The organism is Caballeronia sp. LZ033 (genome assembly GCF_031451265.1).
Lineage (GTDB): Bacteria > Pseudomonadota > Gammaproteobacteria > Burkholderiales > Burkholderiaceae > Caballeronia.
On sequence record NZ_JARUXQ010000001.1, the window covers coordinates 1 to 55,785 of the forward strand.

The following is a 55,785-nucleotide window of genomic DNA, read 5'->3' on the forward strand; positions in this document are numbered from 1 at the left end:
CGCATCAAGCTGAAGCTAAAAGGGCTGAGTCCTGTGATGTACAGAACTCAGCCCTCACGGCCCTAGCCCAAAACTGTCCAACTTTGCGGGGTCAGTTCACAAGCCGGGCGTTCTCACATGCAATCGTGACAGCGCACTTACGCCGCTTTCTTGCGGTTCTTGCCCATCATGCGCGTGATGTAGTACTGCTGGGCGATGGACAACACGTTGTTCACCACGTAGTACAGCACCAGGCCGGCGGGGAAGAAGAAGAACATGACCGAGAAGGCAATCGGCATGAACATCATCATCTTGGCCTGCACGGGATCCGGCGGCGTCGGGTTCAGCTTGGTCTGCACGAACATCGAGACGGCCATCAGCACCGGCAGGATGAAGTACGGGTCCTGCTGCGACAGATCGTGAATCCACAGAATCCACGGCGCGCCGCGCATTTCCACCGACGACAGCAGCACCCAGTACAGCGAGATGAACACCGGAATCTGGATCACGACCGGCAGACAGCCGCCGAACGGATTCACCTTCTCGGTCTTGTACAGCTCCATCAGCTGCGCATTCATCTTCTGCGGATCGCCCTTGAAGCGCTCGCGGATCTGCTGCATGCGCGGCGTGATTTCCTTCATGCGCGCCATCGACTTGTAGCTCGCCGCCGACAGCGGGAAGAACACCGCCTTGATGAGCAGCGTGAGCAGCACGATCGCCCAGCCCCAGTTGCCGACGTAGCTGTGGATCTTCTCCAGCAGCCAGAACAGCGGCTTGGCGATGATCGTCACCATGCCGTAGTCCTTCACCAGCTCGAGACCCGGCGCGATGCCTTCGAGCATGCGCTCTTCTTCCGGACCGGCGAAGAGACGGGCATCGACGTTGACGCTCTGTCCCGGCGCGATCGTCTGCGCGGGCAGCTTGACGCCGACGCGGTACAGATCCGGATCGATCTTCTCGACGTAGATGTCGCGCTTCACGCCCTGTTGCGGAATGAACGCCGACGCGAAGTAATGCTGGACCATCGCAATCCAGCCGTTGTCGGCGGAGTTGACGTAGTCCTGCTTCTTCTTGTCGATGTCGCTGAAGTCGATCTTCTGGAAGTGCTTCTGATCCGTATAGACCGCCGGCCCGATGAACGTGTGCGAGAAGCGCGGCGTTTCCACCGGCGTGTTGTCGCGCACCAGTTCCATGTACACGGCCGGCGAAACCGGCGTCGTGCCGACGTTCTCGATCTTCGTATCGACGTTGATCACATAGCTGCCGCGCGTGAACGTGTAGGTCTTGATGACCTTCACGCCGCCCTTCACCGGCGATTCGAACGCGATCTTCAGCGTCTTCTCGTCACCGGTCAGCGAGGTCTGGCCAGGAATTGGCGTGAAGACGTCGTTGTGGTTCGGGAAGTCGCCGCCGAGCAGGCCGGTGCGCGCCAGATAGGTGTGGTTCGCGGTGTGATCGAACAGGGTGATGTAAAGGTTCGGCTGCTTGCCGTCGCCTTCCTTCATCAGCGCCAGCTTCGAGAGCGTGCCGCCGCGCGTGTCGATTTCACCCGAGTACACGTCCGTCGAGAACTTGACGACCTGCGCCTGGGCCGTGGCGGGCGGCGTCGTCGTGCCGGGCGCGGCGCCGGCCGGTGCGTTCGGCAGTTCGGAGGGCTGTGCGCCCGGCGTCGCCGATCCGGGTGCGGGGTTGGCGGCGGTCTTGGCCGGCTGCGTCGCGCTCGGGAAGAACATCGACGGGCGCCCATGGTCCCGTTGCCAGTTGTCGAACAGCAAGACAACTGACACGAAGAAGATGACCCATAGGACGGTGCGTTTGATATCCATGCGTTGTCTCAGTGTCGATCGGAAAGCGCTTCAGCGCCGTTTAGTGTTGAAAGCTTGTTGCGCGCGGACGGGTCCGACGATGCGGAATCCGGTTGCGAAGCTGGCTTGTCGGGTTCGCCGACGTGCCCCGGAGGAGCCGGCACGAGATCGATGCCGCCGGCCGAGAAAGGATGGCAGCGGCAGAGCCGTTTAACGGCGAGATACGTGCCGTGCGCGGCGCCATGATACTGGATTGCTTCGCGTGCGTAGTCGGAACAGGAAGGATAAAAGCGGCAGCGGTTGCCGAGCAGGGGGCTCACAGCAAGCTTGTAGAAGCGCAACAACGCGAGGAGTGCCGTTTGCATAAGCTTCGCGCTGCGCGCCGGGTTCGTCACGGAGACGAACCCTGGCGCATCTGCGCTTCATGACCCGGGTGAACTGCTCGGGCCGGATGAATCGTCGACGGCGGGCGCCTTGGGCGGCTCCGTCACGGAATCGGCCGAACGGCGCGCTGCTTCGCGTACCGCACGGTCGAACAAGGCTTCCAGTTCCTGACCGATGAGCGCCCGAAGCGGCGGAGAACTCGCGCTCGGCATGGCCTTGCGGTCGATCTTCAAATGCAGCCGCACGAGAATGTCGAAGCCGCTCAGCTGTTCGCGCCGCAACCGGAAGGCATCGCGCGCCAGCCGTTTGACCAGGTTGCGCGTGACGGCGCGCGGCGCCTGCTTCTTGCCGATGACCAGCCCGAGCCGTGCTGCATGACCCGTTGGCTTGCCGTACAGGACGAAGTGCGGCGAGCGTCGCCAAGGGCGCAAACGAAAAACGGATGAGAACTCATCCGTTTTCAGCAGCCTTGCGGCCTTGGGGAACGTGGCCTGCGCCGGCAACTGAACGATGTCCTGATTCAAGACTTCTGTGCGGCGCATGAGCGGCTCGTCGGCAGAAGCGCCGCGAGCGGCCATCTGCGCCAGTGCCAGCAGACTCAGACTGCCAGGCGCTTGCGGCCCTTCGCGCGACGAGCGTTGATGACCTTGCGGCCACCCGCGGTCTTCATGCGGACGCGGAAGCCATGGGTGCGCTTGCGGCGCGTCACGGAAGGTTGGTAAGTACGTTTCATGGTGCTCTCACTTGAGTTGATTGACCGCGCGGGCTTGGCTCCAGTGTGGTCACTGCAAGCGCGATGGCCGGAGGTTCAGGAATTCTGTTTTCGCGGAACCCGCTATTTAAACTGCTTTTCACTTGACCGTCAATAGGTTAGCAGCACGCGAGGCGCGCGCCGGCCGCTTTTTCATGCTTCCGGGACCCTGATGTGTCCCTGTGGATAACTCGCGCGCCAGTCTCTTTTGGCGTTAGAATCTCGCCTTACTCCCAAATATCCGCCTGCTGCTTCGGCTCGCTGTCCGTCCGCAAACCCTTGCGGCGTAAGGCTCCGGAGCACGTCTGCTCGGCTGTGCCGGGACTTGCCGTCAACGGACGAACGTTCGGCAAGCACGGCCGTCAGGTGCGCGGAGCAACCAAAACGACCGCATTCGATGAACGATTTCTGGGAACACTGTTCCGCACTGCTGGCCCGGGAACTGACGCCGCAGCAGTACGTCACGTGGATCAAGCCGCTGACCCCGGTCGAATTCGATGCCGATGCGCACATTTTGCGCATCGCCGCTCCCAATCGTTTCAAGCTCGACTGGGTGAAAAGCCAGTTCGCCGGACGCATCACCGACGTCGCGCGCGATTTCTTCAGCGCGCCCATCGACGTCCAGTTCGTCCTCGACCCGAAGGCCACCGCGCGCAACGCCATTGGCGGCGGTCCGAACGCCGCACCGCGGCCGAGCGCGCCCGCCGCGCCGCGCGCACCGGCGCCGGCCGCGGCCGTGCCGCCCGCGCCGTCGGTCGTCGCGCACGCCAACGCGGCCGCGCACATCAACGCGCTCGCTGCCGAAGCCGCCCAGCACGCCCAGGCAACGCCCGAAGATCCGGCCGACCTCGACCTTCCGAGCCTCGATGCCAACGAAGCCGCCGCGGGCCGTCGCACGTGGCGTCCGGGCGGCGCGCCGCCGGCCGGCGGTGAAAACGATTCCGCCTACGAGCGTTCGAAGCTCAATCCGGTGCTGACCTTCGACAACTTCGTGACCGGCAAGGCGAACCAGCTCGCGCGCGCGGCGGCCATCCAGGTCGCGGACAATCCCGGCATCTCGTACAACCCGCTGTTCCTGTATGGCGGCGTGGGTCTCGGCAAGACGCACTTGATCCACGCGATCGGCAACCAGTTGCTGATGGACAAGGCCGGCGCCCGGATCCGCTACATCCACGCGGAACAGTACGTTTCGGACGTCGTGAAGGCCTATCAGCGCAAGGCGTTCGATGACTTCAAGCGCTATTACCACTCGCTCGACCTGCTGCTGATCGACGATATTCAGTTCTTTTCCGGCAAGTCGCGCACCCAGGAAGAGTTCTTCTACGCGTTCGAGGCGCTGGTCGCCAACAAGGCGCAGGTCATCATCACGAGCGATACGTATCCGAAGGAAATCTCCGGCATCGACGATCGTCTGATCTCGCGCTTCGACTCCGGCCTGACGGTGGCAATCGAGCCGCCCGAGCTGGAAATGCGCGTCGCCATCTTGATGCGCAAGGCGCTGTCGGAAGGCGTGAGTTTGTCGGAGGACGTGGCGTTCTTCGTGGCCAAGCATCTGCGCTCGAACGTGCGCGAACTCGAAGGCGCGTTGCGCAAGATCCTCGCGTATTCGAAGTTCCACGGACGCGACATCACCATCGAACTGACCAAGGAAGCGCTGAAGGACCTGCTGACGGTGCAGAACCGCCAGATCTCGGTGGAGAACATCCAGAAAACGGTGGCCGACTTCTACAACATCAAGGTCGCCGACATGTATTCGAAAAAAAGGCCGGCTAACATTGCCCGCCCGCGCCAGATCGCGATGTATCTCGCGAAGGAACTGACGCAGAAAAGCCTGCCCGAGATCGGCGAATTGTTCGGCGGCCGCGATCACACGACGGTGCTGCACGCTGTGCGCAAGATCGGGTCCGAGCGCAGCACCGACGCGCAGTTGAACCACGAACTGCACGTGCTCGAACAGACCTTGAAGGGCTAGCGGCCGACTGACGGAGCGCTGCGGGCGTACGCGTCAGATATTGCGTGCGCGGGCCTGTTTTTTGACGAAACGGCCCCCATTTTTAGGGAGCGCTGCCGTTTTGAGGCACAATACAGGTTTCGCCGCTCATGGCCTGGGCGGCTTGGCGCAAAGCTGTCGCGAGTGACCGGCGGGGGGCCGGCAACGCGGGTTACGAGGTTGTCCGTCGGTCAGGGTGGCATACCCAGTAGTGGCGAAACCGGCGGACGGGCCGATACATCAACGAAGGAACTCTATGCAACTGGTCAAGACCGAACGAGATAATCTTCTAAGGCCGCTGCAAACCGTGAGCGGAATCGTAGAACGCCGCCACACGTTGCCGATCCTCGCCAATCTGCTGATCACCAAGAACGGCGCCGACGTGTCGTTCCTTTCGACCGACCTCGAACTCCAGATCACGACCCGCGCCGACTTCGGCGTCGGCAGCGACCAGGTCGCCACCACGGTCGCCGCGCGCAAGCTGCTGGACATCCTGCGCGCCATGCCTTCCGGTGAAGTCGTGCTCGACCTTTCGGACAAGCGCCTGACCGTGCGCTCCGGCAAGAGCCGTTTCGCGCTGCAGACCCTCGCCGCCGACGAATTCCCGACCGTCAACCAGGCTACTGACTTCGGCGCGAGCCTTTCGGTTCCGCAGAAGACGTTCCGCCAGCTGCTCGGCATGGTCTATTTCGCGATGGCCCAGCAGGACATCCGCTACTACCTGAACGGCATGTTGCTGGTGGTGGATGGTGACCAGCTGATGGCGGTCGCAACGGACGGTCACCGTCTCGCGTTCTCGTCGATGAAGATCGAAGGTTCGTTCCCGCGCCAGGAAGTCATCATTCCGCGCAAGACCATTCTCGAACTCCAGCGCCTGCTGGAAGACATCGACGACGATCTGAAGATCGACATCGCCGCCACGCAGGTGAAGTTCAGCTTCGGCCAGGTGGAACTGGTGTCGAAGCTGGTCGAGGGCAAGTTCCCGGACTTCCAGCGCGTGATCCCGAAGTCGCACAAGAACACCTTCGAAATCGGCCGTGAAGAACTCCAGCGCTCGCTGCAGCGCGCGGCCATCCTGACCTCCGACAAGTTCAAGGGCGTGCGCTGTCTCGTCGAGCCGGGCCAGCTCAAGATCATGTCCACGAACGCCGACCAGGAAGAGGCGCAGGAAGAACTGGAGATCGCGTATCAGGGCGACACCGTCGACATCGGTTTCAACGTCACGTACCTGCTCGACGTGCTCGCGAACCTGAAGGTCGACACGCTGACGGTCAGCCTCGGCGACGCCAATTCCAGCGCGCTCATCACGATTCCCGAGAACGAGGAATTCAAGTACGTGGTGATGCCGATGCGCATCTGACCCGCGCATTCACGGTGAACACTCCAAGGGGCGGCGCGCCCCTTTGGCGTTTTTAATGGTGTTCAGAAAAGTTCGAGCGGTAACCCAGGCAGTGAAGCAGAACCGGAAAATTCCATGACTGAAAACACAAATTCGCAACCCGACAACACGCCCGACAACAGCTACGGCGCCTCGTCCATTCAGATCCTCGAGGGTCTGGAGGCGGTGCGCAAGCGGCCGGGCATGTATATCGGCGATACGTCGGATGGCACCGGTCTGCATCACCTCGTTTTCGAAGTGCTGGACAACTCCATCGACGAAGCGCTCGCCGGCTATTGCGACGACATTCACGTCGTGATCCATGCGGACAATTCGATTTCCGTGACCGACAACGGCCGCGGCGTGCCGACCGGCCTGAAGCGCGACGACAAGCACGATCCGAAGCGCAGCGCCGCCGAGATCGTCATGACGGAACTGCACGCGGGCGGCAAGTTCGACCAGAACAGCTACAAGGTGTCGGGCGGCCTGCACGGCGTGGGCGTGTCGTGCGTGAACGCGCTGTCCGAATGGCTGCGCCTCACGGTGCGCCGCGACGGCAAGAAGCACTTCATGGAGTTCGCGCGCGGTTTCGTGCAGAACCGCGAGATCGTCGAGGAAAACGGCGTGCAGTATTCGCCGATGCCGGTGGTCGGCGATACCGAGAACCGCGGCACCGAAGTGCATTTTCTCGCGGATGCGACCATCTTCGGCAATGTCGAGTTTCACTACGACATTCTCGCCAAGCGCATGCGCGAGCTTTCGTTCCTGAACAACGGCGTGCGCATCCGCCTGACGGATCAGCGCACGGGCAAGGAAGACGATTTCGCGTTCGGCGGCGGCGTGAAGGGCTTTGTCGAGTACATCAACAAGGCGAAGCAGGTGCTGCATCCGAACGTGTTCCATGCGGTGGGCGAGCGCGAGAACGTGACCGTCGAAGTGGCGATGCAGTGGAACGACAGCTTCAACGAAAGCGTGCTCTGCTTCACCAACAACATTCCGCAGCGCGACGGCGGCACCCACCTGACCGGCCTGCGCGCGGCGATGACGCGGGTCATCAACAAGTACATCGTCGACAACGATATCGCCAAGAAGGCCAAGGTCGAGACGACCGGCGACGACATGCGCGAAGGTTTGTCGTGCGTGCTTTCGGTGAAGGTGCCCGAGCCGAAGTTCAGCTCGCAGACCAAGGACAAGCTGGTGTCGTCCGAAGTGCGCGCGCCGGTGGAGGAAGTCGTCGCGAAGGCGCTCGAGGACTATCTGCAGGAAACGCCGAACGACGCGAAGATCATCACGAGCAAGATCGTCGATGCCGCGCGTGCCCGCGATGCGGCCCGCAAGGCGCGCGAGATGACGCGCCGCAAGGGCGTGCTCGACGGCATCGGGCTGCCGGGCAAGCTGGCCGATTGCCAGGAGAAGGATCCGGCGAAGTCGGAGATTTATATCGTCGAGGGTGACTCGGCGGGCGGCTCGGCGAAGCAGGGACGTGACCGCAAGTTCCAGGCGATCCTGCCGTTGCGCGGCAAGGTGCTGAATGTCGAGAAGGCGCGCTTCGACAAGCTGATCTCTTCGGAGCAGATCGTGACGCTGGTGACGGCGCTTGGGTGCGGTATCGGCAAGGACGATTACAACCTGGACAAGCTGCGCTATCACCGCATCATCATCATGACCGATGCGGACGTGGACGGCGCGCACATCCGCACGCTGCTGCTGACTTTCTTCTACCGGCAGATGCCGGAGATCGTCGAGCGCGGGTTCATCTATATCGCGCAGCCGCCGCTGTACAAGATCAAGGCGGGCAAGGACGAGCGGTACATGAAGGACGCGCACGAGCTGAATCAGCACATGCTGAAGCTTGCCTTGCAGGGTTCGGAACTGATCCCGGCCGAAGGCGCCGATGCCATCGCAGGCGATGCGCTTGGGGAACTGGCGCGAGCTTATCTGCTGGCGCAGGCGGTGGTCGATCGGCTGAGCCGGATCTACGATTCGGCGTCGCTCGAGTCGGTGATGGATGGCGTCGTGATCGATCTGTCGTCGCAAGAGGCGGCGGAGGATTCGGCGAAGCGGCTGGAGGCGCGCTTGCGGGCGGATCCGTTGAAGCCGGAAGTCAGCGTCGAGACGGCCTACGATCAGGTGCGCGAGCTGCGGTCGCTGCATATCAAGCGGCGTCATCATGGGAATGTGAAGGTCTCGGTGATCGATGAAGACCTTCAGTTGACGGCGGACTACAAGCAGCTCGTGTCGACGGCGGATACGTTCAAGGGCTTGATCGGCGAGGGTGCGTTGATCAAGCGCGGTGAGCGGTCGATGGCTGTGACGGACTTCAAGAGCGCGATGAAGTGGTTGATCGCGGATGCTGAAAGGAATGTTTCGAAGCAGCGGTATAAGGGGCTCGGTGAGATGAACCCCGAGCAGCTGTGGGAAACGACGATGGATCCGAATGTGCGGCGGTTGTTGCGCGTGCAGATCGAGGATGCGATCGCCGCGGACGGGATCTTTACCACGCTCATGGGGGATGATGTGGAGCCGCGCCGGGCTTTCATCGAGAGCAATGCGTTGAGGGCGGGGAATATTGATGTTTGAGGGGTAGGTAGGCAGACCCCGTTCCCGGTCCCACAAACCCGTGATCGCACGATGCGTCACGGGTTTTTCTTTGTCGATGAACATTGTCTGAGCCATGACCGCAATCGGCCCATCCGAGATTCTGCAAAGCGTTGAGAACTTGAACATCTGGCGACGCAATGGTGAGCGAGCGCCTCACAAGCCGCTTCTGATACTGATGGCGCTTGCCTTGTTCCAGCAGGGCGTCAGGGACATACCTTTTCGCGAATACGAGAGTCGTCTTTGCGAACTGTTGAGAGAATTCGCGCCCGAGCGCCGCACGCTCTATCCCGAGCTTCCCTTCGTACGCTTGAAGAATGACGCGATCTGGGAGGTCACGCTCGGCGCAAATCGCGAGCACGTCCTGCGCGAAAACGATTTGACCAAAGGGCAACTGCGAAACCTGGACGCAACCGGACATTTCTCACCCGACGTTCAGACATTCCTGCAAAGCGACCCCAAGGCAATCACGACGATTGCCCGCGTACTGCTCACTGCTCATTTCCCGGAGAGCATCCATAGCGACATTCTTGATGCCGTCGGTCTCGTCCTCGATGACCCAACCGCACACACGAATGGAGCCGATATCGCCGAAGCGAAACGCCGCCGCAACCCCGCATTCCGCGAAGCGGTCCTGACCGCCTACCAGTATCGATGCGCCCTATGCGATCTGGACTTGCGCATCGGCAACATCACAATCGGTCTCGAAGCCGCACACATCAAGTGGCACCAGGCGAGCGGCCCGGATGTCGTCGAGAACGGTATCGCGCTGTGCTGCCTGCATCACAAGCTCTTTGATATCGGCGCCTTCACGCTCGGCGATCATCGGCGCGTGCTGGTGTCGGAGAAAGCCCACGGCGGCCGAAGTTTCGAAGAGATTCTCCTCCGACACCACGGCGGCCAACTAAACGCGCCCGTGCGAACCGAACACCACCCCGCGGGAAGCTTCGTCGAGTGGCATCGAGAGCAGGTGTTCAAGGGCAGCGCGCGACCGCTCTGAAGCCCAAGCTCAAACCACCTCCGCCCCTCGCGCCGTCAACAGCTCCCGCAACACCGAGCGATGACACCGCGCCTCATCCTCGCAATAGCATCCCAGCGCCATGTTCGTCTGATGCGACAGTGCGGCCAATAGATCCAGCGTCCTGCTCGCATCCGGCGCGGCCATCTCCGCCTTGAACTTCCTCACGAACGCGTGCCATTCCTTGTCGCTCTCGGCATGAAGCGCTGCGGTCACCAAGTCCTGCGTCGGCGACAGCACCGGATACCACACGTCATAGAAATCGCGCTTCGCGAAGTCCGCCTTGGGCACCCCACGCGGCGGCCTGCGCACCGTGCCAATACGCAAGCCTTCATCCGCTGCGCGCGGCGTTCCCAGTCTCACGATTCGAATCGCCATCTCTCGTTCTCCCTTGGCAGGCGCCATCGCCCGAGCATAACCCCGGAAAGCCATCTGAAAGCCCTCCATCCCTGCCTAAGCGAAAACCGCCGCCATCCCGTATCGTTTCGGATTATTCTTCTTCCGCTTAATCCGGATTCAGCGCCGTGCCCACCGAAGAACGTCCTCAAGACCAAGAGCTGCCCCACGATCCCGACGCCCCGATGACCCCGCTCGAACGGCGCGGCATGGCGGCGATCCTGTTGTCGGTCGCGCTCGCGACGCTCGACACGGCCATTGCCAACACCGCGCTGCCGGCCATCGCCGCTGATCTGCATACGACGCCCGCCGCGTCCGTCTGGATCATCAACGCGTATCAGCTCGCGATGGTCGCGACGCTGCTGCCGTTCGCCGCGCTCGGCGGCATTCTCGGGCATCGTCGTGTGTACCTGGGCGGGCTGGTGCTGTTCCTGTTCTCGTCGGCGCTGTGCGCGTTCTCCTGGTCCCTGCCGACGCTCGTCGCCGCGCGCCTGCTGCAAGGTCTCGGCGCGAGCGCCATCATGAGCGTCAACGCCGCGCTCATCAGCGCCATCTTTCCGCCGCATCGGCTGGGGCGCGGCGTCGGGCTGAACGCGCTGGTCGTCGGCATCGCATTCGCCGTCGGGCCGACGGTCGCGTCCATCGTGCTCTCGCTAGGCACCTGGCCGTGGCTGTTCGCGGTGAATCTGCCGGTCGGCGTGTTCGCGCTGATGATTGCGTGGCCGTCGTTGCCGCAGACCAAACGTGCCGAGCACGGCTTCGATCGCGTGGCGGCCTTGCTCAACGTCATTACGTTCGCGTCGCTGATCTTCGCGCTCGGCGAGGCGTCGCAGCGCGCGCCTACGCAGATCGTGCTCGCATCGTTCGGCGTGACGCTGGTGGCGGGCGTGTTGCTGTTGCGCCGCGAACGCGGTCATCCCGCGCCGATGCTGCCCGTCGATCTCTTCCGCCGCCCCATGTTCGCCCTCTCGACGATGACCGCGATCTGCTCCTTCGCCGCGCAGGGGCTTGCGTTCGTGTCGTTGCCGTTTTTCTTCGAGAGCGTGCTCGGCCGCAGTCAGGTCGAGACCGGATTCCTGATGACACCGTGGTCCGCGCTGGTCGCGCTGATGGCGCCGATTGCCGGCCGTCTGTCCGACCGGCAATCGCCAGGCTTGCTCGGCGGAATCGGACTCGCGCTGCTGTGCGTGGGGATGGTGTCGCTGGCCATGCTGCCCGCGCAGCCGCACGTGCTGGAGATCTGCATCCGCATGGCCATCTGCGGTGCGGGCTTCGGGTTCTTTCAGTCGCCGAACCTGAAGGCGTTCATGTCGAGCGCGCCGCGTGAACGCAGCGGCGGCGCGAGCGGCGTGATTGCGACCTCGCGTCTGATCGGACAGGCGACGGGCGCGGCGCTCGTCGCCTTGTGTTTCAGCATTGCCGGCAAGCATGGACCGACGCTCGCGCTGTCGCTGGGCGCGGCCTTCGCGGGCGCGGGCAGTATCGCGAGCGGCCTGCGGTTGATGACGCGCAATCCCGCGAACCCGACGTCCAAGCCGGACAACATCGCCGGCGGTCCCTCGCAGAAAGTCTGAACCTGCCTACAGGCGGCGCACTTTCACCTTGCGCCCCTTGAGCTTGCCATTGCCGAGCCGGCGCACGGCGTCATCGGCGACGCCGCGTTCGACCGCCACGTAAGTGACCATGTCCATCACGTTGATCTTGCCGATCTGCTTGCCGTCGAAGCCCGCTTCGCCGGTGAGCGCGCCTAGCACGTCGCCGGGACGGATCTTGTCCTTGCGGCCGCCGAGGATCTGAAGCGTCGCCATCGGCGGCTTGAGATGCCCGGGCTCGGCCGACGTCAGTTCGGCCAGCGGATGCCACTCCACCTCGGCGCGCTGCGCCTGTTCGATCGACCCGACGCGCCCCATTTCATCCATGCTCGCCAGCGACAGCGCCCAGCCTTCCTGATCCGCCCGTCCCGTCCGGCCGATGCGATGCACGTGCACTTCCGGATCCGGCGTGACATCGACGTTGATGACTGCTTCGAGCTGAGCGATGTCGAGACCGCGCGCGGCGACATCGGTTGCAACCAGCACCGAGCAACTGCGGTTGGCGAATTGCACGAGCACCTGATCGCGCTCGCGCTGTTCGAGTTCGCCGTGCAGCGTCAGCGCTTCAAAGCCTTGTGCAAGGAGGACATCGAGCAGATCGCGGCATTGCTGCTTGGTGTTGCAGAACGCGAGCGTGCTGACCGGGCGATAGTGATCCAGCAACAGGCCGACGGCATGCAGGCGTTCGTGATCGGCGACCTCGTAGAAGCGCTGCTTGATCTTCGCGTTGCTGTGTTGCTCGACGAGCTTGATCTCGCGCGGATTGCGCAGGAACTGCTGGCTCAGCTTGGCGATGCCTTCCGGATAGGTTGCCGAGAACAGCAAGGTCTGGCGATCCTTCGGACATTGACGCGCGACCGATGCGATGTCGTCGAAGAAGCCCATGTCGAGCATGCGGTCGGCTTCGTCGAGCACGAGGGTGCGCACGGCGTCGAGTGCGAGCGTGCCGCGCCCGAGGTGATCCATGATGCGCCCCGGCGTGCCGACGGCAATATGCGCGCCGTGTTCGAGGCTCGCGATCTGCGGGCGCATCGGCGTGCCGCCGCAGAGCGTCAGCACTTTCACGTTGTCCTCGGCGCGCGCGAGACGGCGGATTTCCTGCGTGACCTGGTCGGCGAGTTCGCGGGTCGGACAGAGCACGAGGGCTTGCACGGCGAATTGCTTCGGATCGAGCTTGGCGAGCAGCGGCAGCGTGAACGCGGCGGTCTTGCCGCTGCCGGTCTTCGCCTGCGCAATGAGGTCGTGGCCCGCGAGTGCCGGCGGCAGACTGGCGGCCTGGATCGGCGTCATCGATTGATAGCCGAGCTGCTGCAGGTTCGCCTGCATCGCGGGCGTGAGCGGCAGGCTGCTGAAAGAGGTGTCGGTGGTCATGTCGATCAGCGCTCGCCGTGGGGCGGGACGTCGCGAAGTTGTTCGTAGGAGACTTGGCCGTCGGCCGCTTCGTGACGGGCGACGTAGTTGCGCGCGCCGCACATCGGGCAGCGGAACAGGAGGCCTTGGCCCTCGTTCTTGATGACGACGTCCGACGGCTCCCACTGTGCTTCGCAGGACTGGTTTCGGCAGGTGAACATGTTCGATGGTTCTCGTTGTTGCATCGCGCGCGGGCGCGGTGTGCGCTCGGCGGCGTGATTGCTTCGTTCAAACACGGAAGTGTACGCGTCTCGCGAGGCGAGGCGGGCGGTCGGCGTGGGCTTTTGGGGCGTCGTGGAAAGTCAGCAAGAAATGCTAAAGCGGGTCGTGCTACTTTTTGAGCATCGAACTGACTTGTTCCCGGAGCACGGCATGAGCGAGAAGCTTTACGGGACGCGGCTCGCGCGCGTGGTGACTTATATCCACGATCATCTCGACGACGAACTCGATCTCAATCGTCTCGCCGAGGTGGCGTGTCTGTCGCCGTATCACTGGCATCGGATCTATCACGGATTCTATGGCGAGACGGCGGCGGCGACCGTGCGGCGCTTGCGTTTGCATCGTGCGGCGAACGAGTTGCTGCATGGTGAGGCGCAGATCGATTCAATCGCCACGCGGGCCGGATACAGCAGCGCGCAAGCGTTCTCGCGGGCGTTTCAGGCGAGTTACCGGATGGCGCCGGGGCAATTCCGGAACGAGGGCGGCGCTTCGATGTTCGGAGCGATCGATGGAATCCGATCGGAGGAGGGAGCGATGCAACAACATCGGGTCGATATTCGTACGCAGGAAGGATTCAGTGTCGCGGCGATCGAGCATCGGGGCGATTACATGGGCATCGGTCGCGCGTTCGAGATGCTGTTTCACTGGCTGGCGACGCGCGGGCTGGTTGATCCGAGGGCGAGGTCGCTCGGCATCTATTTCGACGATCCCTCAGCGGTGCCGGCTGAGGACTTGCGCTCGATGGCATGTTGCGAGTTGTTCGAGCCCGACGCGGTGAAGTTCGAGGCGCCGGTGTCGCGTGTTGAGGTTGCTGGTGGCGAGTTTGCGGTGCTCACGCATGTCGGGCCTTATGCGCAGCTTTGCTTCGCGTATCAGTGGCTGTATGGGGCGTGGCTGCCGAAGTCGGGCAGGGAAACCGGCGATGCGCCGGTGTTCGAGGTGTATCTCAATGATCCGAGAGAGACCGCGCCGGCGGATCTGGTCACGGAGATCTGGGTGGGGGTGAGGTAGGTGATGCGATAGCCGAATCGATGGATCCCGCAAAGCAAAAAGCCCAGTCGCGAGGACTGGGCTTTTGCATGAATCTGGTGGTGGGGCGTGAGTGACTCGAACACTCGACCTACGGATTAAGAGAACGTATGTCGATGTAAGCCACTCGCGCTTCATCCTTGAATTCAAGGGATAAATTCATGTACGCATCAGACAGCGAAACCGCACATCAATCGGATAGCGGGACACAAACCCCCCACATTTCTCCCACAGGAAAGCCCGTGCCTTCGGGGACGCGCGACTACGCGGCGCAGCGCAAGTGGGAACATTATCAGGTCCAGCGCGGGATTGAGCGGTACCGCCGGACGCTGGTTACCCAGAAGCAAGACGGCACGCCCGTAGCCCGCAATCTAGGCGAAGTGACGCACGGGCAGCGGATCGCGTCCGACCTGATCGGCCCGATGGTCGAAGCGGTCAAGGCGCAGAAGGAGGGCTACGTCGGGAAGCTGGCTGACCCGAACTCGAAGCGGATCAATGACGCGGCCGGCATCTGGGGCTGTCTCGATGAGGAGACGATCGCCGCATGCGCCGTCCTGACCGCCCTGGCGAATCCCGTTGAGGCCGGATGGACAGCGGTGCGTCGGACCTGCGCGGCCCGACTGCGTCATGAGATCGAGTACCAGCAGTGGGCGATTCGCGAGCGCGAAGCCGAGAAGGCCCGCAAGGAAACCGGCGAGGACGGCATCAATATGTTCAAGCTGATGCTCAAGAGGAACAAGGGGGATGTCGATAAGCGGGTATTCGACAAGTGGGCGAAAAAGACCACGACCCTGGTCAAGGCCGAGTGGACGCACGAGCAAGCGATCCACATCGGGTCAGCCGTGATGACGCTCTTTGTCGAGACCAATGGATGGTTCGAGGTCAAGGAGATGCGCGAAGAGGGGCAAAAGTTTCCCCGGCTCGTCTTCGGGATGACCGAGACGGCCCTGAATCTGGCCGCGTCCATGCGCGAGCACTGTGAACTCCAGCGCCCGTTCCTTGCGCCGATGATCGCAGAGCCTGTGGATTATGTCGTACCCGTTCAACCTGAAGTAGCGTGAGTCACTGACAACCAACCTGACTAGGATCAGACACCATGAGCAATGAAATGAAGATGGGCAGCAAGGAGATCGCGCAGATCACGGTCAAACTCCACGGCAACGTCAAGCGGGCAATCAAGGCGCTCGCGAGCAAGGGCATCGTGAATTTTTCTCAAATTGATAAAAAATCAGGAGGCCGGGGCCGTACGACGGAGGAGTACTTCGTGGGCGAACGCGACTCCTACGTAATCGTCGCCCAGTTGTCTCCGCAGTTCACCGCCATCCTCGTTGACCGTTGGCGTGCGCTGGAGTCCGGCGAGGCGAAACCCCTCGGCCACATCCCCGGCTTCGACGAACTCCGTGCGCAGTTCGAGGCGCTTCAGGAAGAGAACGATCAACTGAAGCAGGACGTGAAAGACAACGAGTGGCTGACCTGTCGTGAGGCGGACGCCGTGTATGACTGGGGCCTCACCAGCGACCAGAAGGGCGACGTCGCCCGCGCAGCTTCCAAGCTCGCCGCGAAGGATCGCCGCGACGTCATGTGGAAGAAGGTCGGGAAGTACCACAGCCCGATGATGCCCGTCCGGTACTTCCGCCGTGCGGCCGAAGACCTTTCATTTATCTGAAAGTAAAGCGAGTGAATGAGATGAACACCCAAGACACCAAGCGAATCACCCTGCCGTTCTTCGGCGCCACCATGCCGGTCGAAGTGCCGGTCCCGATCCGCCTCGGCGACCCCGCGTGGGAGCGTCAGGTTTCCCCGATGGTCCGCGAGGCCGTCGAAGCGCGTTTTTGCGCCCAGAAGTAAAGCGAGTCACTTACACGGAGAGCCAAGATGAAGATCATCCACCGAGGCGAGCGGCCCGAAGATCAGGTATACCGCGCGGGGTGCTGGAGATGCGCGACCCAAGTCGAGTTCCAGCGGAGCGAGGCCACGTACCACTCAGATCAGCGCGATGGCGACTATCTGGCGGTCACCTGCCCTGTATGCGGTAGCGCCATCACGGCCTCCGTGCGTCGTTGATTCGCCTCGAAGTAAAGCAAGTCACTTACCCACACCTCTCCGTTCACTGGACCTGACACCATGACGAAGCTCAACGGCGGCTACCTGACCCTCAAGACCGACGCGGTCAAGAGCAACGACTTCACCAACGCCCACACGGCGGCGCTCGACGTGCCGCTCAAGGGCGCCCACCTCGCCGCCCTGAACTGGATTCAGAAGACCCGCTGGGCGATCAACGCGGACGTCCTGGCCGTCGCGAACCTGTGCAAGGACCGGGGCCTGAGCGTCCCGGGCTTCCCGGCCGGCGAGGAAATCCCCCTCCCGGAATACCCGGCCCATCTTGAGAAGACCTCCGAGGAGTTCAAGCGTCACATCCGCGAGCGCGAGAAGATTCACAACGAGAACGCGCGGAACGCCGGCATGCGGCTGAAGCTGTTCGCGATGCTGGGCATGGCGGACGAACTGTCCGACTTCCCGGCGCTGTGGTTCCCGCACTACGCGGACTTCCGTGGTCGGTTCTACCCGCGCCCGCAGGACCTGCACACGCAGGGCGACTCGCTGGTCAAGGGGCTGCTCCGGTTCTCCGAGCCGGTCGCCATTACCAATCTGAAGGGCTGGTACTGGATTCGCGTGAACACGGCGAACTACTTCGGCTTCGACAAGGCGACGCTCGAGGAGCGCCAGCAGTGGACCATCGATCACCTCGAGGGCATCCTGGCCGTCGCCAACGACCCGATCGAAGACCACAAGGCGTTCGAGTTCTGGACCCAGGCTGACAGCCCGTGGGAGTTCCTCGCGGCCTGCTTCGAAGTGAAGCGCATCTGCGACTACATGATGGCCAATCGGACGGCTGATGGCTTCCTGTCGACCATGGTGTGTCGCTATGACGCCACGTGCTCCGGCATCCAGCATCTCGCGGCCCTCATGAAGGACCCCCTCGCGGCCGAGCAGGTCAACGTGAAGCCCACGGGCGTCCGCGCCGACATCTACAAGAAGGTGGCGGAACTGGTCAAGCAGGCGATCCAGTTGGACCTCGTGAACTCCACGACCGCCGAGATGGCGGCGCTGTGGGTCGGCAAGGTCGAGCGTGCGACGGTCAAGCGGGCGGTCATGACGACCCCGTACGGCGTCTCGGAGCGCGGCATCCTGACCCAGTTGATCCAGGATGGGTTCGCGGACCACATCGAGAACGGCAAGGAGCGCTATGCCGCCGCCCAATACCTGACGGAGAAGATCGTCGGGGCGCTGGACGACAGCATCGAGGCCCCGCGCACGGCCATGGGTTACTTCCGGCAGGTCGCGGCGCACCTCGAAGAGAAGGGACTGCCGCTGGTCTGGGAGACGCCGTCCGGCTTCACGGCCAAGCAGGCGTACTGGAAGACCGGCGAGAAGCGCATCGACACCCTGCACGGCAAGGTGATGATCCGCTTCGAGGAGCCGCAGGCTGGGTTCAAGCCGGGCAAGCAAATCCTCGGCGCCGCCCCGAACGTCGTCCACAGCTTCGACGCGACCCACCTCGCGATGGTCTGTGTCCGCATGCAGGAGGCCGGAGTGCGCGACCTCGCGTTCGTCCATGACTCGTTCGGATGTCACGCCGAGCACAGCGACCTGCTGCTGACCGAGACGAAGAACGCCTTCGTCGAACTGTATCGCGAGGACACGCTCGAGCAGTGGCGCCAGTCCGTGATCCGGCTGACGGGGGTGGAGGATGTCCCTGTGATCCCGGCGCTCGGCTCCTTGGAGGTCTCCGCAGTATTCGACTCGGAATTCTTTTTCTCCTGAAGTAAAGCGAGTCGCTTACAAGCGACTCATTGATTAAAGCGACACAGGGTGACGACCCTAAACGTCCCAGCGGCTCGCCTCGGCGGGCCGTTTCCATTTCCTCTGGACTTTCAAACCATGACCAAGCTGACATACAAATCCGCCGCTGACCTGATCGCTGACTTCAAGGCTGGCGCGAAGTTCGAAGTTATCGATTACGGCGTGCAGAGGCCCGTGACGTCCATCGAAGCTGATGCTATACCGGGTCGATTCATCGTTTACACGATTCTCGGCGCCGCGTCCGGGACGTACTTCGGGTTTAACCTCGACGGAACGAGCCGGATGGGCAGCATGTTCAAGCTCGTGAAGATCGCGGACGCCCCCGCGACCATCGGGAAGGACGGGGTGTTCCCGCTGCCGTTCAAGACGTCGCAGGAGATCGTCGAGGCGTTCACGCGTGGCGCGAAGTTCGTCGTTGAGCACGACGGTGCCCAGGAAAAGGTCACGTCGCTTTTGAAGCTGGGGGCAGACAACATTCGTGTCTTCGTCCCAAGTCGTGATTTTCTGTCGTTCCGTCCCAACGGTTCGCACCTGCTCGGCTTCAAGCTCATCATGACCGCCGCGCCGTCCCCGAGCCTCGCCGAGCAACTGAAGGCGAAGCTGATGGCCCCGACCGCCCCGGCGACTCCCAAGCCGTTCCTGCAGCGCGTGCTGAACAAGGAATCCTTCCACGTCCCGGCGACGCGTGAGGTCCTCCACTCGGTCGACTTCCTGCCGGGCCGCATCGAGTTGTGGCTGGTCAACGAGAAGGGCGACATGCGCTGCTCGACCAACTACAACCACGAGGGGAAGCACAAGTGGGTCGCGGGCCGCTCCCTGGTTCCCGGCGCACTCCCGCCGAAGCCGGAACCCGAGCGCAAGCAGGTCAGCGTCGACATCTACCGCCACGCATCCAACGGCTCGCTGTTCGTCATCCGCGAGGGCGAAGTGATCCCGAGCATCCGGGGCTACAACAACGCGACCAAGGTCGGCTCGACCGTCATCGCTGAACCCGTCCGCAAGTAAAGCGGGTTCCTCACATCAAACCGCCACAGGGTGACGACCCTAACGCCGATGCGTACCGGACCTGCGACTGCCGGCGGCTAGGCGCGGGTCGTCCACCCACATCTCACATCATCTCAAGGCATTCCCATGGCAGAAGCAGCAAAGAAAGGCAAGTCGAAGATCGTCGGCAAGTTCGTGACCCCGAAGGGTGGCTTCAAGTACGCATGGCTCTCCAAGCCGGACAACAGCGAGTACGGCAAGGGCAAGTACAAGTGCGCGATCCTGCTCGAACAGGGCGTGAAGGAGAACGACGACTTCGCGAAGAAGCTCAACGACCTCCACAAGGCAGCGAAGGGTAAGACCGACGCCCGTCCGGCGAAGGACGGCTCGGCACTGGCCGACGCGGCGATGGAAGAAGGCAACGACAAGAAGGAGTCGCTGCGCGGCTTCTGGGTCATCACGGCCAAGTCGAAGCAGAAGCCGGAGCAGAAGGCGGCGGACGGCAAGACCGACCTCCGCGAGACCGCCAAGTCGGGCGACTACGGCCGCATGTCGATCGCCGCGTCGGAATACGACACCGGCTCGAACAAGGGCGTCACGCTCTACCTGAACGGCATCAAGCTGCTCGAGCGTCGTGCTCAGTCGAACCTCGGCTTCGATGACGAGACCGGCGAGTACGAGAACGATGACGCGGAACCGTCGATGGACGAGGACGAGTCGGAAGGCGCTGGTACGTCGGGTTCGAATGACGACCAAGACTTCTGAGTTCCGTCTCAACGTGGTGCCCCTGCCGGCACCGCGTCCCCGCGTCTCGAAGTTCGGTACTTACATGCCGGCGTCGTACAAGGTGTACCAGAAGGCCATCGCCGCAGCACTCCCCACGAAGCCCCCGACCCCGCTGACCGACGAGTTGATCGTCGCGATCGAGTTCGTCTGTAAGCCGATCGCGAAGTCGAAGTTCTCGACCCCCATGGGCGACCTCGACAACTTCGCGAAGGGCGTCATGGACACCCTCACGGACGAGGGCTGGTGGGAAGACGACCGGCAAATCATGTCTCTCCTGCTGACCAAGCGCTTCCCCGCACCGGGCGAAGACCCACACATCAACGTCGCAATTCAACCGATCGAATAACCATGATCCTCATCCTCATCAAGCTGCTCGACCGTCTCGCCGTCGCCATGGAATCCGCCATCGCCCGAGAGCAGGCCAAGCTCGACGCCAAGCTGAAGTCGGCCGCTGACCTCGTGTCGCAGGCCAACGCCCACCGCCGCGCCATCAACACGGGCCGCAAGGTCTCCGCCGTGATCGGCGCCGTCGTGGCAGATACGCAGCCGAAGGTCGTCGTCGCCGAGACGACAGACACGGAAGCGAAGTAATGGTCAAGGTCCTCGTCCCGATCAGCGGGGGCAAGGACTCGCAGGCGTGTCTCCAGCTTGCGATCCAAGTCCACGGCCCTGATGCGGTACGGGGCCTTTTCTGCGACACCCAGTTCGAGCACCCGCTCACCTACGAACACGTCGAATGGATGCGCCGGCACTACGGCGTTCAGATCGACACCGTCACAGGCGGCTCGGTTATCGACAAAGTCCGCAAGTACCAGCGGTTCCCCAGTGGGACTGCTCGCTTCTGCACCGACGAACTCAAGATGCGCGTGACCCGAGACTACCTCCGGACTCTCGCGCAGGAGCAAGGCGGGGTCGAGGTTTGGTATGGAATGCGGTCCGACGAAAGCACCCAGCGGGCCACTCGGTACGCCACGCGCCTATCGGAGGACCTCTACGAGCCTCACGAAGTCTTCCCGAAGAAGTACCCCAAGCTCCTCGGGAAGCTCGGCGTCCGCTTCCGGCTTCCTATCCTGGACTGGTCGGAGCGAGACGTGTTCGCTCTCCTGGACGGTACCGAGAACCCGCTGTACGCGGCCGGGTTCACCCGTGTTGGCTGCTTCCCGTGCCTAGCAGCCGGTGACGCGCATAAGGAGAAGGCGTTCAACTACGACGCCTTCGGCCAGCGCCAGCACGTGATCGTACAAATCCTCTCCGCCGAGACCGGCAAGAGTGTTTGGACGTCGAAGGGCGGCAAAGCGCGTAACGCATCTCCCGGCTGCGCACTCTGCAGCATGTAACGGCCTCGCCCGCGCCGTAACCAGAAGCGGGCGTCTCTCAAAGTCACCGGCCCTCTAAGCCAGTGCGGTCCGTGCCTCCCGAGGGCGTCGTAAGAAATCGGGGGTTCTCTCAACCACACCCAACTGACATGCAGACCAACATGAAACTCTCCCCGCAAGCCACCCTCGTCCTCCGTCACCTCCAGTCGGTGGGCAGCATCACCAACGTCGAAGCCAATGCCGTGCACAAGGTGCGCAGCGTCAGCCGGCGGATCACCGAGATTCAAGACGCCGGCATCCCGGTGGCGAAGGTGCGTCGCCGCGACCACACCGGGCAGGTCTACGTCCGCTACTCGCTGACGAAGTGATGCCGAAGACACGCGACGCCCGCTACCTTGCGGTGCGGGTCCCGTTCCATCCGGACACAGACTTCGCGTCGTGCCACGGATGTCACTTCTTATCTCTATCCCGGTTCGCATGCGTGGAGCACGCATGCGAACCGCGCGGGTTCCCGCACGGCCACCCGTTCCGTTCCCCCGTCGACGGCAAGCGGATCATCTGGATCGCCCGCAAGTGAACCACCAGCACGTCACGTTCATCCCTGTCGCCAACGAGGCGGCGGGGGGACAGGTCTGTGACGGCTGCGTCTTCTCCGACCGCCGCACGTACATGGTCTCGGACTGCCACGCCCACGCGTGCTTTCCCGAAGACTTCCCCGAAGGCCATCACCTCCGCGAAGCGCGGAACATCATCTGGGTTCGACCGCAATGACTGACCCGTACGAGCAGGGATACGAAGACGCCATCGCGGGCTTCGAACTCTGCGACAACCCCTACGAGTTCGGTACCGACGCCTACGGCATGTACCGGCAGGGAATGCTGGACGCCGACACTGACTACGGAGAGTAGATGAAGAGTCAATACAACAAGCCCAAGGACCGTTACCTCGCCGCTGTGTTCGTTGTGGTCGGGTTCGTGTGCATTCCGTTCTCGATCCTCTGGTTCCTTCTGCTGGCGATCAAGGACGCCGCCCTCGAAGCGAAACGCGACCTGCGCCGTGAATTCGAAGGCGGTCCCCGCGCCACCGCGAAGTACGCGTACGGCGTAGCGATCGAGGGGTTGGCCTACCGCCGCGCTCGTCGCGCACGCCAACGCAATGCGTAGGTACCGCGACGTCCTAGTCCAGCCGGGCTGCGACCTAGACAAAGCACTCGAGGCCGGGGATCAAACCCTGGCCTCTTTCATTTACGAGGCGTGCGAGCAGCAGTACCAGCGCACGCATTACGGAGCAGACAATGAGCCGACACATCTCCGACGCAATCATCCGACCGAACCTGATCGACGCCGCGCACCAGTCGCGTGAAGGTCTGATCGAGACCATCAAGAACGAAGCGATGCTGTTCCGCGCTGACCCCGGCTTTGCCGAGCGGACGGGCGGACGCATCACCAAGGACTTCATCGCCGCCGCACGCGGCATCTGGGGCGACCTCGACGGCTGCATCGTGGACTCCCGTCATCACATGCTGATGCCCGGGATGGTCCCGTGCATCCCCGGCTGGCACACGGACGACGCGCCTCGCAGCAAGGATTACTGCAACGGCCAGCCGAACATCTTCGACCCCGAGTACGAGACCCAGCACCTGCTGTGTGTCGTCGATGCCGGCACCGGCTCCCTGACGGAGTTCCTGCGCGGCACCGTAGTGCTCTGCGACCGCTACCTCGAGAACAAGTATCTCGAGGAAGGGCTGAACTTCTACAAGACGGCCGACGCACTGATCGAGAAGGGCTTGACGGCTAAGACCTGCGAGCGCGTCACCCCGCTGTCGGGCGACGTCGTCGAGTTCGACGTCCATTCGTGGCACCGAGGCGTCCCCGCCAAAGCACGCGGCTTCCGGTTCTTCATCCGGATCACCCGCAACTCCAAGCACAAGGTCGAGAACGAACTGCGCAGCAACGCGCAGGTGTACATCACCGACACCTCTTACGGATGGTAAGCATGAAAAAGCAGCAACCCCAGACGGTCACCGTGAAGTTCCGTGGCTACTTCGCCGCGAAGATCGGCGCCGACCTGTACTCCCTGCGCGGTCGCGGCGAGCGTCGCAACGTCAGCCACGCTGAACTCGTGTCGCTGCTGAACGCCCGCCCGAAGAAGAAGGGGGGTGCGAAGTGAAGGACACCACCGAACTCTACGTGCTGGTGAATGCCGACACCGGCGCGGACATGTACGACTACCAGAACCAAGCCCCGGCGACCGCTCTGGCGAAGAACATATCGAGAGGGACGCGTGTCCCCCGCATCCGCGTCGAGAAGCGCGTCTTCAAGCTGGTCTCGACCGAGACCGTCCGGACCATCGAACACGGCAAGCGCGTCTGATGCAGCACACACACGAATCCGAAAGCAACCTCGTGTCGAAGGGTCCGTGTGATTCATGCGGATCGTCCGACGCCAACGCAACCTATGACGACCTTCACCAGCATTGCTTCAGCTGTGGTAATACGGTCCAGCCTGACGGATCGGGACGTCCTCGTGACGACCGGGAGCACGCCGGCCGGCCGGAGGGTCTACTTGGTGGCGAGTTCAAGACTCTCGCCAAGCGCGGGATCGACGAAGCCACGTGCAAGAAATTCGACTACCGGGTAGGGAAGGACCGCGACGGTAACCCGGTGCAGGTGGCGACGTACTACGACACCGCCGGCAATCCCGTGGCCCAGAAGCTGCGCACCCCGGACAAGGAGTTCGCCTGCCTCGGCAAGATGAAGCAGGCGCTCCTGTACGGCCAACAACTCTGGCGCAGCAAGGGCAAGAAGGTGATCGTGACCGAGGGCGAGTTGGACTGCCTCTCGGTGGCGCAAGCCCTGAGCCTCAAGTGGCCCGTGGTGTCCGTTCCGAACGGCGCACAGGGCGCAGCGAAGTCCCTAGCAGCGCAGCTTGACTGGCTGTCCGGCTTCGAGGAGGTCTGCCTCTGGTTCGACAACGATGAGCCAGGGCGGAAGGCGGTCGAAGACTGCGCTGCGATCTTACCACCGGGCAAGGTGAAGTTCATCACGACCCCGTTCGAATTGAAGGACGCTAACGACCTGCTCCGCGAGCACGGCCCGAAGGCGGTCGTCGACGCGACGTGGGAGGCGAAGGACTTCCGGCCTGACGGGATCATTGGCCGGGACGAGTTGACGCTCGAGCGGTTGATGGCGCCGGAGACTCCGGGGTGGCAGACGCCGTACCCTGAACTCAACGCCCTGACGAAAGGGATCAAGCCCCGGCAGCTTTGGCTGCTGACGGCCGGCTCAGGCGTCGGCAAGTCGACGGACGCCCGCGAATGGGCGCACAAGGCGCTCATCGATGGGCTAAAAGTCGGTCTCATTTTTCTTGAGGAAAGTGTGGTCGACACGGCGAAGGCGCTGGTCGCGATCGACAATAACGTGCTGTTCTCTGAACTGCGCGAAAACAACGCGATCATCACGCCGGAGCAGTGGCGAAAGAGCTACGCGCGGCTCATCGACCACGGACGCTATAGCAGTTACGACCACTTTGGATCGGTTGATTCCAACAACCTGATTAACAAGGTGACGTACCTCGCGGCCCAAGGGTGTCACCAGATTTATCTCGATCACATCTCGATCGCGGTGTCTGGTCTCGACATGGAGGAGGGCGAGCGCCGCGCCATCGACAAGCTGATGACGGACCTTCGCAGCATCTGCGAGCGGTACAACACCAGCATCATCACCATCTCCCACCTCCGCAAGACAGGCGGACAGGGCCGTAGTTTCGAAGAGGGTGGACAGATTTCCCTCGACGACCTGCGTGGCTCTGGTTCTCTGAAGCAGCTATCCGACGTCGTGTTGGCAAAAGAGCGGGACCAGCAGGGGGATGACCCCGACACGTCCAAGCTTCGTTTGCTCAAGTGCCGGTACACCGGCCGCACGGGATTGGCCGACCGACTTCGGTATGACACGAAGACCGGTCGATTGAAACCCCTGCCCCGCGAGGTCGACCAGATGGAAGTGGACGAGTCAGACGGGGACGACGCCCCGTTCTAACCATTTGAAATTCAAAGTCTGCTCGAAGTGCAAGGGCCGTTTCCCAGAGACTGCCCAGCACTTCCATCTGCGCGGGCCGCACAGGCCCGGCTTCGATTCCCGCTGCATCGAGTGCAAGAAGGCCGACTCCAAGGCCCGTCGCCGCGCCAAACCCCTGACAAACATGCTGGCGCAAGCCCGGTGGCGATCGCGCCGCGACGGACGTGAGTTCTCCATAACCTCCGCCGACGTGCACATCCCCGACGTTTGTCCTGTGTTGGGTATCCCCATTTACACAGGCGGGACGTACGGGAACAACGATAACAGCCCAAGTTTGGACCGCATCGACAGTACGAAAGGGTACATCGCCGGCAACGTCGTGGTCATTTCCAACAGGGCCAACACCCTGAAACGCGACGCGACGCCGGAAGAACTGGTGCGCCTCGCGCAGTTCTACACTCAACTCTCAGACCGCTGACATGACCGAAAAAGTTCAAGCCGAAGACGTGGTGGTTGACCGCCACGTCACTGTCCGACGTCACGCCTTCATAGCGCATGACGCTGACATCAACTCGCTTTCCCGTAACACCGTCCGGGCCGTACAGGACGCCACGAGCCGCGCTTACGCGGAAGCAGATCGACTCAATCGCCGCCCGGTGATGGTGGAGATCGTCATCTACGTCGCGCCGGAGAAAGCATGACCGACACTGCCAACCTCCCCATCCTCGCATGGGACTTGGAGACCGATGGTCTCTTGAAAGAGTTGACCCGCATCTGGGTCCTCGCGATCGGTGAGATTGGCAGTGACGAGATCACGACCTACACCGATCACGATCCGAACTACCCCTCGCTTGCGGAGGGGGTACAGAGGCTGGTGTCTCACGTGGAGGCCGGTGGACTCACTGCCGCCCACAACGGCATCAACTTCGACCGCAAGGCTCTCAAGAAAGTCACCGGCGTCGACATCCCCTACACGGCGATCCTCGACACCCTGGTCATGGGCCGTCTCCGTGAACCCGAACGCCTCGGAGGCCACAGCCTGAAGTCGTACGGCGTCGAGATGGGCGTCCTCAAGGGTTCCCATGACGAGTGGGACCGCTACTCGGAAGAGATGCGGGATTACTGCGGTGGCGACATCGTGGTCACCAAGGCTCTCTACGACCGCCTCAAGGTCGTTCGTACATGGGGTGAGTCATGCGAACTGGAACACACGGTCGCTTACCTGATCGACCTGCAGATGGAGAACGGCTTCCCGCTGAACATGCGGGAGGCGATGACGCTCGCAGCCTCTTTGTGGGAGCGCCGGGATGGGTACCTTGCAGAAATGCAACGGGTGTTCCCGCCGATCTTTGTCTCCGGCGGGGTTACGGTTCCGAAGAGATCAATGAACCGGGATGGGCGCTCGTTCACAGCCGGCGCTGCATACACCAAGTTGGTCTTGCAAGAATTCAATCCCGGCTCCGAGTATCACGTGGCGAACCGGCTGAAGAAGAAGTACGGCTGGAAGGCCCCGCTGACTGAGAAGGGCAACCCGAACATCACGGAGGCCGTCCTCAAGAAGCTGGACTTCCCCGAGGTGCAACCGCTCCTCAAGTTCGCCCGGGTCGACAAGATGTGGACCCAGCTTGCTTCCCCACCCAAGAAGAACGGCACGGGTGGCGGCTGGATTCACCACGCGGATGACAACCACCGCGTGAAAGGGTACGTGAACTCGAACGGTGCGGTTACCGGTCGGATGACGCATAGCCGTCCGAACGTGGCTAACATAGATTCCGCGCCCGAAATGCGCGCCCTGTGGACGCCCGGTCCCGGTATGAAGATGATGGGCTGTGATGCGGAGGGGCTGGAACTCCGCGTTCTCGCACACTACCTCTCGCGCTACGACGGGGGACGCCTTACGCGTCAGCTTCTCGAGGGCGACAAGGCGCTCGGCACCGACGCGCACTCAGTCAACCGCGACAACACTGACCTGTTCAGTCGCGATGGCGCTAAGACTCTCCTGTACGGCTCGCTGTACGGGGCCGGTGACGAGAAGGCGGGCTTCATCTGGATCGCTGACTGGCGTTCGAGCGGGAAGCCTGTCGAGGAGTGGCCCGAGTGGGCGCGGGTAGGCAAGAAGCTCAAGTCCCCCAAGGCGATCGGTAAGGTCGTCAAGGCCAAGCTGCTTGACGGTATCGTGGGTTTCCGGAAGCTCATCGACGACATCAGCGCCGCCGCGAAGAAGCGGGGGTGGCTGAAGGGGATCGATGGTCGCCGCATCCGCGTCCGCCATGCCCACGCCGCACTCAACACGCTGCTGCAAGGGACCGGCGCGATAACGATGAAACGCGGTCTCGCCATCCTTCATGCAGACCTCACCGCACAGGGCTTCCGCCACGGGGAACACTTCGGGTATCTCGTAAATTGCCATGACGAATGGCAATTGGAAGTGCTTCCTCAATTGGCAGAGACTATCGGACGGATCGCCAAGAATGCCATCACGAAAGCAGGGGAGCACTACGGGTTCCGGTGCCGTCTTGATGGTGCATATGAAATCGGTGACAACTGGAGTTGCACACACTAGTGGAACGCGACAGCCCCTGTCACTTCAAGGGTTCCGCGAGCGAGCACGTTGCCGCTGCGTGGTTTCTACGAAGTGACAGAGCGGTCTATTGGCCCGCCGTACAGCAGGGCGCAGCCGACTTCATCGTCGACCTCCCTGAAGGATTCAAGCGGATTCAAGTAAAGACCGCGACATGGAACCGGGGCTCCCCTCCCTGGGAGTACCTGCAGTGCCGTACTCGTCCTACCAACCGCTACCAGCACTACGCCGCTCACGAACTCTACGACCGTCTTGTCGTGGTGTGCCCGTCGTTCAAGCGTCTCTGGTGCATCCCCGCAGACCAAATCACATCGAGCAACCTTTGTCTGGACGGAACACATCCGAACAGGAAGCGCTCGGTGTGGGCTGACTATGAGCATTCCCTATGAACAAGCTGACCATTGAAGACCTGAAGACCCTCGTCGTGAAGGCCCGCGACGTCCTTCCCGACGCCGTGATCTCCGGTGGCGCCCCGCGCGACATCCTGCACGGCGTCCCGGTCAAGGACATCGATCTGATGACCGGCTACGGCGTCACGAAGACCGTCCTCGAGCGTCTCGCCGAGGCAGTCGGCGGCACGTTCGTCGTCGAAGAACCGCTCGACCCGTCCGGCATGGAGGAGTTCGAGTGGGAGATCGACATGGGCCTGGGACGCCCGGCGATCAACGTGATCTGCCTCGACCCCTTCGAGATCACGGACCCGGTCGACAACCTCCACGACTTCGACTTCGGGCTGTCGCAGATCGCGGTGACGTCGCACGGTGCAGTCATGACGCCGGCTGCTGCCCTGGACATCGCGTGCAACCGGATCACCTACATGGGCGATCGGGGCCGCGAGGACTGGCGTATCGCCTCGTCGGCCAAGCGACTCAAGCGCCTCGAGGCGAAGTACCCAAACCGCATCTTCCTCAACTGCGACGCGCTGCGCCAACACCCGGAGTACAAGTGATGACGCGACACTGCGTTTGGACTGTCAGGACCGTCAGTGGCATCGCCGAGCAATACGACGAGGACGCCGGCTGGAGGGTTTCCCATGGAGAACGTGGGGTCGCTTTCTCTCACGGGGACTTCCATGGGGATGTGCGCACTGATTACTACCCGTGGTCTGCGCTCGTCCGCCTGACCAAGCGGGAGCGGACGCTGTGAGTCGCTTCCTCTCGTCCCTCTGGGACCACGGCTTCTGGACGCTCATGCTGCTCACCTCGCTCGCCGGCTGGCTCCTCGGCGGCTGGGTGGCCGTCACGCTGTTCCGTCTCATCTTCGGTCGCTGACATGACCGGCTCTCAACAAATCCGCTGCTGGTGGTGCGCGAGGGTGCTTCCGCATCCCGAGTACCGCTGCTGCATTCCGGAGGAAAAACTGTGATCGTCTTGACCAACTCTCAATGGGAAGACCTTAAGGCAGTCTGCAAGACCCGCCCCCTCGAGGAGAACGAACTCGAGGATGCGCAGGAAAACGCGCACGACGGTGGGAACTTCAACGACACGCTGGACCGTGGGTTCGATCTCGGCTACCGGACGGCGTGTGACGAGGTCCGCGCGATCTTCGGCTGGGATTGACCACTGCCCTGATCGATGGCGACGAGGCGATCTACAAAGCCACCGTCATCAAGGTCGAGGACACCGACTGGGAAGCAGAGACCATCTGCGACCGTCCCCCGACCTTCGAGGAAGCCCTCGAGGCTTTCAACCGCATCGTGGCGGCATGGGTTCGCGAGGTCGACGCAGACGACTACATCATCTGTCTGTCGCCCAAGCAGCGCGGCTTGTTCCGGCGCGGCATCTACCCGGCCTACAAGGGCGCGCGCGGTGAGAAGCCCGAGCAGTACAAGCCGGTCGAGGACTTCGTCTTCGAGAACCTGAACCCAGTCTGGTATCCCGGCCTCGAGGCTGACGATGTCATGGGCATCCTGAGCGGCCCGGGCAAGATCATCTGCTCGAACGACAAGGACATGAAGACCGTCCCCGGCATGCTCTACATCACCGGCAAGAAGACGCTGGTGGAGATCACACCGTCCCGCGCGAACTACCAGTGGATGCTCCAGACCCTCACCGGCGACAGCACGGACGGGTTCAAGGGGTGCACCGGGATCGGCCCGAAGAAGGCCGAGACTGCGCTGACCGAAGCCGGGACGTCCCTCCCGAGCATGGCCCGCGCCGCGCAGGACCTCTACCTCGCGCCCAAGACTGGCAAGTACCGCGACCAGCTACAGGACCTCAGCGACTTCCGCCGAGAGGCGGTGCTCGCACGCATCCTCCGACCAACCGATTACGACGCCGAGACGGGCCGCGTGAGTTACGCGATCCCCGGGGTCAAGGACATCGACTTCAATGCAAGAGACAAAGCACGCTGACTTCATGCGCCTGTTCTTCCCGATCATCGGGATCGCAGGACCGGCGCGGAGCGGCAAGGACACCATCGGCAAGTACCTGAAGGACGAGTACGGCTATGCCCACCTGTCGTTCGCCGAGCCGTTGCGCCAGTTCGTCTGCCAGATCACCGGAATCCCGCGCGAGCGTCTCGACGACCTGAAGGAAAACGTCATCGACTGGATCGGCAAGTCGCCGCGCCAGATGCTGCAGACGCTTGGGACGGAGTGGGGGCGCGGCATGGTCAATGAGAATCTCTGGGTTCTCTCGGCGATGTATCAGGCCCTCGCACTTGCGGAGAACGACGGCCAATGGTCGATGTTCACCGACGTTCGCTTCGAGAACGAGGCGGATGCTATTCGCCAGCGCGGCGGGATCATCATCCACGTCTCGCGCCCGGACGCACTGCAGGTGGCAGCGCACGTATCGGAAGCCGGTGTTCCGTTCGAGCGCAACGACTGGCGCATCGTCAACGACGGGACGCTGGACGACCTCTACACGCGGGTCAACGAGATCATGGAGAACGTCTGATGCTCCCGATCCCCTCCTGGGCAATGAAGGCCATCGCGGGGATTCTCCTCGCGGTCGGTCTGTCCACCGCCTTCCTCGTCTACCGCTCCCACGTCTACAACGACGGCGTCACGGCCGGCCTCGCGCAAGCAGCCGCCACCCAGAAAGCCGCGCTGGAGAAGGCCCACGCGGCCGATGCCGCCGCAGCCGCCAAGGCGACCGACGCCCTCCGCACTCAACTCAAGGACGAAACCAATGCCCACAAAGCTCGCGCAGGCGCTCTCGAGTCTGCTCTATCCGCTGCTCGTGCTGACGGCGTCCGCCTCAGTGGTCAGCTTGCAAGCCTGCACAACGACGCAGTCGCCGGTCGTAGTCCGGGACCTGCCGCCGCTGCCGCCGGCCCTGGCCCGCAAGGCGATCCCGCTGAAGGAAATGGGGCCAGCGTCGTCGCCGGTCCCAGCCAGTTCTCCCTCGCGGACCTGATGCGGAATGATGAAAGCAATTTCACAATTTGCCGTAAGAATTCTGCAAGGCTTACGGCGATCCAGGACTGGTACGAAAGCCTGCGAAACGGGGACTCCGCAGGACAGGCTCGAGCCGTCGCGGAAGCCCCCTCGGATTAAACCGACACATGGTAGAGGAGGCCCTATACCTAAAGACTCTCTAAGAGGTCCCCTAGAGGAAGGGTCTGATCTTCCGGCCGACTGTCCGAGCACGACGCAACTGCGTACCGTCGCCAGTTGGCTCCTCACTCAATTCCCTGTGGAGGCGATGATCGACTTGGTGCATGCCAAGGACTACACCGCCGCCCATGAACTCACGGGAGCGCAGGATGCCATCCAGGCCATCTTCGAACTGGCAGATCGTATCGACGATGACCAGCGGATTGCCGACGAGCAAGCTCAGGCGTCTTCGTGAGTTCCTCGGCACCTGCTCCTACCCCCACCTCCCAGACTGGACCGATGACCATTTCCGTGACAGCACGATCTGTCTTCGCCGCACTGGCGGCAGCATCGATGTTGCGGTGTGGTTCTTCCCTTTGGGAGGCTCGGGGACGTCCATGCATCTCTGCGCGTCTCCGGGCGTCCGAGGGCGGTGGGTGTCTCCCCGCGCTCTACGCGTTCTCAGCGACGCAGCGCGAGCGTCCGGCTTTGCTCGGGTGACCGTCCCGGTCGTCGACGCTGGCCCCCACCTGGGTCTCCTGGCCCGCTTGGGGTTCACGGCGAACCCGCTCGATTACACCTACAACCTGGACCTTTATGGGAAAGCCCAAAGTAGACAAGGCCCCTGACGCGCCGCAGCCATCAGCGCCGGCTGCGCGTCTCGTGGACGCCCCTGAAGATTCGCCGGTCGAGACGGCGGCGCAGAAGCAGAACCTGCGTCGTTACCTCACCGCACCCGCGTCAAGTGCCACCCAGCCTGGTGTCGGCGTTCAGCTTTGAAGCTGGAGGACCGCTACCGGGAACTGGTTCCTGATCGGGACCCGTACTTCCGGCGAGCGCAAGCCTGCTCGGCTCTGACCGTAGCAAGCGTGTGCCCTCCTGACGGCCAATCGCCGTCCCAAGTTTTGCCCCAGACGTATTCGTCCTTCGGCGCTCGCGGCGCGACCACGGTCGCCTCGAAGCTCATGATGGCGTTCATGCCTCCTGGGGACTCTGCGTTCAACCTCGAAGCCAGCACTGAGGTGCTGATGCAAGAGGGCGTACTGTCGCCACCCCCGGACATCATCAAGGGGCTGGCCCAGTGCGAGCAGCTTATCAACGCCAAGATCGAAGCATTGAACTGGCGCCGGCAGACGTATCTCTCCCTGCTCAACCTCGTGATCTCCGGGAACATCGGAGAGTACATCGCCCCCGATGGCCGCCTGAAGCTGTACCCGCTGTCGCAGTTCGTCTGCGTGCGGGACTTCAACGGCAAGGTGGTCGAGGGCGTAACCGCAGAGAAGCTCAAGGTCCGCTCCCTTCCCGACGAACTCCGAAAGTCGACGGCGAAGAAGGAGAACGAGGACGTCGTGCTCTACTCGCGGTTCGAGTTGGTAGACGAGAAGACCTACGCCGTTCAGCAGGACCTCGACGACGTCACTGTGAAGCCCTACGCCAAGCACAACGGCATCATGCCGTTCAATGCCATCGCGTGGGAACTGGTGTCGGGCGAGAACTACGGACGGTCGCACGTCGAGTTGAACTACTCCGACCTGATGGCGCTGGAGAAGACGAGTCAGCAGATTCTCGAGTGTGGCGCCATCGCCGCTCGGAACCTGATCTTCGTCGCTCCGAATGCTGCAGGCGGGAACCTCCGCAAGCGCATCATGCAGGCCCGCAATGGCGATGTCATCGCCGCTCGCGGAGGCCCGCAAGGTGACGTCCAGGCGTTCCAGTTCAACAACCAAGCCGCGATCCAAGCACTCGCCGCAGAGAAAGCAACTCTCAAGCAGGACCTGTCGGTAGCGTTCCTCCTGACCAATGACCTGCGCCGCGACGCCGAGCGCGTGACGGCCTACGAACTCCAGATGCTGGTGTCGGAGATCGAGCAGGGCATGGGCGGTGTGTACTCGTACCTCGGCCCAGAGATGGTCGGCTGGCGTATGAGCAAGCTCATCGCACAGATGCAGTCCCGCGAGGAACTCCCGGAGATCGGCGATCACACGCAGATCACGGTGACGACCGGGCTGGCTGCGCTGGGCAAGGACGCGAAGCTGAAGAAGGTCCAGTCATTCCTGGCGCTCCTCGCGAACACCCCGCAGGCTTACCAAGAGGAAGCCGCGATGTACGTGAAGTTCGACACGATCCTCACACCCGCCGCAGCCGCGCTGGGATTCCCCGAGTCCATCAAGACCTCGGCCGAAGTCCAGCAGGAACAGGCTCAGAAGCAGCAGCAACAGATGCAGGCCGACATGGCCTCTCGCGCTGCTGGTCCTGTGGCCGGCGCTATGGCTAACCAAGCTACCCAACCCGCATGAGCGAAGCAGCGAACCCCAACGCAAACCCACAGGCCCCGGTGACTCCCGAGGCCCCCGCGCTGGTACCGGACAGTCCCGAGTACCGCGCGGCGATGATCGCGAAGGCTGAAGGTCAAAGCGGCACTCCGCCCGCACCGGTGGCACCCACGGACCCCGTGGACCCGCAGAAGCCGGTGGCGCCGGAAGTACCGCTGGACCCCAACGCCCCGGCCCCGAAGCTGACGGACGCCCCCGCCGATGCTCCCAAGGACGGCGACCCGCCGGCCGAGAAGAAGGACCCGGAGACCCCCGAGGTCCCGGCCTACGACTTCAAGGCGAAGTTCGAGGACGGCTCGTTCGTCACCAGCTTCAACGCAGAGACGCTCCCGGAAGACCTGTCGGCTGCTCTCGGCAAGGCGATGGGCCTGTCGAACGAGCAGGTCGCAGCGATGCACGCGCAGTTCCGGGAAGGCCAAGTCGCCCTCCAGACGATCGCGACGCAGAAGCTGTACGACGCGGCCGGCGGTCAGCAAGGCTTCAATGATCTGATCGCCTGGGGCCAGAAGAACCTGACGCCCCAGCAGCGCGAGTACTACGACGGTCAACTCAACGGTCCCCATGCCGCTGAGGCGATCGAGTTCCTCACGTCGAAGATGAACGCAGGCAAGGACCCGAACCTCGTCAACCTCAACGGCGGTACCCATACGCGTGTCAGCGCCTTCCGGGACCAGTCCGAGATGATGGCGGCGATGGCCGACCCGCGTTACCAAGCGTCGGAAGCGTACCGCCAAGAAGTCGCGGGCCGTCTCCGGGTGTCGAAGTTCTAACCTGATCCTGCATGAAGACAACTCTCGAGACGGCTGCTCTCGCACTGTCCACGCTCCCTGCCAGCACCACGCTGACGGCAGTGATGGCGATCGTCAACGCGTGCCCGCAGCTTACCGCTGCACTGGCAGGCGCCACGGTCGAAGCACAGCGCGACGCAGTCGTGACCATCTCGAAGGAAGTCCGCTCCACGGGCGGACAGACCACGGGCTGGACGTAAAAGCAACTCGTCCCTCACCTCTGGCGCCAGCGCAACGCTGATCTGCCATGTGGGGGACTTCCCCTTCGCCGCTCCCTCGCTCTGAGGTAGCGCAAATCCCTCTCATCAAGACACTAATCAATGGCATTCTCTGGTGACAACGGCAACCCGGTTGCCTTCGGTACCGGTCAATCGGGTTCCGATGACCGCTCGCTGTTCCTCAAGATGTTCTCAGGCGAAGTGCTCACCTCATTCACGGCAGCGACCGTGACGAAGGGCAAGGTTCGCGAGAAGAACATCACCTCGGGCAAGTCGTATCAGTTCCCGAAGACCGGCACCTCGACCGCCGAGTACCTCGCGCGTGGTCAGGAAATGCTGGGCAACCCGTTCGCAACGGGCGAAGTGGAAGTGACCGTGGATGCACCGATGGTCGCTCACCACGCCCTGTGGGACTTCGACGTCGCCATGTCGCAATTCGACGTGCGCGGCCCGATGACGGCCGACATGGGCCAAGCCCTGGCTCGCGTGTACGACCAGAACAACTTCCGCCAGATCGCCCTCTCGGCGCGTACGGCTGCAGTGGGTCCGTTCCCGGGCGGTCAGAAGATCGTGAACGCGGGCCTGCTCGGCTCGGGCGCGATCGACGGTACGGTCTGGCTGAACCAGATTCGCCAAGCGAAGCTCGGTCTGCAAGCGAAGAACATTCCGCAGGGCATCCCCCTGTACATGGCGGTCTCGCCGGCGGTGTTCGACGCGATCAAGTACGCGCGTGACGCCACCTCGGGTCAGTACCTGAACCTGCAGTCGCAGATTCAACTGGCGACGGCTGGTGTCGGCTCGGCGGTTACGGAAGGCATTCGCTTCGAAGGCGTGAGCATCTTCCCGTCGAACCTGCTGCCGAACGCGAACGACACGGCCAACACGGCGGTGTACTCGAAGTACCGTGCGGACTTCTCGAAGACCACGGGCCTCATGTGGGCGACCGACGCCGTCGCTGTGCTGACCCTGATGGGCATCTCGACGGAGACCTTCCGCGACGTTCGTCGTCAGGAAGACTTCATCGTGTCCAAGCAGGCTGTCGGCCACGGCACGCTCCGTCCGGAACTCGCTGTCGAGTTCGCCACGGCGTAACCCCGATGGGGACTATCAGTTAATTCTGGTGGTCCCCATTTTTTTCGATGGGCAAACCTGTCCTCCTCGGCTCTTTCCGTAATCACCTATGGGCGCTATCACACGACTGCAGGCCGTGAACCGCATGCTGTCCGGTTCCAGCGAGGCGATCGTCCTCGTCGAGCAATCGGGGCAGGGCGATTACGCAAACTGCTCCAGCATCCTTGACGCGGTGACCCTCGAGGTCACCATCAAGGGCTACGAATTCAACACCCGGGTGGCCCAGTGGTCCCCGGACGCCAATGGGAACATCTTGCTCCCGGCGAATGTCCTGCGGGTCCGCACGACCGACCCGAACTCCCTGATCTTCGAAGCGGAGGGACGGCTCTACAACAAGGGGACGAACACCGACGTCTTCACGGGTCCCGTGGAGGTCGAGTACGTCACCCTGCCGACGTTCGAGAACCTGCCGACTCCGATCCAGATCGAGGTCCGGGAACGCGCGACGCGGCGATACCAGAAGTCCTACGTCGGCTCGCAGCAGTCCGACCAGATGCTCCGCGAGGATGAGGCGGTGGCGCTCGGTGTCTCCGAGGCCGCGCAGTCCGAGTCGGAGAACTACAACATGCTCGACGACAACCCTGACATGCAGTGGCTCCGTCGTCGGACCTTCAGCAACGGAACCCTCTAATTCCATCTGACCAACTCGTGCAGGCCCGGGTCGGGTCCCTGCATGCGGGCGTGAGCCGTCAAGCTCCGCTCCTGCGATCCCCGTCCCAGATGGACGAGATCGTCAACCTGCTGCCCTCGGTCGAGTACGGCGGACTCGCTGACCGCGTCGGCGCCACGAGCCTCGGCTGCTGGGCGGCGGCGAACTTCAAGGGCGCGGACAACTTCATGTTCCGCACCACGGACGGCCAGCAGTGGGCTGTGCTCCCCGGTTCCGCTGCCGGCACCCTGCGCGTGCTCAATCTCGCGGCGGGTGTGGAAGTGACCGTCACCGCCGGCCCGTACGTCCAGCAGTACCTCGCTGTCGGTAACGGCGCCGGGCTACGGTTCCTCCAGATCGAGGACACGGTGCTCATCGTGAACCCGAGCGTCACCGTCCGGTTCAACGCCTCTACGGCGCCCGAGCCGAACACCCGCGCCTATCTCCAGATCAAGAAGCTGTCAAGCAACGACCAGACGTTCTACATCGGCGGCTCGATGGGGTCGGCGTCGGTCCTGTACGCTGGCTCGAGTCAGACCCGGACGCGCGAGTATGTCGCCGAACTTCTCCTGCAGAAGATCGGGGCCAGCATGCCCGGCATCGGCGTCTCGCGGATCGGCAACGTCCTACGCATCGTCGGCACGGCGGACCAGATCGCGTCCCTGACGGCGAACAACGACTGGGACTCGACGGCCTTGGTGTTCACCAAGGGGCACGTGACGTCCCTGGACGACCTGCCGCCGGTCATGTTCTCTAACGAGCCGCTGCTCGTCGACCTGTCGGCCGGCAAGCGGGAGACGGCGTACTGGGTGACCTACGACGCGTCGTCGAACTCGTACAAGGAGACTTCGTGGCTGGACTACGGCGCCTCCTCGGGATCGCTCGATCAGAGCACGATGCCCGTGCGTCTGCACCAGACCGGCCAGTCGACGTTCGAACTGCAGCCGGTTGACTGGACCGAGCGCAAGGTCGGGGACGGCTACAGCAACCCGCCGCCGCCGTTCGTCGACAACGTCCTGCGCGACCTCGCGCTGTGGAAGGGTCGCCTGTGGTTCCTTTCGACGGGCTGGCTCTGTGCCTCCCAGCCGGACGACTACTTCAACTGCTTCGCCGGGACGGCCCGGGAGGTCCTGGCGTCGGACCCGATCAAGCAGCAACTCGACGGCGACCTCGGGAAGGGCAACTACCTCGAGACGATGCGCGACGCGCTGATGGTCTTCACGGACTTCGCCCAGTCGATGATCGACGGGTCGACTCCCCCGACTCCGCAGAACACCACGATCGGGGTGGCTACCCGCTACGTCACCGATGGCAACTGCGGACCCGTGGCGATCGGCGACGCGCTCTACTACACCGGCACGGAAGAGGGCAGGTCCGTCCTGTGGGAGTACCGCTTCTCTCAGAGCGGCGAGGCGAACCAAGCCGACGACCTGTCGATGCACGTCCCGCGCTACTGCCCGGGGAGCATCCGGACGATCTCTGGCTCGACACAGAGCAACCGTCTGTTCCTGAACTCCTCGCTGGACCCGAGCACGCTCTACGTGTACTCGACGTTCCGGCAGGACGGTCAGCGCAAACAGATGGCCTGGAGCAAGATCAGCTTCAACGGCGTGGGCAGCATCTGGCACCACTGGGTCGACAAGGGAAACCTCTACGTCATCGCCCAGCACACGGCCGGCGGCTACGTCCAAATCTTCTGGCTCCCGCTCAACTCGAACCTCGGCGAGACGCGCAACGACGACCTCCGGGTCGACTACAAGCGTCCGGTGGCTCTGTCCTGGAACCCTTCGCTGCAGCGGTATGAGTTCGCCCTGCCGGTCGGCTTCGAGCAACTGCCGGACCTCCGGGTCCTGTACCCGAACGACGTCAGCGGCTGGTGGACTTCCTACACCCCGGCGCTCGCGTGGACCGGCAACCAGTGGATCGGCTACTTCACCACGGGCACCGGGCCGTCCCTGAACGTCAACGTGTCGGCGATGGTCGGCACGCGCGTCATCCGGACCATGCGGTTCTCCCCGTTCTACCCCAGCGCGGGCGACGCGGGCAATACGCCGATGGGCCGGCTCCAGCTTCACCGGATGCACATCGACGCCCTCAAGGCCGGCGACTTCACGGCCACAGTGTCTCGCAAGGATCGCGGCGACGCCTCCTATCAACTCTCCCCGATGATCGTCGGGTCCGGCCTCGGACCTCACACCGATGGCAACCAGACGTACGGGTTCCCCATCAACTGTGAAGGCCCCAAGGCCACCGTGACCATCACGACCGACAGCACGTATCCCTTTGTCGTCACGGGATACACCTTGTCCGGCCGGTACATCAACACCCGAAACTGATGATCTTCCTTCCCGCTAAGCCCCATCACATCAAGACGCTGGCCGCAAACCTGCGCCCCGAAGACCGCGCTGAACTGGCGGCTGCGTACGGACGTGACCACGACCTGTCGGCGCTGCTGATGGGCGGGCTGGATGGGGACCAGTGCGAGGTGATGCTCTCGGACGCCGGCCTCGTGCTCGGTGTCTGGGGCTACGGGCCGCTCTCCGAGGCGGACCCGTCCTTCGGCTTCATCTGGATGCTGGCGACCCCGGCGCTCCAGCGTGAGGCCATCTCCTTCCTGCGTGCGTGCGAGCCGTCGATCGACAAGGCCCACGACCGCTATACGACTCTCGTCGCCACCCCGTGGCGCGGGAACCCCCTCCATATCAAGTGGCTCGAGTGGTGCGGCTTCGCGCTCACAAACGACACCGACGCCCAATTCCCGGTTTATACCCATGTGCGGACCTCTAGCGATTCCGGCGGCGATGTTCGTAGTGTCCGCTGCCGGGGCGGCGATGCAGTACTCGCAGTCGAACAAGGCGATCAAGACGCAAGCTGAATCCGCCAACCAGAACCTCTCTCTCAAGTACGCAGCGGACGCGCTCAATCAGCAGGCCAATGAACGGCAGGCGATGGAGCAGCGCACCGACCTCGCCATGAATGCGGCACGGAAGCTTGCACAGGCACGCGTGGTCGCCGGGGCCGGTCGTGGGTCTCTCGCCTCAATGGCGCGAAACATCCAGGCCGGTACCGATCTCGACCTCTCGCGGATCGATGTCTCGCAGAACAACGCGAACACGGCGCTCCTGCAGAACGAAGCGGCGGCGCAGATCAGCACGGACAACGCCCTCGACGGACTCTCGTCGCAGGCATCGGCGGCGCAGGCCAATCTCGGTCTCTCCCTCACCAGCGCGGCGGTGTCCTCGGCCGGCGCGGCGTATTCGAACGTCCAGAAAGAACAACTCGCCAAGAAGTACTCGTACTTCGGCGGATACCAAGGCGGCGCATAAATGGCTCAAGACGAATTCACCGGGGCACCCTCGGTCCAGACGCAGTATCAGGAGGCGCGGGCTGCTCAGGTGGACCCGTCCACCAAGGTCGGGGGCATCAAGGCCCTCGGCGACGCATTCGGAAACTTCTTCAACAACACGCAGAAGACCCTGACCCAGCTTAACAGCGACGTCGAGACCGAGCGTGTGCAGTACATCAAGGACGAGAACAAGCGCATCTCCGAGCAAGGGAAGGCAGACGCCATCTCGGGCAAGGATCGCGACGTCCTGTGGTCGGACCGGGGCGCGTACAACGACGCCTACACCGACTCGCTGGCGACGCAGACCGCGTCCCAGATCGGGCTGAAGCTGCAAGACGCAGCGCTGAAGATGCCCCTCGACGGCTCCGCGAACTTCGAGGACGTCGCCAAGAAGGTCATCGACGAGCAACTCGGCCAAGGCACAGGCGACGCGCAACTCGATTCGCTGATCCGGGTGAAGCTGTTCCCGACCGTCAAGAACATGCAAGGCTCCATGCAGGAGCAGGTGCATCAGACGGTCGAGAAGAACATGACCAACTCGATCAGTCAGTCGGCCGTGGCTGATCTGTATTCCCCGACTGGCTTCACGACGGACTCGTGGAACTCCGGGCGATCCAAGTTCCTCTCGGTGACTCACGGCGACACCGCGCAGGCCGACAAGCTGATGATCGCGTCGATGGCGCAGGGCGTCCAGAACTCCTACCAAGGCGCGGCGGTCCTCAAGGCCGCGAACGACTCCGGATGGGCAGCGCAGAACCCCGAGGCGTACGCGGATCTGTCCGAGAAGGTCATGACGCGCATGACGCATCCGCACTCCTTCGAGGCGCAGCAGGCGCTCACCGGCTGGCAGGCGGACAACATGGCGGCGTCGATGAATCCCATGACGCCCGCGTCCTACTGGGTCAACCAGATCGCGAAGTTCCACTCGCTGGACAGCCAGTACGGCCTGGGCATCCAGTACCTCGCCCCGGTCATGGAGGCCGCGAAGCAGGCGGCGAAGGTCAAGGCGGACGTCAACACGTTCTCCTGGGCCATCACCAATGGCGCGACGGCCGAGGCCACGGCTGCTCACTTCGGCGTGGGCAAAGACAAGATCATCGATCAGTCCATGCCTTCGTGGATCACGCAGCAAGCCGGCGATCACTTCCCCGAACTGGCGAACACCCTCAACGGCTCGACGGGAGAACTCCGGCCGCTGCAGGACCCCAAGGCCGTTACCCAATTCGTCCAGATGATCTCGAATCCGGCGGTGCGGGACGCTTCCGGCGCCGGCATGCCGGCCATGTACAAGACGCAGATGGGGCAGGCGCTGTCCGGGAACGACCCGGTGGCCGCTGGACGTGCCTTCGACTTCTACGACCAGTTGCGTGCGCAAGTCGGCGACGCTCAGATCGATCGCTACTTCTCCGACGACGAGGCTCGGCTGCGCTACCGCGCGATGAAGCTCGTGGCCGGGAACTACCCGGATCGGACTTCCGCCGCGAAGTTCATGATGGAGAACCGGATCGACTCGAAGACTCTCGCGGACGCCTACGACAAGCGGGACGTCGGCGGGATCGCCAAGGTCCTGTACCCGTCGAAGAAGCCGGAGGAAATCCAGACGATGTTCACGAAGGACCGCGACGGCATGCTGCTCAAGGCAGTGGGCCGGGACGGCTTCTTCAAGAACCCGCACGTCTCCATGACGGCCGATGACGAGAACGAGTTCAACGGGCTGTTCGTCAGCGCCGCTGCTCACCTCAAGTCTGTCGGCGTGGACGATCCCAAGCAGGCGCTGCAGATCGCGACCGACGCCTACGCCAAGACGCGTATCGCCCGGCCTGGGCCTGACGGCAACGTCATCCTCCAGCGCGACACGTTCAGCGGTGCGGGCCGTGTGGTCGGAGCGCCGCTCAACTCAGACCCGAGCCACCCGTACTCCGTCACGAAGGGCTACGCGCCGATGTACGCGCCGGTCCCGATCAAGAACGCGTTCGGTGTGGTCGAGGACCCCCTGAAGCTCGCGCGGCAGTCGCTCGACGACATGCAGAAGCGGGCGCCGGGAGTACTCGGCGACAGCGACGGCCTCTACCTCGGTGCACCCGAGACGAGCACCGGCCTGTCCCCGGTCATGAAGACCGGCTCGCTGGCGCAGGTGCAGTTCGCGCCGGGCCAGGACGTCGCTGTGATGCGCGAATTCAACCGCGTGGACCAGACCGTCCAAGACCCTTACTGGCGTGCGACGGCCGAGGCCGACGACAAGCTGTTCCGGTCGAAGACTCAGTCCCATCTCGTGACCACGAAGGTCCCCTCGGATACCAAGGAGGCGGAGAAGTTCTTCCGCGACACCTTTGGCGACGGCGTGATCGTCCGACGCCTGCCCTCGGGCGCGTGGGGCGTCTACAAGGGCTACACGATCGAAGGGACCACGGCGGCGGCTGAGAAGGCACGGGCCGAGAAGGAGACGAAGTTCCAGAGTCAGGCCGGCATCCGGCAGGAGTGGAAGGAACTGACGACGGGCGTCGGCTATGAAGGCCAAGTCACCCCTGTGAATTAATGGACACCACACCTCAACCCCCGATCCTGAACGACCCGTGGACGGAGGCTCCTGCCGCTGATGGCAAGCCCCCGATCCTCCGGGACCCTCGCCAGGAACTCGCAGTCCCCCCACGCAACACCGACCCCGAGCACGTCCTGTCCCAAGCGATCGACGACAACGTCAATCAGCAGGTCAGCGCGGGGTCGCTCTTCCTCAATCAGGTGAACCAGCAGCAGGGCGAACACGGCCCGCTCTGGAGTCTCCAATCCTTTCTGGATCACATGACGAACAACACCCCTTCGGCTCCCCCGTTCCCGGGCGCACCGCAAGGCCCGTGGGTCTCGATGGCGAACGAAGCCATCGGTGGTACCGAAGGTCTGGCGGAACGCGCGTACTGGGGCGTCTACTCGAAGAACCGGAAGCCCGGTGACATCTACGTGAAGCCCGGGCAGGTCACGGCGGACACGAAGGACGAAGTGTCGGTCGGCTACGGCTACAACATCACCGGCAACGGCATCGAGAACTCCCGCAAGCTGTTCGCCCAGATCGGCATCGACTCCGCGCGATTCGACAAGATCATCAATGGCGAAGGCACGATCTCGCCCGACGAGGCGCTGCGTCTGCGCGAGGTGAAGATTCAGGAGATGAATGGCTACCTGAACAACCTCACCGGCAACGCGCCGCTGAAGGACAACCAGCGGGCCGCTCTGGTCTCGATGGTCTACAACTTCGGCCCCGGCGGCTTCAAGAAGACCGGCATCCCTGATCTCATCAAGCAAGGCGCGAGTGACCAGACGGTCGCCAACGCGATCGCGAACGCATCCCCGAATCAGAAGGCGCTCCAAGGGCGCCGCAAGGCCGAGGCGATGCTGTACGCGGGCGTGAACGGCGCAGTCCAGCAGGTCGCCAGCACCCAATCCAACTACCTCAAGTAAAGCAATGGAACCCACGTCGAACATCATCGGGCCGGAGCAGGACTACACCGACACCCTCGTCACCGGGCAGACGGCCCCCGTCAAGCCCACCGAGATTGACCCGGAGTACGTCCACCTCCACCAGTCCCATGCGCTCGACGTGGCCGCTGCTACGTGGCGTACGGAGACCGCGATCGGGCAGGCGCTCAACCTTACCGACGCCCTGTCCGGTGTCCAGACCCCACAGCAGGACCCGTCGTATAACCCCTACACGGACGTCAACGAACACAAGGAGGAGTTCAAGGACCTGCTCCCGCTGATCGACAGCGGCGAGTTCAACCTGAACTCCCTCGACTCCCCGCAGCTTCTCCGCGCCTACGCGAAAGCTGCACGACAGAACATGAAGGACCGCGAGACCATCGCGAATGGCACGCTCGGCGGGCAGGTGCTCGGCATGGGCGCCTCGATGCTCGACGTGACCTCGCTGATCTCCCTGGGCGGGCTGGCGACATCCGGCGTCAAGGCGGCGACTCTTGCCGGCCGGGCACTCACCGGTGCCGCGATGGTCGGCATCGACTCGGCCGTGCAGGAAGGCGTGCTCCAGTCGCTCGACCCCGTGCGCCCCAAGGAGGACGCGTACTACAACATCGGGACCGGCGTGGCGCTCGGCGCCGCCCTCGGGCCGATGATGAAGTTCATGCACCCGGACAATCCCCTGCACGGCGCGGACAATCCCTTCGCCCGCGAGAACGTCCAGAAGGGCGTCCTGGTGGAGAACCGGGTCGGCCAGCTTCCGGAGGAAGGGCACCAGATCACCAACGACCCGAACCAGCCACACACCGGTGGCTTCGGGGCTGACTCGATCGGCGCCGCTGCCGTCTCCCGCGAGACGCTGGGAAGCATCGCGGCCGACGAGGCTGACGCGACGACGTTCGCCGTGGGTAAGTCCCGGCTGGCGAAGGCCATCGACTGGGCGCTCGCGACTCGTTGGACTCCGCTGGGCCGTCTCAACGGCTACACGAACTCCACGGTGCGCGACTCCCTGCTCAAGATTTACGACCACGGCGGTCTCCTCACCGGCGCCAACCTGAAGGGCGAAGGCGGCGGGATCGACGCGGAGACGCGCAAGGTCATCTTCGACCAGCGCATGGTCTCCGTACTCCACGCGATGGAGAACTCCCGCGTCGCGGCGAACAAGGAACTGGGCCAGTCCGGCGCAGGGATCGCGGCGAAGTCGATGCTGTCCTCGGTTACCCAAGGCGCGGTCGACAAGAACATGGTGCAGTCCGAGGTTTTCAACCGGGCCGCTATGGACTTCGCTGTGGGTCACGACGTCGGCTCCAGCATCGAGGACATCCGCGCGGGCGCGATGAAGCGCCTTACGGACTCGGGCCTGACGAATGAGCAGGCCGCGAAGGTCCTGCCGCACATCGAGACGGCTGGGAACACCGCCATGGACGGCATGACCGACCTGATGAAGCGTGCGGTCGATCGGGGCCTCGTGGACCCGGAGGCCATCACCAAGGGCCGGAACTACGTACCGCAGCTTTGGGACCGCGCCGCGATCGACGCGAATCCCGAGGACGTCAAGGCGATGCTCATGGAAGTCTCGCGCGGTGCGCCGGACGAGCAGTGGCTCAAGGACAACGGCTTCATCGACGCCGGCCGTCCCCTCGCCGAGGGCGAAGAGGCGCTGCCGAAGTCGTGGGAAGAACTCAAGGCGTCGGGAGACGCCACGAAGGCGGCAGAGGCCCAGCGCCTCTGGGGCGGCGATGTCGACGAGGAAGCCCGGTCGGCTGCTGATGCCCGCGTCCGCGCGGCGCAAAAGGCGCAGCTTCAGGCGCAGGAGAACATGGCCGACATCCTGAAGGAATTCAAGGGTGCGGACCGTGACTGGCGCAAGGCCAAGCTGTCGGAGATGAAGGTCGCCGGCCGGCTGCAGGAGCGCGGCGCGTACACCCGGCTCATCGCCTCGGCGTCCTATCGTGCCGACAAGGCGCAGGCGCGGATCGACGAAGTCCTCAAGCGCACGGGCGGGGTAGACCCTGACCAGTGGCATGCTGAACTCGGGCAGATTCTGCAGGACAACGGTATCGCCGTTGACCAGATTCTCGCTGACCGCAACGCGGCCCACAAGGCGGCGTCTGACGGCGAGGCGCTCACGGCGGCTCTCCGGGGCCAGCGGGACGCGCACAATGAGAAGCTCGGCGCCATCAAGGCCGAGCGGAAGGACGTGCTTGCCGAACGCGCGGACATGCGCGAGAACCTCGGCGGCACTGAACTGGCCCGCGCCCTCACGCCGAACAACCAGGAACGCGCCGCCCTCAATGCGGATCGCCGAGCCACCCAGGCCGAGCGCCAGCAGACCCTGAACGACCTGAAGGAAGCCATCGCCGAGAAGCAGGCGGCGCAGGAAGACCTGAAGGCAGCGAACGCAGCGATGCGCCGCGCCAGTCAGGAGCAGCGCGAGACCCGCTCGTGGTTCGACGCGGTGGGCAAGGAAGTCGAGGAGATGAAGAAGAACGAGGGCGAGGCACTCCTGGCCCCCGGACTGAAGCAGGCATCCGAAGACACCCTCGCCAAGCTCGACGCTCTGAAGGCCGAGTTCGAGAAGGCAACTGCCGCTCGACGGGCTGCGCGGGAAGCCCGGGCATCATCAGGACTCGACAAGCTCGAAGCGGAGCGCACGACCAACCTGACGGCCCGGGAACTCCGCAAGGCGGTCTACGCCCAGCGAAAGCTCGACGGCGCCCCGGCGGTGGAGAAGTGGGTCGACGACTTCGTGAACTCCTATCGAGGCCTCGACCGGTCGCCTCGCGGCTTCGCGTTCGACGAGCTACCGGACTCTGGCCGGATCAAGGAACGTCGCTTCAACTTCACGGCCGAGCAGCGCCAAGCCTTCATGGACAAGGGCTACCTCCGGAACAACCTCGCGGACGCGTTCAGCATGTATCACCAAGACATCGGTGGCCGGCTGGCGCTGCACGAGGCCCTCGGTGGTCGCAAGATGGACCAGATCATGAAGGACGCTGCACAGGACTACAGCGAGCGTATGGGCCGCGCCGGCTCCGACAAGGAACGGTCGCAGCTTCAGAAGGAGTGGGAGGTGGCCCAGAAGGACCTGCAGGCCGCGCACGATCGAGTGCTCGGTAGGTACGATCCCAAGGACCACAACTCGCTCGTCTGGACCGCCGACCAGCTTCGCATGCTGGGCGTCAACCGGTTCATGGGCGGCTTCGTGTTCGCTGCGATCGGCGACATCGCCACGGCGGCGCTGCAGTCCCCGAGTTCCCCGCTGAAGATTCTCACGGCGAAGGGCGCTCGGGACTACGCGTACATCGTCAAGCAGGCGGCGAAGGGCGACGAGGGCTTCCGGGAACTCGAGCGGGTCATGGGTTCCTTCGAGGCCGGCCTGTTCATGCAATTGTCCGATCGTCAGATGGGACGCGGGACCGCTGCAGACTACATCGGCATCGGCACCGGCCGCACGAAGCAGATCACCGGCGCCATCGAGAAGGGCCTGGAGACCACCGCGACCCTCGGCTCGAAGCTGACGGGTCTGAAGGCAGTCTCGGACAACTACCGGCGCACCGTGGCGCTCGTCGAACTGGCGAACATCCGCGAGTGGGTCGGCAAGTGGGACACCCTCGGCGCATCCAAGCAGGCTCGGCTGGCTGCTGTCGGGATCGGCGAGCGGGAAGCCAAGGCACTCAACGGACTCTTCGAGAAGTACGGCGAGGAGCAGAACCGTGGCCTGTTCTCCCCGAACATGCACAAGTGGCTCGGCGACCGTAACGGCGAGGAGATGAAGGACGTCCTCGAGGCGGCGCTCATCAAGTCGCAGAAGCGGGCGTCCTACGCCGGAGGTCTCGGCTCGCAGCCTCTGCTGATGGACAAGTGGTACGGGAAGATGTTCTTGCAGTTCCAGAACATGGCGTTCCAGTTCACCGACCGGTTCCTCCGGGCCGGCCTGCAGCACGGCTTCGTGACCGGCGACCACATCCGATTCGCTCACGCGATGGGGTGGGCGCTCGCCTCGGGCGCCCTGATGTCCGTCCTCGCTGAGTTCCGCAAGCCGAACGGTGACGTCACCAAGATGCTCGATAACCCTGCCTCGCTCGCCTACAACGTCGTGCAGCGCAGCGGCATCCTCGGGTTCTCGAACCCGTACATCGACGCCACCGAGAAGCTCCTCGACCCCACGCTGAAGGCATCGTTCAACACCTCCCTCCAAGGAGGCGCGACGAAGTACTCCGCCAACTCGTGGGCCGCTGGGTTCCTCGGTCCGTGGTACTCGACCTTCGACACCATCCAGCAGTCCGGCGCTGACTCCGCGAACGGGAAGTTCTCTGACGCGGCGGCGAAGGCGGCTCGACTCATCCCCTTCAATCAGCAAACGCAATTCGTTAAACACCTCGTCGCCATGAACGGCGAATAAGGAAACGTGCTCACAACCTACACCACGGACGGTTCGCAAACCGTCTTCACGTTCGATTGGCCGTACCTCGATCGAACGCACGTCTTTGTGACGGTAAATGAAGCGCCCCGTCCGTTCGTGTGGGTCGATGACTACACTCTGAAGATCACCACGACGTTCGGGGACCCCTTCGAGTCGGGCCTGACGCTCAAGATTTTCCGGGCGACTCCCGACGTCGTGTCCTTCGCAGAGTTCAAGGACAACTCGAACCTGACCGCCGATGACCTCAACCGGGCGCGGCTTCAGGTTCTCTTTCTCATTCAGGAGCGCAGCGGCGGGATCGCGGGGTACGTGGGGCAGGCGATCCAGTCTGTCACCAACGACCTCCAGTCGATCTCCGGTGCGCTCGGGGACCTCCAGTACATTCGCGGGGTTCTCGAAGCCGGCCTCCAGACGCTCGACGATCTGCAGGCCAGCATCACACGCATCGACAATGGCGCGAAGTCCCTACAGGATCAGATCGACGCCGAGATCAAGGAGCGGGTGGACGCCGGGGCGATCCTCACGACGCAGGTGAACACCCTGTCGTCCACGGTCGACAACCGCCTCACCACGTTCTCCTCGCAGGTTCAACTTCTCCAGTCGTCCAACGACATCCTCGCGAACAAGCAGGACGTCCTCGAAGCCAAGTTCGACAACCTCGACCTGACGCCACTCGATCCGACTGACGACCGTGACGACGCCCTGATCGCCGCGTCCATCATCTCGACGGCTGTGACCGGCGTGAAGCTGGACCTCGCCCAGAAGCAGCAGATCGAAGCGTACGCCCACGACATCTCGACCCTCGAGGCGACGATCGACCAGAACTGGATCGACGCCCAGGCGCTGGTACAGACCGAGCGCGAAGCGCGTGTCGAAGCTGACACGAACGTCGCCGGTCAGATCAGCGCGATCACGGAGCAGATCACCACGCTCCAGTCAACCGTGGACGACAACATCGCCCAGGTCGTGCAGACCATGCAGACGCAGGTGGACACCATCAACGGCAAGGTGACCAACCTGAACGCCCAGTACGTCCTGAAGGTCCAGGTACAGCGCACGGACGGCCGACCGGTCGTCGCCGGCATCGGCCTCGCTGCGACGTCCAACGGGGACGTCACGAACTCCGAGATCATCCTCACGGCCAACCGGCTTCTGTTCGTGGACCCGGCGGCGCCGGACGGCGTAGTCAAGCCGATCTTCGAGTCGGGCCTCGTGGACGGGGCGAACACCTTCGTGATCCCCGCGAACGTCCTGGGGGACAAGAAGTATCCCGGACGTCTCCTGGTGGACGGCGCGATCGACACGCGGACGCTCGCGGCGAACGCTGTGACGGCCGACAAGATCGTGGCCGGCGCGATCTCTACCGACAAGCTCCAGGTCGGCCTGGGTGTCAACCTACTTCAGTTCTCAGAGATGTTCGAGGGCGGCGGCGACCTGGGCGGGGCACGAGGATGGCACTACAGTTCCTCGCCGAACCGGGACATCAGCGTGGGGTTCTCGGTGGCGCAGGCCCGCATCGCGTTCCCGACGTACAACGTGGTGGGCGGCAACACCTCCTACATGCTGTCCACGTGGACCAACGGCGTCACGGACCTTTCCGGGTACGAGTTCGTCTATTCCGATGCTGTCCCCGTGGTGGGCGGAAGCTGGTACGAGTGCTCCACGTACTTCCAGAACGCGCGGTGCGAGGCGGACATCGGCATCATGTGGCTGGACGGTAACGGGGCACAGATCGCCTCGAGCGGCTTTAAGGGTGCGGCCGGCTTCTCGTCGGCGTATTCAGCGAACGGGCAGGGAGCAGGCTTCGCCCTCTCCCAGTACGGTCGGATGGGCGGACGGGCGCAGGCCCCGGGTACGGCAGTCAGCGCCCGCTTGGCGATCCGCAAGGGTTTCCACGCGGCGGCTGACGGCAACAGCTACCTGTTCTGGGTCAAGCCCATGCTCGCCCAGACCTTCTCGAACACGTCCGTGCTGTCACCGTACAGCCCGGGCGGTCTCGGGACCACCATCACGCCGTACGGTATCTCCACGCCGTCGCTGTCGGCCCTGTCGGCCACGATCGGCCTGCTGCGCACCTCCGCCAGCGGTCAGCGGCTCGAGATCGACTCGAACCAGATTCGGGTCTACGACGCGAACAACGTCCAGCGCGTCCTGTTTGGGGTCTGGTAATGCCCGCAGGACTTCTTGTGTGGGACGAGGCCGGCCGGCTTCAGGTCGACACGACCACGTTCCTCGGGCGCTACTTGGGGCAGGCGGTCATCGGGAACGGCACGGGGTCCATCGTGAATGACCAGTTCACGCAAGGGATTCCCTGGGCCATCCCGGTGATGGACAACGCGTCCCCGATCGACCCGAACGCATCAGGCACCTTCGGCTTCGTCGACATCTACTCGTGGATGACCACGCCCTCCTGGTACTTCTCGGGCAATCAACTGGTCTGGACGCGGGACCTCTCGAAGACTCCCACGAACTGGCAGTCGCCCACCTGCACCTTGATCTACGGAGTGAACTGATGCCGGCAGGGCTTCAAATCAGAAACGACAGCAACGTCTTGCAGGTCGACGGGGTGAACCAGCACATGGTCTTGCTCCGCGCTGGCGTCATGACGACGGGGCATCTGGCATCTGGACGCACCGACATCGCCTCAAGCATGGCTACGGTCGCGCAGAACAACGGCGAGATTCTCGCGATTCAAGCGGGAGGCGCCGGGTTCTCGATCGCCGGCCGGTACGGCGGGGTGACCACGGTGTATTTCCAAGGGATAGGCGAGGGCGCTCTGGTCGCCTACTGGGTCTTCGGCCCCTACACGCCGTCCGGCGTCAACTACGGGATGCTGATTCGGGACGCGAACAACGTGCCCATCTGGGACACCGGCCGACCTCCTATGCGCGTCGTGCAGACGGTGTCGGGCCTCGGCACGTTCACGGTCGGGGCGGCAGGGAAGACCTACGCCCTGGCGGCGGTCACGCAGTACGGGAAGCTGGAGCGCAGCGGCGCCGGCCTCCCCGGTCAGCCGGGCAACCAGAACCTGCTCCAGACGTTCACCACGGGCTACGGGGCGATCAGTGGGCAGACCGTGACGATCCAGAACAGCTTGACGATCGGCGGGGTCTACGGACCTGTCAACAACAGCCAGATACCGGCCGGCTGGGGCGGCGTCTGGGACAACCAGCAACAGAACACATACACGGTCCTCGACGTGACCAACTACTAGGAACTCAATGGCATGGTATGCAACGGGTACCGTCGCGGTGACGAATGGAAGCAACGTCGTCACCGGGACCGGTACTCAGTTCATCACGAACATTAAGTCGGGCGACATCTTCATCGCGCTGGATAACGGGCTGCTGTACGAGGTCGACCAGATTGTCTCCGCGACTCAGCTGACCCTCAAGCGCGAATACGCAGGCGTGACGAACGCCTCCGCCGTGTACGAGATCGTCCCGACGACGTCCAACCTGAAGACGCTTGCGCAACAGGTGACGGACCTCATCGCGATCTATCAGGAAATCCCTCAGAGCGCTACGGACGCGCAGGACGCGGCAGCGGCGGCTCAGGGCTACCGTGACACCGCGAAGACGTATCAGGACAACGCGGCGGCTTCCGCCTCGACAGCCTCGGGAGCCGCTACGACGGCTCAGGGATACCGGGACACCGCCAAGACGTATCAGGACAACGCAGCGGCGTCCGCTTCTGCGGCAGCAACATCGAAGTCCGGGGCCGACACGGCGAAGTCCGGAGCGGATTCCGCGAAGGCTGCTGCAGATGCCTCGGCCGCCTTGGCTGGCAACTGGGCGGCACAGGCGTCCGGTACCGTTGACGGTGCCAACTACTCGGCGAAGTATTACGCGATGCAGGCAGCGGCGAGCGCCGCTTCGATCGCGCTCCCTGTCCCAATTACGTCGGGCGGTACAGGCGCGACGACGGCTGCGGCGGCGCGTACAGCGCTCGGCGTACCCGCTATTGCTTCATCCAATACGTTTTCTGCCAGCCAAACGATCAGCTACAGCCAGCCGCTATTTTCCATAAACGATACAAGCGGCACTGGAGTTGCGGTCTTGCAATTCAATTCAAACGGCTCGATGGTTTGGCAACTGCAAAAAACGAGCGCCAGCGATCTCAATGTTCGACGGTATGTTTCAGGGGCTTTTGTTGATGTCCCTCTGTCAGTTTCGAATTCGACAGGTGTTGCCACCCTTGCGCAGCGGCCCATGTTCGGCACTGCGACTCCCTGGGACTCCGCGAACCTCCCCTCGGTCTCCGGGCGCCTGCTCAACATCCAGGTCTTCACCTCGAGCGGAACGTACACCCCGACTGCTGGAACCACCAAGGTCATCGTGAAGTCGGTAGGCGGTGGCGGCGCAGGCGGTTCGACCGCAGCGACCAGTGCGGGACAGTCCGCAGTAGGTGCTGGCGGTAGTTCCGCCGGCTACGCGGAGGTCCTACTGACCGCTGGGTTCAGCGGCGTGACCGTCACTGTGGGCGCGGGGGGTACCCCTGGCGCAGCCGGCGCGAACTCCGGGAACGCGGGCGGCACGACCAGCTTCGGGACGATCATCTCCTGCCCGGGTGGTAGTGGTGGCGCCGGGGGTAACCCATCAGCAGCAGCAGCCGTCAACCCGAGCGCCGGTGTCGTCGCCCCCACGATCTCGAGTGGGACGATCATCAACGCGCTCGCGGGACAGCCCGCGCCGAACGCGCTGGTCCTTGTTCCCGGCTCGGTCGCCATCAGCGGCTACGGCGGTAGTGGCCCGCTCGGGGTCGGAGGCCAAGGCCGTCAGACGACGGGCGCAGGCATCGTCGGGGCCGGCTATGGCGTCGGCGGCGCTGGCGCCACGACCTCCGCGTCCGGTGCTGCGCAGATCGGCGGCGCTGGCCGTCAAGGTGTTCTCATCGTCTACGAGTTTGCTTGATGAATCGCTACGCAGTTGTATCGGATGGTGTCGTCACCAACGTCGTTCTCTGGGACGGCACCTCCGAATGGGAGACGTCCTCGGACGCCGTCCTCCTTCCCCCGGACTCCCCTGTCTCCGAGGGGTACTCCTATACCGCCGGTGAGTTCACCGCGCCCCTTAATCCGCCGCCCCGTCCGGACGGCTTCATCTAATCACCTCACCAGATAATCATGGCAGACACCAAAATCATCCTCGTCAAGAACGGCCAAGTCTCGGCAATCGTCTTCCCGGGCGAGCGCATCGACAACACCTACGGCACCGTGGTCGCTGAAGTCGACATGAGCGTCGAGATCGGCGTGGGCGACGTGTACCCCGCTGCAGACGCGGCGCCGGCCAAGAAGACCTCCAAGAAGGCTGCGGCTGATCCCGCGCCGGCAGCGGACGTCACCGAGACCCCGGCGGCGTAATGATCGATCAATTCTCCTTCCGCCAGCTTCTGGCGGTGCTGGTCGGAATGGGGATCGTCATTGGCATCGGCAAGCTCTTGGCATCCGACGAGAAGTTCTCGTGGCGTCTGGCCATTGGCCGCGCCATCGTGTCCGCAGGGCTGGCCGTTGCGGCTGGTGCCCTCGCGGGCCTCATCCCTGGACTGAGCCAACTGGCCATCATCGGCTTCGCTGCCGCGTCGGCTGTACTCGGCGAGCAGTTCCTCGAGAAGCTCATCCATCTCCGCGCTGGCGGATCGCAGTGACAAAGGGACGCCCTGAGCGTCTCCGGATCGGCGGGAGGTACTTCTCGCTCGCCCCAGTCCCGGAAGACCAGCAGGGACTCGTCTACGGCCTCATGAACCCCGACACCCGCACGATTCATATCGGCGATGACATGTCGGGGTTCGATGAGGTGGACACGGTTCTGCACGAAATCATGCACGCCATCCGCTTCACCCAGGGACGTGAAAACGGCGGGGAGGTGGAGGAGGACTACGTGCGCTCACTGGCCACTGGCCTCACCAACGTATTCCGCGACAACCCCGGGCTGTATAGGTGGGTCGGCCGCATCCTGAAGAAGGACCAGACATAAGCGATAACAGTGACCTCATCCGGCAGAAGTTTGAAGACTGCCTGATCGAGGGTCTGAAGGGCCAGCCCCTGACGACGAAGGACGGAGTCGTGCGCGATCCGTCGACGGAAGAGATGGTGATGGTGGCTCCCGAGGCTTCCTTCCTGTCGGTGGTGAGAAGTTACCTCAAGGACCTGACGGGCGATGCCCCGAAGGAGAAGGCCCCGACGACCGGGAAGGCGCAGGGACTCTTGGCGGAGTTCGAGCGTAAGTCGAAGCTGCCGTTCGGGCAGCGTGCGAATTGAGCGGACGCCCGTGGTGGTGGGAGTCGGATGACCCGGTACGGGAGGAATTCAGAAACCTCCTGTTCCTCGTGTGGGAGCACATGGGTCTCCCCGCGCCCACGCCCGCGCAGTATGACATTGCGCGGTTCCTGCAGTTCGGGTGGGCCGGCTACGGCGTGGATGCCGATGGCGCCATCTTTGACTGGTACGGAGATGATGAGGTCGAGCCTGACCGCTCCGGTTGCACGCGACTCGTCGAGCCGTCCGCATTCCGCGAAGACATCATCGAGGCATTTCGCGGGGTAGGGAAAAGCTACGCGACTTCGGCGTACGTCCTGTGGCGTCTCTACCGCAACCCTGAGACCGAGAAGGTGCTGGTGGTCTCCGCGTCCGGGAGCAAGAGCAAGGAGTTCATCTCCATGACGAAGGCGCTCCTGCTGACCATGGATCAGTTCGAGCACATGCGTCCCCGGGACGACCAGCGTGACACCGCGTGGTCCTTTGACGTCAATGGGTCCAACATCTCACAGTCGCCGTCCCTCAAGGCCGTGGGTATCACATCGCAGATCACTGGCTCCCGTGCCTCGCTCATCGTAGCGGACGATGTGGAATCGGCTGACAACGCCCGAACAGAAGAGGCCCGCGAGCGTCTCCTGCAGAAGACGAACGAATTCGCCGCCATCAAGGTTACCGGCGGTGCAGACGTGATCTTCCTCGGGACGCCTCAGACGGCCGAGTCCATCTATACCAAGCTCATCAAGCAGATGGGTGCGCTCGGCTGGATTCTCCCGGCGCGGTACCCGCAAGCGGACAAGCGTCAGTCATACGTCTTCCAGCGGGAAGGTAAGTCGGACTGGGACGCCCTGGCGCCTCGTGCCCAGCGGGTGGATCGGGACCCGAGCCTCCAGTGGACCCCCACCGACCCCGAGCGATTCAACGAGGCTGAATTGCAGACGCGGGAGGCCAAGGGCCGCTCGTACTTCGCCCTGCAGTTCCAGTTGGACACCTCGCTCTCGGACGCCGAGCGGTATCCCTTGAAGCTCCACGACCTCGTGGTTATGTCGTGCAACTCGACCAAGGCTCCCTCGGAAGTCCAGTGGGGCCACGACACCGGCAACAAGAACAAGCGCACCGACCTGCAGAACTTCGGCTTCACCGGAGACTTCTGGCTGGGGCCACTGTTCATCGACCCCGAGTGGCGCCCGTTCGAGCAAGCGGTGCTCTTCGTCGACCCGTCAGGCCGAGGGAAGGATGAGACCGCCTGGGCCGTCGTGAAGACCCTCAACGGCAAGATGTACGTCGTGGAGTCCGGTGGTGTCTCGGGCGACCCTGATACCGCTATGGTCGCCGTGGCTACCGCCGCGAAGCGTCACAAGGTCCACGAGATTCTTGTCGAGCCGAACTACGCAGGCAACATCTGGATCAACGCGTTCGAGCCGAAGCTGTCCAAGGTATGGCCGGCCGAGAAGCCGGGCGACACCGCTGGATGCTCAGTCAAGGAAGCAGAGTGGAGCAGGACGCAGAAGGAAGTCCGGATCATCGAGACACTCGAGCC

Annotated in this window: 61 protein-coding genes (1 of these 61 only partly in view); 54 read left to right on the forward strand and 7 right to left on the reverse strand. The window is 63.4% G+C overall.

Annotated features, from left to right (window positions below; translation table 11 throughout):
- Window positions 1–137 precede the first annotated feature (137 nt).
- Genes yidC through rpmH form a run of 4 tightly spaced genes read right to left on the reverse strand, consistent with a single transcriptional unit; the run spans window position 138 to window position 2,901 of the window.
- Window positions 138–1,805: a membrane protein insertase YidC gene (gene yidC, locus QCE62_RS00005; RefSeq protein WP_309912835.1), complete on the reverse strand. Its 1,668-nt coding sequence runs from the start codon at window positions 1,803–1,805 to the stop codon at window positions 138–140.
- An 8-nt stretch (window positions 1,806–1,813) separates the two neighbouring features.
- Window positions 1,814–2,149 carry a membrane protein insertion efficiency factor YidD gene (yidD, locus tag QCE62_RS00010; protein ID WP_309811770.1) on the reverse strand — a complete coding sequence of 112 codons (336 nt, stop codon included), beginning with the start codon at window positions 2,147–2,149 and terminating at the stop codon, window positions 1,814–1,816.
- 57 nt (window positions 2,150–2,206) lie between these two features.
- The gene (gene rnpA / locus QCE62_RS00015; protein ID WP_309912839.1) at window positions 2,207–2,710 is read right to left on the reverse strand and encodes a ribonuclease P protein component; all 504 of its coding nucleotides are present in this window, start codon (window positions 2,708–2,710) and stop codon (window positions 2,207–2,209) included.
- A gap of 56 nt (window positions 2,711–2,766) precedes the next feature.
- On the reverse strand, window positions 2,767–2,901 hold the full coding sequence (gene rpmH / locus QCE62_RS00020) for a 50S ribosomal protein L34 (RefSeq protein ID WP_006998755.1): 135 nt from the start codon (window positions 2,899–2,901) through the stop codon (window positions 2,767–2,769).
- 415 nt (window positions 2,902–3,316) lie between these two features.
- Between rpmH and dnaA the strand changes: the two genes are divergently transcribed.
- The 4 genes from dnaA (at window position 3,317) to QCE62_RS00040 (ending at window position 9,885) form a co-directional block, all read left to right on the forward strand.
- Entirely contained in the window at window positions 3,317–4,891 is a 1,575-nt protein-coding gene (gene dnaA, locus QCE62_RS00025; RefSeq protein WP_309912842.1) for a chromosomal replication initiator protein DnaA, read from the forward strand.
- 274 nt (window positions 4,892–5,165) lie between these two features.
- Window positions 5,166–6,269, forward strand: a complete 1,104-nt coding sequence (gene dnaN / locus QCE62_RS00030; RefSeq protein ID WP_309811212.1) for a DNA polymerase III subunit beta — start codon at window positions 5,166–5,168, stop codon at window positions 6,267–6,269.
- A gap of 114 nt (window positions 6,270–6,383) precedes the next feature.
- On the forward strand, window positions 6,384–8,867 hold the full coding sequence (gene gyrB, locus QCE62_RS00035) for a DNA topoisomerase (ATP-hydrolyzing) subunit B (RefSeq protein ID WP_309912845.1): 2,484 nt from the start codon (window positions 6,384–6,386) through the stop codon (window positions 8,865–8,867).
- A 94-nt stretch (window positions 8,868–8,961) separates the two neighbouring features.
- Window positions 8,962–9,885, forward strand: coding sequence for a phosphorothioated DNA-binding restriction endonuclease (locus QCE62_RS00040; protein WP_309912848.1), 924 nt, complete (start codon window positions 8,962–8,964; stop codon window positions 9,883–9,885).
- A gap of 9 nt (window positions 9,886–9,894) precedes the next feature.
- Here QCE62_RS00040 and QCE62_RS00045 read toward each other — a convergent pair whose 3' ends face one another.
- Entirely contained in the window at window positions 9,895–10,281 is a 387-nt protein-coding gene (locus QCE62_RS00045) for a DUF488 family protein (RefSeq protein WP_309919508.1), read from the reverse strand.
- Window positions 10,282–10,484: 203 nt separating this feature from the next.
- Here QCE62_RS00045 and QCE62_RS00050 point away from each other — a divergent pair, with 203 nt between their 5' ends.
- Entirely contained in the window at window positions 10,485–11,873 is a 1,389-nt protein-coding gene (locus QCE62_RS00050) for an MFS transporter (RefSeq protein WP_309912851.1), read from the forward strand.
- 6 nt (window positions 11,874–11,879) lie between these two features.
- Here QCE62_RS00050 and dbpA read toward each other — a convergent pair whose 3' ends face one another.
- The gene (dbpA, locus tag QCE62_RS00055; RefSeq protein WP_309912854.1) at window positions 11,880–13,262 is read right to left on the reverse strand and encodes an ATP-dependent RNA helicase DbpA; all 1,383 of its coding nucleotides are present in this window, start codon (window positions 13,260–13,262) and stop codon (window positions 11,880–11,882) included.
- 5 nt (window positions 13,263–13,267) lie between these two features.
- Complete coding sequence (locus QCE62_RS00060; protein ID WP_309811225.1) at window positions 13,268–13,462, reverse strand: hypothetical protein; 195 nt, start codon at window positions 13,460–13,462, stop codon at window positions 13,268–13,270.
- A 211-nt stretch (window positions 13,463–13,673) separates the two neighbouring features.
- Between QCE62_RS00060 and QCE62_RS00065 the strand changes: the two genes are divergently transcribed.
- From QCE62_RS00065 to terL, 49 genes are all read left to right on the forward strand, one after another.
- Window positions 13,674–14,531, forward strand: a complete 858-nt coding sequence (locus QCE62_RS00065) for an AraC family transcriptional regulator (protein ID WP_309919511.1) — start codon at window positions 13,674–13,676, stop codon at window positions 14,529–14,531.
- 179 nt (window positions 14,532–14,710) lie between these two features.
- Window positions 14,711–15,610, forward strand: a complete 900-nt coding sequence (locus QCE62_RS00070) for a hypothetical protein (protein WP_309912857.1) — start codon at window positions 14,711–14,713, stop codon at window positions 15,608–15,610.
- A gap of 35 nt (window positions 15,611–15,645) precedes the next feature.
- Window positions 15,646–16,215 carry a Rha family transcriptional regulator gene (locus tag QCE62_RS00075; RefSeq protein ID WP_309912860.1) on the forward strand — a complete coding sequence of 190 codons (570 nt, stop codon included), beginning with the start codon at window positions 15,646–15,648 and terminating at the stop codon, window positions 16,213–16,215.
- A 20-nt stretch (window positions 16,216–16,235) separates the two neighbouring features.
- Entirely contained in the window at window positions 16,236–16,397 is a 162-nt protein-coding gene (locus QCE62_RS00080) for a hypothetical protein (protein WP_309912863.1), read from the forward strand.
- 276 nt (window positions 16,398–16,673) lie between these two features.
- Window positions 16,674–18,374 carry a DNA-directed RNA polymerase gene (locus tag QCE62_RS00085; protein WP_309912866.1) on the forward strand — a complete coding sequence of 567 codons (1,701 nt, stop codon included), beginning with the start codon at window positions 16,674–16,676 and terminating at the stop codon, window positions 18,372–18,374.
- A 117-nt stretch (window positions 18,375–18,491) separates the two neighbouring features.
- Window positions 18,492–19,418, forward strand: coding sequence for a hypothetical protein (locus QCE62_RS00090; RefSeq protein WP_309912869.1), 927 nt, complete (start codon window positions 18,492–18,494; stop codon window positions 19,416–19,418).
- Between the two features lie 126 nt (window positions 19,419–19,544).
- Window positions 19,545–20,162, forward strand: coding sequence for an ssDNA-binding protein (locus QCE62_RS00095; protein WP_309912872.1), 618 nt, complete (start codon window positions 19,545–19,547; stop codon window positions 20,160–20,162).
- On the forward strand, window positions 20,143–20,529 hold the full coding sequence (locus QCE62_RS00100) for a RusA family crossover junction endodeoxyribonuclease (RefSeq protein WP_309912873.1): 387 nt from the start codon (window positions 20,143–20,145) through the stop codon (window positions 20,527–20,529). The genes QCE62_RS00095 and QCE62_RS00100 overlap by 20 nt, the downstream gene beginning before the upstream one ends.
- Before the next feature lie 2 nt (window positions 20,530–20,531).
- Window positions 20,532–20,774, forward strand: a complete 243-nt coding sequence (locus tag QCE62_RS00105; protein WP_309912876.1) for a hypothetical protein — start codon at window positions 20,532–20,534, stop codon at window positions 20,772–20,774.
- Window positions 20,774–21,520, forward strand: a complete 747-nt coding sequence (locus QCE62_RS00110) for a phosphoadenosine phosphosulfate reductase family protein (protein ID WP_309912878.1) — start codon at window positions 20,774–20,776, stop codon at window positions 21,518–21,520. The genes QCE62_RS00105 and QCE62_RS00110 overlap by 1 nt, the downstream gene beginning before the upstream one ends.
- A 140-nt stretch (window positions 21,521–21,660) precedes the next feature.
- On the forward strand, window positions 21,661–21,867 hold the full coding sequence (locus QCE62_RS00115; protein WP_309912881.1) for a helix-turn-helix domain-containing protein: 207 nt from the start codon (window positions 21,661–21,663) through the stop codon (window positions 21,865–21,867).
- A 399-nt stretch (window positions 21,868–22,266) separates the two neighbouring features.
- Window positions 22,267–22,407, forward strand: coding sequence for a hypothetical protein (locus QCE62_RS00120; protein WP_309912883.1), 141 nt, complete (start codon window positions 22,267–22,269; stop codon window positions 22,405–22,407).
- Window positions 22,408–22,662 (forward strand): hypothetical protein, encoded by a 255-nt coding sequence (locus tag QCE62_RS00125; RefSeq protein ID WP_309912886.1) that lies wholly within the window; start codon window positions 22,408–22,410, stop codon window positions 22,660–22,662.
- A 131-nt stretch (window positions 22,663–22,793) separates the two neighbouring features.
- Complete coding sequence (locus QCE62_RS00130) at window positions 22,794–23,492, forward strand: hypothetical protein (RefSeq protein WP_309912889.1); 699 nt, start codon at window positions 22,794–22,796, stop codon at window positions 23,490–23,492.
- A 2-nt stretch (window positions 23,493–23,494) separates the two neighbouring features.
- The gene (locus QCE62_RS00135) at window positions 23,495–23,668 is read left to right on the forward strand and encodes a hypothetical protein (RefSeq protein WP_309912892.1); all 174 of its coding nucleotides are present in this window, start codon (window positions 23,495–23,497) and stop codon (window positions 23,666–23,668) included.
- On the forward strand, window positions 23,665–23,871 hold the full coding sequence (locus QCE62_RS00140; RefSeq protein ID WP_309912893.1) for a hypothetical protein: 207 nt from the start codon (window positions 23,665–23,667) through the stop codon (window positions 23,869–23,871). Before QCE62_RS00135 ends, QCE62_RS00140 begins: the two co-directional genes overlap by 4 nt.
- Window positions 23,871–25,535: a DnaB-like helicase C-terminal domain-containing protein gene (locus QCE62_RS00145; protein WP_309912897.1), complete on the forward strand. Its 1,665-nt coding sequence runs from the start codon at window positions 23,871–23,873 to the stop codon at window positions 25,533–25,535. Before QCE62_RS00140 ends, QCE62_RS00145 begins: the two co-directional genes overlap by 1 nt.
- A gap of 4 nt (window positions 25,536–25,539) precedes the next feature.
- Window positions 25,540–25,992, forward strand: coding sequence for a hypothetical protein (locus QCE62_RS00150; protein ID WP_309912899.1), 453 nt, complete (start codon window positions 25,540–25,542; stop codon window positions 25,990–25,992).
- 1 nt (window position 25,993) lies between these two features.
- Window positions 25,994–26,215, forward strand: coding sequence for a hypothetical protein (locus QCE62_RS00155; protein ID WP_309912902.1), 222 nt, complete (start codon window positions 25,994–25,996; stop codon window positions 26,213–26,215).
- Window positions 26,212–28,077: a DNA polymerase gene (locus QCE62_RS00160; protein WP_309912904.1), complete on the forward strand. Its 1,866-nt coding sequence runs from the start codon at window positions 26,212–26,214 to the stop codon at window positions 28,075–28,077. The genes QCE62_RS00155 and QCE62_RS00160 overlap by 4 nt, the downstream gene beginning before the upstream one ends.
- Window positions 28,077–28,484 (forward strand): group I intron-associated PD-(D/E)XK endonuclease, encoded by a 408-nt coding sequence (locus QCE62_RS35235; RefSeq protein ID WP_409017765.1) that lies wholly within the window; start codon window positions 28,077–28,079, stop codon window positions 28,482–28,484. The genes QCE62_RS00160 and QCE62_RS35235 overlap by 1 nt, the downstream gene beginning before the upstream one ends.
- Complete coding sequence (locus QCE62_RS00165) at window positions 28,481–29,044, forward strand: hypothetical protein (RefSeq protein WP_309912907.1); 564 nt, start codon at window positions 28,481–28,483, stop codon at window positions 29,042–29,044. The genes QCE62_RS35235 and QCE62_RS00165 overlap by 4 nt, the downstream gene beginning before the upstream one ends.
- 193 nt (window positions 29,045–29,237) lie before the next feature.
- On the forward strand, window positions 29,238–29,366 hold the full coding sequence (locus tag QCE62_RS00170) for a hypothetical protein (protein WP_309912910.1): 129 nt from the start codon (window positions 29,238–29,240) through the stop codon (window positions 29,364–29,366).
- A gap of 90 nt (window positions 29,367–29,456) precedes the next feature.
- Window positions 29,457–29,654 carry a hypothetical protein gene (locus QCE62_RS00175; RefSeq protein WP_309912913.1) on the forward strand — a complete coding sequence of 66 codons (198 nt, stop codon included), beginning with the start codon at window positions 29,457–29,459 and terminating at the stop codon, window positions 29,652–29,654.
- A complete protein-coding gene (locus QCE62_RS00180) occupies window positions 29,651–30,448 on the forward strand; it encodes a hypothetical protein (protein WP_309912914.1) in 798 nt (265 codons plus the stop codon). Before QCE62_RS00175 ends, QCE62_RS00180 begins: the two co-directional genes overlap by 4 nt.
- A 4-nt stretch (window positions 30,449–30,452) precedes the next feature.
- Window positions 30,453–30,995, forward strand: a complete 543-nt coding sequence (locus tag QCE62_RS00185) for a hypothetical protein (RefSeq protein WP_309912917.1) — start codon at window positions 30,453–30,455, stop codon at window positions 30,993–30,995.
- Window positions 30,995–31,597 carry a hypothetical protein gene (locus QCE62_RS00190; RefSeq protein WP_309912919.1) on the forward strand — a complete coding sequence of 201 codons (603 nt, stop codon included), beginning with the start codon at window positions 30,995–30,997 and terminating at the stop codon, window positions 31,595–31,597. The genes QCE62_RS00185 and QCE62_RS00190 overlap by 1 nt, the downstream gene beginning before the upstream one ends.
- A 148-nt stretch (window positions 31,598–31,745) precedes the next feature.
- A complete protein-coding gene (locus tag QCE62_RS00195) occupies window positions 31,746–31,892 on the forward strand; it encodes a hypothetical protein (protein WP_309912922.1) in 147 nt (48 codons plus the stop codon).
- Window positions 31,893–32,412: 520 nt separating this feature from the next.
- Complete coding sequence (locus tag QCE62_RS00200; RefSeq protein ID WP_309912925.1) at window positions 32,413–33,933, forward strand: portal protein; 1,521 nt, start codon at window positions 32,413–32,415, stop codon at window positions 33,931–33,933.
- Entirely contained in the window at window positions 33,930–34,739 is an 810-nt protein-coding gene (locus QCE62_RS00205; RefSeq protein WP_309912927.1) for a hypothetical protein, read from the forward strand. Before QCE62_RS00200 ends, QCE62_RS00205 begins: the two co-directional genes overlap by 4 nt.
- A gap of 11 nt (window positions 34,740–34,750) precedes the next feature.
- Window positions 34,751–34,957, forward strand: a complete 207-nt coding sequence (locus QCE62_RS00210; RefSeq protein WP_309912928.1) for a hypothetical protein — start codon at window positions 34,751–34,753, stop codon at window positions 34,955–34,957.
- A 120-nt stretch (window positions 34,958–35,077) separates the two neighbouring features.
- Window positions 35,078–36,067, forward strand: a complete 990-nt coding sequence (locus QCE62_RS00215) for a phage capsid protein (RefSeq protein ID WP_309912931.1) — start codon at window positions 35,078–35,080, stop codon at window positions 36,065–36,067.
- Between the two features lie 115 nt (window positions 36,068–36,182).
- Window positions 36,183–36,737, forward strand: a complete 555-nt coding sequence (locus QCE62_RS00220; RefSeq protein WP_309912934.1) for a hypothetical protein — start codon at window positions 36,183–36,185, stop codon at window positions 36,735–36,737.
- Window positions 36,738–36,826: 89 nt separating this feature from the next.
- The gene (locus QCE62_RS00225; RefSeq protein ID WP_309912937.1) at window positions 36,827–39,091 is read left to right on the forward strand and encodes a hypothetical protein; all 2,265 of its coding nucleotides are present in this window, start codon (window positions 36,827–36,829) and stop codon (window positions 39,089–39,091) included.
- The gene (locus QCE62_RS00230; RefSeq protein WP_309912940.1) at window positions 39,091–39,630 is read left to right on the forward strand and encodes a hypothetical protein; all 540 of its coding nucleotides are present in this window, start codon (window positions 39,091–39,093) and stop codon (window positions 39,628–39,630) included. The genes QCE62_RS00225 and QCE62_RS00230 overlap by 1 nt, the downstream gene beginning before the upstream one ends.
- On the forward strand, window positions 39,587–40,081 hold the full coding sequence (locus QCE62_RS00235; RefSeq protein ID WP_309912942.1) for a hypothetical protein: 495 nt from the start codon (window positions 39,587–39,589) through the stop codon (window positions 40,079–40,081). Before QCE62_RS00230 ends, QCE62_RS00235 begins: the two co-directional genes overlap by 44 nt.
- Complete coding sequence (locus tag QCE62_RS00240; protein ID WP_309912945.1) at window positions 40,082–42,637, forward strand: hypothetical protein; 2,556 nt, start codon at window positions 40,082–40,084, stop codon at window positions 42,635–42,637.
- On the forward strand, window positions 42,637–43,554 hold the full coding sequence (locus tag QCE62_RS00245; RefSeq protein ID WP_309912948.1) for a glycoside hydrolase family protein: 918 nt from the start codon (window positions 42,637–42,639) through the stop codon (window positions 43,552–43,554). Before QCE62_RS00240 ends, QCE62_RS00245 begins: the two co-directional genes overlap by 1 nt.
- Before the next feature lie 4 nt (window positions 43,555–43,558).
- The gene (locus QCE62_RS00250; protein ID WP_309912951.1) at window positions 43,559–47,971 is read left to right on the forward strand and encodes a hypothetical protein; all 4,413 of its coding nucleotides are present in this window, start codon (window positions 43,559–43,561) and stop codon (window positions 47,969–47,971) included.
- A gap of 6 nt (window positions 47,972–47,977) precedes the next feature.
- Window positions 47,978–50,161: a phage tail fiber protein gene (locus QCE62_RS00255; protein WP_309912953.1), complete on the forward strand. Its 2,184-nt coding sequence runs from the start codon at window positions 47,978–47,980 to the stop codon at window positions 50,159–50,161.
- Window positions 50,161–50,505, forward strand: a complete 345-nt coding sequence (locus QCE62_RS00260) for a hypothetical protein (RefSeq protein ID WP_309912955.1) — start codon at window positions 50,161–50,163, stop codon at window positions 50,503–50,505. Before QCE62_RS00255 ends, QCE62_RS00260 begins: the two co-directional genes overlap by 1 nt.
- Window positions 50,505–51,206 carry a hypothetical protein gene (locus QCE62_RS00265; RefSeq protein ID WP_309912960.1) on the forward strand — a complete coding sequence of 234 codons (702 nt, stop codon included), beginning with the start codon at window positions 50,505–50,507 and terminating at the stop codon, window positions 51,204–51,206. The genes QCE62_RS00260 and QCE62_RS00265 overlap by 1 nt, the downstream gene beginning before the upstream one ends.
- A gap of 7 nt (window positions 51,207–51,213) precedes the next feature.
- Complete coding sequence (locus tag QCE62_RS00270; protein ID WP_309912963.1) at window positions 51,214–52,905, forward strand: hypothetical protein; 1,692 nt, start codon at window positions 51,214–51,216, stop codon at window positions 52,903–52,905.
- Window positions 52,905–53,099 (forward strand): hypothetical protein, encoded by a 195-nt coding sequence (locus QCE62_RS00275; protein ID WP_309912966.1) that lies wholly within the window; start codon window positions 52,905–52,907, stop codon window positions 53,097–53,099. The genes QCE62_RS00270 and QCE62_RS00275 overlap by 1 nt, the downstream gene beginning before the upstream one ends.
- An 18-nt stretch (window positions 53,100–53,117) precedes the next feature.
- The gene (locus QCE62_RS00280; protein WP_309912969.1) at window positions 53,118–53,354 is read left to right on the forward strand and encodes a hypothetical protein; all 237 of its coding nucleotides are present in this window, start codon (window positions 53,118–53,120) and stop codon (window positions 53,352–53,354) included.
- The gene (locus QCE62_RS00285) at window positions 53,354–53,638 is read left to right on the forward strand and encodes a holin (RefSeq protein WP_309912973.1); all 285 of its coding nucleotides are present in this window, start codon (window positions 53,354–53,356) and stop codon (window positions 53,636–53,638) included. The genes QCE62_RS00280 and QCE62_RS00285 overlap by 1 nt, the downstream gene beginning before the upstream one ends.
- Before the next feature lie 92 nt (window positions 53,639–53,730).
- Window positions 53,731–53,967, forward strand: a complete 237-nt coding sequence (locus QCE62_RS00290) for a hypothetical protein (protein WP_309912977.1) — start codon at window positions 53,731–53,733, stop codon at window positions 53,965–53,967.
- Window positions 53,968–54,056: 89 nt separating this feature from the next.
- Entirely contained in the window at window positions 54,057–54,251 is a 195-nt protein-coding gene (locus QCE62_RS00295) for a hypothetical protein (protein WP_309912980.1), read from the forward strand.
- Window positions 54,248–55,785 carry the 5' portion of a phage terminase large subunit gene (gene terL, locus QCE62_RS00300; RefSeq protein ID WP_309912982.1) on the forward strand. It continues 325 nt past the right edge of the window, so 1,538 of the gene's 1,863 nt are visible here — the first part of the coding sequence; its start codon is at window positions 54,248–54,250; the stop codon falls past the right edge of the window. Before QCE62_RS00295 ends, terL begins: the two co-directional genes overlap by 4 nt.

What these genes read in the sequence shown, in the direction of transcription:
- yidC (WP_309912835.1), bottom strand. Translation starts at nt 1,805, where the DNA reads ATGGATATCAAACGCACCGTCCTATGGGTCATCTTCTTCGTGTCAGTT.
- yidD (WP_309811770.1), bottom strand. Translation starts at nt 2,149, where the DNA reads ATGCAAACGGCACTCCTCGCGTTGTTGCGCTTCTACAAGCTTGCTGTG.
- rnpA (WP_309912839.1), bottom strand. Translation starts at nt 2,710, where the DNA reads ATGCGCCGCACAGAAGTCTTGAATCAGGACATCGTTCAGTTGCCGGCG.
- rpmH (WP_006998755.1), bottom strand. Translation starts at nt 2,901, where the DNA reads ATGAAACGTACTTACCAACCTTCCGTGACGCGCCGCAAGCGCACCCAT.
- dnaA (WP_309912842.1), top strand. Translation starts at nt 3,317, where the DNA reads ATGAACGATTTCTGGGAACACTGTTCCGCACTGCTGGCCCGGGAACTG.
- dnaN (WP_309811212.1), top strand. Translation starts at nt 5,166, where the DNA reads ATGCAACTGGTCAAGACCGAACGAGATAATCTTCTAAGGCCGCTGCAA.
- gyrB (WP_309912845.1), top strand. Translation starts at nt 6,384, where the DNA reads ATGACTGAAAACACAAATTCGCAACCCGACAACACGCCCGACAACAGC.
- QCE62_RS00040 (WP_309912848.1), top strand. Translation starts at nt 8,962, where the DNA reads ATGACCGCAATCGGCCCATCCGAGATTCTGCAAAGCGTTGAGAACTTG.
- QCE62_RS00045 (WP_309919508.1), bottom strand. Translation starts at nt 10,281, where the DNA reads ATGGCGATTCGAATCGTGAGACTGGGAACGCCGCGCGCAGCGGATGAA.
- QCE62_RS00050 (WP_309912851.1), top strand. Translation starts at nt 10,485, where the DNA reads ATGACCCCGCTCGAACGGCGCGGCATGGCGGCGATCCTGTTGTCGGTC.
- dbpA (WP_309912854.1), bottom strand. Translation starts at nt 13,262, where the DNA reads ATGACCACCGACACCTCTTTCAGCAGCCTGCCGCTCACGCCCGCGATG.
- QCE62_RS00060 (WP_309811225.1), bottom strand. Translation starts at nt 13,462, where the DNA reads ATGTTCACCTGCCGAAACCAGTCCTGCGAAGCACAGTGGGAGCCGTCG.
- QCE62_RS00065 (WP_309919511.1), top strand. Translation starts at nt 13,674, where the DNA reads ATGAGCGAGAAGCTTTACGGGACGCGGCTCGCGCGCGTGGTGACTTAT.
- QCE62_RS00070 (WP_309912857.1), top strand. Translation starts at nt 14,711, where the DNA reads ATGTACGCATCAGACAGCGAAACCGCACATCAATCGGATAGCGGGACA.
- QCE62_RS00075 (WP_309912860.1), top strand. Translation starts at nt 15,646, where the DNA reads ATGAGCAATGAAATGAAGATGGGCAGCAAGGAGATCGCGCAGATCACG.
- QCE62_RS00080 (WP_309912863.1), top strand. Translation starts at nt 16,236, where the DNA reads ATGAACACCCAAGACACCAAGCGAATCACCCTGCCGTTCTTCGGCGCC.
- QCE62_RS00085 (WP_309912866.1), top strand. Translation starts at nt 16,674, where the DNA reads ATGACGAAGCTCAACGGCGGCTACCTGACCCTCAAGACCGACGCGGTC.
- QCE62_RS00090 (WP_309912869.1), top strand. Translation starts at nt 18,492, where the DNA reads ATGACCAAGCTGACATACAAATCCGCCGCTGACCTGATCGCTGACTTC.
- QCE62_RS00095 (WP_309912872.1), top strand. Translation starts at nt 19,545, where the DNA reads ATGGCAGAAGCAGCAAAGAAAGGCAAGTCGAAGATCGTCGGCAAGTTC.
- QCE62_RS00100 (WP_309912873.1), top strand. Translation starts at nt 20,143, where the DNA reads ATGACGACCAAGACTTCTGAGTTCCGTCTCAACGTGGTGCCCCTGCCG.
- QCE62_RS00105 (WP_309912876.1), top strand. Translation starts at nt 20,532, where the DNA reads ATGATCCTCATCCTCATCAAGCTGCTCGACCGTCTCGCCGTCGCCATG.
- QCE62_RS00110 (WP_309912878.1), top strand. Translation starts at nt 20,774, where the DNA reads ATGGTCAAGGTCCTCGTCCCGATCAGCGGGGGCAAGGACTCGCAGGCG.
- QCE62_RS00115 (WP_309912881.1), top strand. Translation starts at nt 21,661, where the DNA reads ATGAAACTCTCCCCGCAAGCCACCCTCGTCCTCCGTCACCTCCAGTCG.
- QCE62_RS00120 (WP_309912883.1), top strand. Translation starts at nt 22,267, where the DNA reads ATGACTGACCCGTACGAGCAGGGATACGAAGACGCCATCGCGGGCTTC.
- QCE62_RS00125 (WP_309912886.1), top strand. Translation starts at nt 22,408, where the DNA reads ATGAAGAGTCAATACAACAAGCCCAAGGACCGTTACCTCGCCGCTGTG.
- QCE62_RS00130 (WP_309912889.1), top strand. Translation starts at nt 22,794, where the DNA reads ATGAGCCGACACATCTCCGACGCAATCATCCGACCGAACCTGATCGAC.
- QCE62_RS00135 (WP_309912892.1), top strand. Translation starts at nt 23,495, where the DNA reads ATGAAAAAGCAGCAACCCCAGACGGTCACCGTGAAGTTCCGTGGCTAC.
- QCE62_RS00145 (WP_309912897.1), top strand. Translation starts at nt 23,871, where the DNA reads ATGCAGCACACACACGAATCCGAAAGCAACCTCGTGTCGAAGGGTCCG.
- QCE62_RS00155 (WP_309912902.1), top strand. Translation starts at nt 25,994, where the DNA reads ATGACCGAAAAAGTTCAAGCCGAAGACGTGGTGGTTGACCGCCACGTC.
- QCE62_RS00160 (WP_309912904.1), top strand. Translation starts at nt 26,212, where the DNA reads ATGACCGACACTGCCAACCTCCCCATCCTCGCATGGGACTTGGAGACC.
- QCE62_RS00165 (WP_309912907.1), top strand. Translation starts at nt 28,481, where the DNA reads ATGAACAAGCTGACCATTGAAGACCTGAAGACCCTCGTCGTGAAGGCC.
- QCE62_RS00185 (WP_309912917.1), top strand. Translation starts at nt 30,453, where the DNA reads ATGCGCCTGTTCTTCCCGATCATCGGGATCGCAGGACCGGCGCGGAGC.
- QCE62_RS00190 (WP_309912919.1), top strand. Translation starts at nt 30,995, where the DNA reads ATGCTCCCGATCCCCTCCTGGGCAATGAAGGCCATCGCGGGGATTCTC.
- QCE62_RS00195 (WP_309912922.1), top strand. Translation starts at nt 31,746, where the DNA reads ATGATCGACTTGGTGCATGCCAAGGACTACACCGCCGCCCATGAACTC.
- QCE62_RS00205 (WP_309912927.1), top strand. Translation starts at nt 33,930, where the DNA reads ATGAGCGAAGCAGCGAACCCCAACGCAAACCCACAGGCCCCGGTGACT.
- QCE62_RS00210 (WP_309912928.1), top strand. Translation starts at nt 34,751, where the DNA reads ATGAAGACAACTCTCGAGACGGCTGCTCTCGCACTGTCCACGCTCCCT.
- QCE62_RS00215 (WP_309912931.1), top strand. Translation starts at nt 35,078, where the DNA reads ATGGCATTCTCTGGTGACAACGGCAACCCGGTTGCCTTCGGTACCGGT.
- QCE62_RS00225 (WP_309912937.1), top strand. Translation starts at nt 36,827, where the DNA reads ATGGACGAGATCGTCAACCTGCTGCCCTCGGTCGAGTACGGCGGACTC.
- QCE62_RS00230 (WP_309912940.1), top strand. Translation starts at nt 39,091, where the DNA reads ATGATCTTCCTTCCCGCTAAGCCCCATCACATCAAGACGCTGGCCGCA.
- QCE62_RS00235 (WP_309912942.1), top strand. Translation starts at nt 39,587, where the DNA reads ATGCAGTACTCGCAGTCGAACAAGGCGATCAAGACGCAAGCTGAATCC.
- QCE62_RS00240 (WP_309912945.1), top strand. Translation starts at nt 40,082, where the DNA reads ATGGCTCAAGACGAATTCACCGGGGCACCCTCGGTCCAGACGCAGTAT.
- QCE62_RS00245 (WP_309912948.1), top strand. Translation starts at nt 42,637, where the DNA reads ATGGACACCACACCTCAACCCCCGATCCTGAACGACCCGTGGACGGAG.
- QCE62_RS00250 (WP_309912951.1), top strand. Translation starts at nt 43,559, where the DNA reads ATGGAACCCACGTCGAACATCATCGGGCCGGAGCAGGACTACACCGAC.
- QCE62_RS00260 (WP_309912955.1), top strand. Translation starts at nt 50,161, where the DNA reads ATGCCCGCAGGACTTCTTGTGTGGGACGAGGCCGGCCGGCTTCAGGTC.
- QCE62_RS00265 (WP_309912960.1), top strand. Translation starts at nt 50,505, where the DNA reads ATGCCGGCAGGGCTTCAAATCAGAAACGACAGCAACGTCTTGCAGGTC.
- QCE62_RS00270 (WP_309912963.1), top strand. Translation starts at nt 51,214, where the DNA reads ATGGCATGGTATGCAACGGGTACCGTCGCGGTGACGAATGGAAGCAAC.
- QCE62_RS00275 (WP_309912966.1), top strand. Translation starts at nt 52,905, where the DNA reads ATGAATCGCTACGCAGTTGTATCGGATGGTGTCGTCACCAACGTCGTT.
- QCE62_RS00280 (WP_309912969.1), top strand. Translation starts at nt 53,118, where the DNA reads ATGGCAGACACCAAAATCATCCTCGTCAAGAACGGCCAAGTCTCGGCA.
- QCE62_RS00285 (WP_309912973.1), top strand. Translation starts at nt 53,354, where the DNA reads ATGATCGATCAATTCTCCTTCCGCCAGCTTCTGGCGGTGCTGGTCGGA.
- QCE62_RS00290 (WP_309912977.1), top strand. Translation starts at nt 53,731, where the DNA reads ATGAACCCCGACACCCGCACGATTCATATCGGCGATGACATGTCGGGG.